At 37.3% G+C, this 49595-nt stretch carries 40 protein-coding genes, 2 tRNA genes and 1 pseudogene; 19 read left to right on the top strand and 24 right to left on the bottom strand.

Going from position 1 to position 49595, the window contains the following annotated elements; genetic code table 11:
* Nucleotides 1-194: 194 nt before the first annotated feature.
* From J7R07_RS06930 to J7R07_RS06920, 3 genes are all read left to right on the top strand, one after another.
* Nucleotides 195-2876, top strand: a complete 2682-nt coding sequence (locus J7R07_RS06930) for an autotransporter outer membrane beta-barrel domain-containing protein (RefSeq protein ID WP_425489186.1) — start codon at nt 195-197, stop codon at nt 2874-2876.
* Nucleotides 2877-3329: 453 nt separating this feature from the next.
* Nucleotides 3330-3887 (top strand): hypothetical protein, encoded by a 558-nt coding sequence (locus tag J7R07_RS06925; protein ID WP_208436142.1) that lies wholly within the window; start codon nt 3330-3332, stop codon nt 3885-3887.
* A gap of 507 nt (nt 3888-4394) precedes the next feature.
* Nucleotides 4395-4547, top strand: coding sequence for a hypothetical protein (locus tag J7R07_RS06920; RefSeq protein WP_208436141.1), 153 nt, complete (start codon nt 4395-4397; stop codon nt 4545-4547).
* Nucleotides 4548-5302: 755 nt separating this feature from the next.
* On the opposite strand, the gene J7R07_RS06915 is transcribed toward J7R07_RS06920, so the two are convergent.
* The 10 genes from J7R07_RS06915 to J7R07_RS06870 all read right to left on the bottom strand — a co-directional run bounded on the left by J7R07_RS06915 (nt 5303) and on the right by J7R07_RS06870 (nt 18036).
* Nucleotides 5303-6088 carry an ABC transporter ATP-binding protein gene (locus J7R07_RS06915; protein WP_208436140.1) on the bottom strand — a complete coding sequence of 262 codons (786 nt, stop codon included), beginning with the start codon at nt 6086-6088 and terminating at the stop codon, nt 5303-5305.
* A complete protein-coding gene (locus J7R07_RS06910) occupies nt 6085-6960 on the bottom strand; it encodes an ABC transporter ATP-binding protein (RefSeq protein WP_208436139.1) in 876 nt (291 codons plus the stop codon). The genes J7R07_RS06915 and J7R07_RS06910 overlap by 4 nt, the downstream gene beginning before the upstream one ends.
* Entirely contained in the window at nt 6953-7882 is a 930-nt protein-coding gene (locus J7R07_RS06905) for an ABC transporter permease (RefSeq protein WP_208436138.1), read from the bottom strand. Before J7R07_RS06905 ends, J7R07_RS06910 begins: the two co-directional genes overlap by 8 nt.
* A 2-nt stretch (nt 7883-7884) precedes the next feature.
* Nucleotides 7885-8958: an ABC transporter permease gene (locus J7R07_RS06900; protein ID WP_208436137.1), complete on the bottom strand. Its 1074-nt coding sequence runs from the start codon at nt 8956-8958 to the stop codon at nt 7885-7887.
* A gap of 104 nt (nt 8959-9062) precedes the next feature.
* Complete coding sequence (locus J7R07_RS06895) at nt 9063-10679, bottom strand: ABC transporter substrate-binding protein (RefSeq protein WP_208436136.1); 1617 nt, start codon at nt 10677-10679, stop codon at nt 9063-9065.
* Nucleotides 10680-11040: 361 nt separating this feature from the next.
* Complete coding sequence (locus tag J7R07_RS06890) at nt 11041-12666, bottom strand: ABC transporter substrate-binding protein (RefSeq protein WP_208436135.1); 1626 nt, start codon at nt 12664-12666, stop codon at nt 11041-11043.
* A gap of 979 nt (nt 12667-13645) precedes the next feature.
* Nucleotides 13646-13906, bottom strand: coding sequence for a hypothetical protein (locus J7R07_RS06885; RefSeq protein ID WP_208436134.1), 261 nt, complete (start codon nt 13904-13906; stop codon nt 13646-13648).
* A gap of 63 nt (nt 13907-13969) precedes the next feature.
* Complete coding sequence (locus J7R07_RS06880; RefSeq protein WP_208436133.1) at nt 13970-14593, bottom strand: DNA-3-methyladenine glycosylase I; 624 nt, start codon at nt 14591-14593, stop codon at nt 13970-13972.
* Nucleotides 14571-16001 (bottom strand): exodeoxyribonuclease VII large subunit, encoded by a 1431-nt coding sequence (gene xseA, locus J7R07_RS06875; RefSeq protein WP_208436132.1) that lies wholly within the window; start codon nt 15999-16001, stop codon nt 14571-14573. Before xseA ends, J7R07_RS06880 begins: the two co-directional genes overlap by 23 nt.
* A 403-nt stretch (nt 16002-16404) precedes the next feature.
* Nucleotides 16405-18036: an ABC transporter substrate-binding protein gene (locus J7R07_RS06870; RefSeq protein ID WP_208436131.1), complete on the bottom strand. Its 1632-nt coding sequence runs from the start codon at nt 18034-18036 to the stop codon at nt 16405-16407.
* A 935-nt stretch (nt 18037-18971) separates the two neighbouring features.
* On the opposite strand from J7R07_RS06870, the gene J7R07_RS06865 reads away from it, so the two are divergent.
* Both J7R07_RS06865 and J7R07_RS08425 read left to right on the top strand, forming a co-directional pair.
* Nucleotides 18972-19118: a hypothetical protein gene (locus J7R07_RS06865; RefSeq protein ID WP_208436130.1), complete on the top strand. Its 147-nt coding sequence runs from the start codon at nt 18972-18974 to the stop codon at nt 19116-19118.
* Nucleotides 19119-19187: 69 nt separating this feature from the next.
* The gene (locus J7R07_RS08425; RefSeq protein ID WP_246464868.1) at nt 19188-19451 is read left to right on the top strand and encodes a DUF6460 domain-containing protein; all 264 of its coding nucleotides are present in this window, start codon (nt 19188-19190) and stop codon (nt 19449-19451) included.
* Nucleotides 19452-19473: 22 nt separating this feature from the next.
* On the opposite strand, the gene J7R07_RS06860 is transcribed toward J7R07_RS08425, so the two are convergent.
* The 3 genes from J7R07_RS06860 to J7R07_RS06850 form a co-directional block, all read right to left on the bottom strand.
* A complete protein-coding gene (locus tag J7R07_RS06860) occupies nt 19474-20283 on the bottom strand; it encodes a TIGR02186 family protein (protein WP_208436129.1) in 810 nt (269 codons plus the stop codon).
* A 2-nt stretch (nt 20284-20285) separates the two neighbouring features.
* A complete protein-coding gene (locus J7R07_RS06855; RefSeq protein WP_208436128.1) occupies nt 20286-21206 on the bottom strand; it encodes a sulfite exporter TauE/SafE family protein in 921 nt (306 codons plus the stop codon).
* A 179-nt stretch (nt 21207-21385) separates the two neighbouring features.
* Nucleotides 21386-22201 (bottom strand): hypothetical protein, encoded by an 816-nt coding sequence (locus J7R07_RS06850; RefSeq protein WP_208436127.1) that lies wholly within the window; start codon nt 22199-22201, stop codon nt 21386-21388.
* 559 nt (nt 22202-22760) lie between these two features.
* Between J7R07_RS06850 and J7R07_RS06845 the strand changes: the two genes are divergently transcribed.
* The 4 genes from J7R07_RS06845 to J7R07_RS06830 are packed head-to-tail and all read left to right on the top strand — an operon-like array spanning nt 22761 to nt 26301.
* On the top strand, nt 22761-23507 hold the full coding sequence (locus J7R07_RS06845; RefSeq protein WP_208436126.1) for an electron transfer flavoprotein subunit beta/FixA family protein: 747 nt from the start codon (nt 22761-22763) through the stop codon (nt 23505-23507).
* A 49-nt stretch (nt 23508-23556) separates the two neighbouring features.
* Entirely contained in the window at nt 23557-24477 is a 921-nt protein-coding gene (locus J7R07_RS06840) for an electron transfer flavoprotein subunit alpha/FixB family protein (protein ID WP_208436125.1), read from the top strand.
* Between the two features lie 3 nt (nt 24478-24480).
* On the top strand, nt 24481-24636 hold the full coding sequence (locus J7R07_RS06835) for a hypothetical protein (protein ID WP_208436124.1): 156 nt from the start codon (nt 24481-24483) through the stop codon (nt 24634-24636).
* Nucleotides 24637-24639: 3 nt separating this feature from the next.
* Nucleotides 24640-26301 (top strand): electron transfer flavoprotein-ubiquinone oxidoreductase, encoded by a 1662-nt coding sequence (locus J7R07_RS06830; protein ID WP_208436123.1) that lies wholly within the window; start codon nt 24640-24642, stop codon nt 26299-26301.
* Nucleotides 26302-27211: 910 nt separating this feature from the next.
* Here J7R07_RS06830 and J7R07_RS06825 read toward each other — a convergent pair.
* The 6 genes from J7R07_RS06825 to J7R07_RS06805 form a co-directional block, all read right to left on the bottom strand.
* A complete protein-coding gene (locus tag J7R07_RS06825; protein WP_208436122.1) occupies nt 27212-28003 on the bottom strand; it encodes a pyrroline-5-carboxylate reductase in 792 nt (263 codons plus the stop codon).
* 56 nt (nt 28004-28059) lie between these two features.
* Nucleotides 28060-28305, bottom strand: coding sequence for a hypothetical protein (locus J7R07_RS06820; protein WP_208436121.1), 246 nt, complete (start codon nt 28303-28305; stop codon nt 28060-28062).
* Between the two features lie 106 nt (nt 28306-28411).
* Nucleotides 28412-28780: a YraN family protein gene (locus tag J7R07_RS06815; protein ID WP_208436120.1), complete on the bottom strand. Its 369-nt coding sequence runs from the start codon at nt 28778-28780 to the stop codon at nt 28412-28414.
* Between the two features lie 4 nt (nt 28781-28784).
* Nucleotides 28785-29672: a 16S rRNA (cytidine(1402)-2'-O)-methyltransferase gene (gene rsmI / locus J7R07_RS06810; protein ID WP_208436119.1), complete on the bottom strand. Its 888-nt coding sequence runs from the start codon at nt 29670-29672 to the stop codon at nt 28785-28787.
* Nucleotides 29673-29846: 174 nt separating this feature from the next.
* Nucleotides 29847-29969: a hypothetical protein gene (locus tag J7R07_RS08530; RefSeq protein WP_281384551.1), complete on the bottom strand. Its 123-nt coding sequence runs from the start codon at nt 29967-29969 to the stop codon at nt 29847-29849.
* Nucleotides 29970-30468: 499 nt separating this feature from the next.
* Nucleotides 30469-31566 carry an Mrp/NBP35 family ATP-binding protein gene (locus J7R07_RS06805; protein ID WP_208436118.1) on the bottom strand — a complete coding sequence of 366 codons (1098 nt, stop codon included), beginning with the start codon at nt 31564-31566 and terminating at the stop codon, nt 30469-30471.
* 610 nt (nt 31567-32176) lie between these two features.
* Here J7R07_RS06805 and rpmH point away from each other — a divergent pair.
* From rpmH to J7R07_RS06760, 9 genes are all read left to right on the top strand, one after another.
* Nucleotides 32177-32311 carry a 50S ribosomal protein L34 gene (gene rpmH / locus J7R07_RS06800; RefSeq protein WP_208436117.1) on the top strand — a complete coding sequence of 45 codons (135 nt, stop codon included), beginning with the start codon at nt 32177-32179 and terminating at the stop codon, nt 32309-32311.
* A 129-nt stretch (nt 32312-32440) separates the two neighbouring features.
* Nucleotides 32441-32833: a ribonuclease P protein component gene (rnpA, locus tag J7R07_RS06795; protein WP_208436116.1), complete on the top strand. Its 393-nt coding sequence runs from the start codon at nt 32441-32443 to the stop codon at nt 32831-32833.
* Nucleotides 32823-34661 carry a membrane protein insertase YidC gene (gene yidC, locus J7R07_RS06790; RefSeq protein WP_208436115.1) on the top strand — a complete coding sequence of 613 codons (1839 nt, stop codon included), beginning with the start codon at nt 32823-32825 and terminating at the stop codon, nt 34659-34661. The genes rnpA and yidC overlap by 11 nt, the downstream gene beginning before the upstream one ends.
* A complete protein-coding gene (gene yihA, locus J7R07_RS06785) occupies nt 34658-35305 on the top strand; it encodes a ribosome biogenesis GTP-binding protein YihA/YsxC (RefSeq protein ID WP_208436114.1) in 648 nt (215 codons plus the stop codon). The genes yidC and yihA overlap by 4 nt, the downstream gene beginning before the upstream one ends.
* A gap of 139 nt (nt 35306-35444) precedes the next feature.
* A complete protein-coding gene (locus tag J7R07_RS06780) occupies nt 35445-36137 on the top strand; it encodes a glutathione S-transferase family protein (RefSeq protein WP_208436113.1) in 693 nt (230 codons plus the stop codon).
* Between the two features lie 254 nt (nt 36138-36391).
* A complete protein-coding gene (locus J7R07_RS06775; protein ID WP_208436112.1) occupies nt 36392-36550 on the top strand; it encodes a hypothetical protein in 159 nt (52 codons plus the stop codon).
* A gap of 128 nt (nt 36551-36678) precedes the next feature.
* The gene (gene dapB / locus J7R07_RS06770; protein WP_208436111.1) at nt 36679-37491 is read left to right on the top strand and encodes a 4-hydroxy-tetrahydrodipicolinate reductase; all 813 of its coding nucleotides are present in this window, start codon (nt 36679-36681) and stop codon (nt 37489-37491) included.
* Between the two features lie 26 nt (nt 37492-37517).
* On the top strand, nt 37518-38138 hold the full coding sequence (locus J7R07_RS06765) for a 2,3-bisphosphoglycerate-dependent phosphoglycerate mutase (RefSeq protein ID WP_208436110.1): 621 nt from the start codon (nt 37518-37520) through the stop codon (nt 38136-38138).
* A gap of 124 nt (nt 38139-38262) precedes the next feature.
* A tRNA-Leu gene (locus tag J7R07_RS06760) sits at nt 38263-38347 on the top strand.
* Between the two features lie 2091 nt (nt 38348-40438).
* Here J7R07_RS06760 and J7R07_RS06755 read toward each other — a convergent pair.
* A tRNA-Ser gene (locus J7R07_RS06755) sits at nt 40439-40529 on the bottom strand.
* 308 nt (nt 40530-40837) lie between these two features.
* Here J7R07_RS06755 and J7R07_RS06750 point away from each other — a divergent pair.
* Nucleotides 40838-42049 (top strand): porin, encoded by a 1212-nt coding sequence (locus J7R07_RS06750; protein ID WP_208436109.1) that lies wholly within the window; start codon nt 40838-40840, stop codon nt 42047-42049.
* Nucleotides 42050-42954: 905 nt separating this feature from the next.
* On the opposite strand, the gene J7R07_RS06745 is transcribed toward J7R07_RS06750, so the two are convergent.
* The 4 genes and pseudogenes from J7R07_RS06745 to J7R07_RS06730 all read right to left on the bottom strand — a co-directional run bounded on the left by J7R07_RS06745 (nt 42955) and on the right by J7R07_RS06730 (nt 49322).
* Entirely contained in the window at nt 42955-43899 is a 945-nt protein-coding gene (locus tag J7R07_RS06745; protein WP_208436108.1) for an N-acetylmuramoyl-L-alanine amidase, read from the bottom strand.
* A 1043-nt stretch (nt 43900-44942) separates the two neighbouring features.
* Complete coding sequence (locus tag J7R07_RS06740) at nt 44943-47117, bottom strand: isocitrate/isopropylmalate family dehydrogenase (protein WP_208436107.1); 2175 nt, start codon at nt 47115-47117, stop codon at nt 44943-44945.
* Nucleotides 47114-47843, bottom strand: a pseudogene (locus J7R07_RS06735) (alpha/beta hydrolase). Before J7R07_RS06735 ends, J7R07_RS06740 begins: the two are co-directional and overlap by 4 nt.
* 273 nt (nt 47844-48116) lie before the next feature.
* Entirely contained in the window at nt 48117-49322 is a 1206-nt protein-coding gene (locus J7R07_RS06730) for a multidrug effflux MFS transporter (RefSeq protein ID WP_208436106.1), read from the bottom strand.
* Nucleotides 49323-49595 lie beyond the last annotated feature (273 nt).

Below are 49595 nucleotides of genomic sequence, written 5' to 3'. Positions count from 1 at the left end.
TAAACGTCGCTCAAGCAAACAATGCCGTAGTTGCAAATGATCACTCTCAAATGACAATCTCTGGAGGGAAATTCGAATCCATAGGGGAAACGATCTCTGCTCAAGGAGACAGTACCATCACTTTAACAGACGATGTGCAAATCACATCATCTAAGGACAGTGGGCTCCATGCACAAAATGGTGGTACAATCAATATGAAAGGCGGAACCATTACCGCTTTCGATACCGGTGCTATCTTCGAAAACAGTAAGAACAACAAAAACAAATTAGAAGGTGTCGGAATATCGAGCAGTAAAAAAGATGCGCTACTGAATGCTGGAGTATTTGCAAACCTAAAAAGTGATGTCGTTTTAGAAAATATACACGTTTCTCAAGCAAAAGATGCCATAGTTGGAAAGGATCACTCTACGATAACAATCTCTGGAGGAACATTTGAAGCAAAAAATACAACAATATCTGCTCAAGACGGTGCTACTATCACTTTAGCCAACAATGCACGAATCGCATCATCTGATGGTGATGGACTCCATGCAATAAACGATGGTGTAATCAATATGAAGAGAGGAACCATTACCGCTTCAAAAGCTGGTGCTATCTTCTCTAGCAGTAAGAGCGATCAAAATACACTGGATACGGTAATAATATCGAGTGGTAAAGACGATGTACCAATGGATTTTGGAATAATGGCAGAGAAAAAAAGTACAGTCGCTTTAAAAGATGTACACATTTCTCAAGCAAACAATGGCGTAGTTGCAAATGATCACTCTACAATAACGATCTCTGGAGGATCATTTGAAGCAAAAAATACAACAATATCTGCTCAAGACGGTGCTACTATCACTTTAGCCAACAATGCACGAATCGCATCATCTGATGGTGATGGGCTCCATGCAAATGGTTCAGAAACAAAAATCACAATGGCAGAAGGAATGGTAACTGGGAAAACAGCAGCATTGTTTGCAGAAAACGGTGGACAAATTAATGTGAAAAATATTTCTGCAACAGCAGAAGAAAGTGGTATAAAATTTAAAAACTCTGAGAAAAATACAACTTCAGAAATCAATTTAACCAATTCAAAGTTTTACGTTGAAAACGGTATCGGAATTGACGCAGATGGATCAACCAACACTGTCAATCTTAGCAAAAAATCAGAAATCCATGCTGATGTTTTATTAGCAACAAAGGGTTCAACTGAAGAAAATAATTTCACTTTTACACTAAATGCTAATGACTCCGTATTAGAAGGCAGAGCAAATATTGCACAACAGAAAAACGTACTCTTTGACCTGAAAAACGGCACGAAATGGATTTTGAAAACCAGTACAAAAGAAAAAGATGCTGATGGTAACTTACTTGATATTGCGCAAAGATCACGCTCTGATATTTCTGTGCTTAATATCAATGACAGCTCTCTTGTTTTTGCAGAACCAACAGAAGGTCATTACCACACATTGCATATAGGTTCTGGAAAACCAGACACTAAGGCAGTTTATAATGCCTCTGGGAATGCAGAAATTTACTTTAATACTGCATGGAGTGATGGTACACCAGTAGCCGATCAAAAAACTGACCGTCTTATCATTCATGGTGATGTCAAAGGCTCCACAACAGTTTATATCAAAAGCGATGCAGGAGATAAAAATAGTGTACTCAATGCTTCCGGTCCTTCGAACGTAGGCGGGTTTTCACTGATCCAAGTTTCTGGGCATGCCGATGAAAACTCTTTCAAATTAACGCATGGCTATACAACAATAAATGGTTTGCCTTATAAATATACGCTGACGGGCTACGGACCTGAATCAAGCTACGATCAAGCCAATGTTGAGCAAAGCTTATTTGATGAGAAAAACGAAAATTTCTGGGATTTTCGTTTACACAAGATTTTCCTTGACCCTGAATCAAAAGTAGAAGCACTTGTTCCACAAGCAGCAAATTATTTACTCATGCCAAATGCTCTCTTCTATGCTGGATTGACTGATATGGTTCAGCAAAATGCACTGTTAGTCAATATGAGAACATCTGTCTTAGGAAAACAACAAGAACAACAGAACAGCTTCTTCTTAAACACCTACGGAGGAACAAGAACATTATCTTCTGAAAGTGCTCCCCTTAAATATGGTTATAGCGGTGCTCATCTTCGCTATGCAGCTCTCCAAGGGGGGATGAACTTTGCTGCACTGAAAGGGCAAAATACCATAACACATTTCGGTCTTGTAGGAACCTACGGGCAACTTTCTTTTACTCCAAAGAATATGCAAGATGCAGCGAAAACCACCGTGGATAAATGGTCACTCACAGCCTATGCCAGTATACAGCATGACAATGGTTTCTATCTTGATCCCCTTGTATCCTATGGCATCCTAAAAGGAGATATCAGCAATGCCATCATTGGAAAAACTGCAAAATTGAAAAATGCAAAGATGTTAAACATCTCCACAACTGTTGGTAAACAATTTGCCACCGGTATTGCAAGTGTAACATTTGAACCTCAAGCGCAAATTGCCTATCAACATTTGATGTTTGATACCATTTCAGATGCTGATAATCTGACTATTGATATGAATAATCCTCATCAATGGTTGATCCGTTTTGGAGGACGTTTGAACAAAACTGTTGTCACTGCTGAAAATAGGCGTGCTGTTTCCTTCTACGGAAAAGTGAATGTGATCAAGACTTTTGGTGATGATCAAGCAATCCATATTGGAAAAGATTATCAAACTGATCCTATGGGCTCTTTGCTTGAAGGTGGACTTGGTATCAGTGCACAAATGTCTCAAAATGTCTCGCTTCATGGTGATGTCACTTATCAACAAAAGCTTCAAAAAACTGGTATATCTGGAGCAAGTTTTTCAGGAGGTATACGCTACCAATTTTAAGGCTAGGCCATAACAACAAGTGTATTGTTAGCTATATATTTTATCAAAAAGGGCAACAAAATGTGTTGCCCTTTTTTCAGGTGTGTTAAATCTGCCATTCTTTCCCTCTTCTTTTCACATAAAAAATGTGCTGAAGAATATATGTCTCATACAACAAACATAATAAAAATCTTCAGCAAATTTATGCAACACACTCAATAAGAAGTACTCAGTACAAAAGTCTCGATCAGTGCTTTTGATCTTTAAATATAAAACATATTTTCCAGCCACAGTGATAACTTATTTCATTTTTGCTTATTGCTCACAACTGCATTTTCTATTAATGCAGAGAAAATTGTAAACGATGTTATATACCTTCAAAAAAAATCCATATAATGTAATATTTACTTAAAATATTGTTGCTAAATAGTAATTTTATATGCAGATGTTTCTGCCACGGCAGAAAGTAGAGGTATGATATTTGAAAAATCTAAGAACAATAAAACATCACAAATCAATTTGATCAATACAAAACTTCAGATTGAAAATGGTACTGGAATTCATGCCAATGAATCAATTGATAGTGTCAACCTCAACAATTCAAAAGTATGCGCTGATGTTTTATTAGTAACCAAAGCTGCAACAAAAAATAATAATTTCACTTTTACACTAAATGCAAATCACTCTATTTTAGACGGCGAAGTAAGTACTGAAAAAAAATTCAAAACAGTTTTTGATTTGCAAAACAACACGAAATGGGCATTGCAAACCAGTACAAAAAAAGATGCTGATGGTAATTTACTTGGTCTTACCCAAAGAACACGTTTTGATACTTCTGTCCTTAATATCAACGACAGCTTTGTGGTTTTTAAAAAACCAATAGGAGATCGTTGTCACACATTGCACATAGAACCTGACAGATCAAATACTAAAAAAGTCTACAATACAACAGGAAAAGCAGAAATTTCTTTCAATGCTGAATGGAGTGATAGCACTGCTATAAACGAGAGCAAAAAACTGATCATCTTCTGATCCATGGTTATGTCACCGGATATTTAAAAAAGAACAATATTAAAGAAAACACTTCTGCTCCTACCAATGTATGCAGTGTTTCACTGATTCAAGTTTCTGGAAAAGCAAATAAAAAATCTTTCAAATTTACAAATGGCTATATCACAATAAATAGTTCACCTTACCAATATATACTGAAAGCCTATGAGCCAACGTCAAACCATAGTAAGACAAGTACAGAACAGAAGCTATTAAGAGAAAATAAAAGATTTTGGAGACTTTCGCTTACAACCAGTACTTCTTGATAGTGATTCAACGGTAAAAACTGTCGTGCCATAAATACAAGCCACTTGATTATGCCAATTGCCCTTTTCTATACGGAATTGATCGATATGGCTCAGCAAAATGCGCTATTAGTCAATATGAGAACATCTGTCTCAGGGAAACAACAAGAAAAGCAGAACGGCTTCTTCTTATATACCTACGGAGGGACAGGAACATTCTCTTCTGAAAGTGCTCCCCTTAAATATGGTTATAGCCGGTACTCATCTTCGTTATGCCGCGCTCCAAGGGGAGAACTTTGCCACACTGGAAGGGCAAAATACCACAACACATTTCGGTATTGCAGGAACCTACGGAATGTTTTCTATCGTGATCTCCTTGTATCCTATGGAATCCTAAGAGGAAATATCAGCAAGGCCATCATTGGCAAAACCACAAAATTGAAATCAGCTATCAACAAAAATCTCAAAACACTAGGTATATCTGGTACAAATTTTTCAGGAAGAATATGCTATCAGTTTTAAGATAAGGTTGTAAAATAATAGGTGTATTGTGATCTGTACATTTTATCAAAAAAGGCAGTACAATATACTGTTTTTTTTATTTAAAAATCTGCTTCTCTTTTAAAAAGCTTCTTTTTTAAAAGAGAAAACAGCAAAAATAGTCGAATAATTATCATTGACCGTTGAAAATTTTTCACAACATCTTCTTCTTTTGCAAAAAATAAAACTTAAGTATTTTTCAATAAATAAGATATAAAACTGTAAAAAAGAGTGAACAAATCAAAGAGAGAAAAAATTAAACTATATCCAAAAGAGTCAATTTTTCCGGGAAGTACAGCATCATTAATAACCTGTTATTTATCACAAACTAAATACTCAAAATTCTACAATAAAAACTTCTGAACATAAATTTACAATCAAAAAATCGTGTAACCATACTAGAAAAATAATGCACCTCATGAGTCCATGCAGATGACTCATAACGCGGTATGTCTAATAGGATTAAAAATATGAGAGCTAAAATTTCTCTCAATAAATTACACTGATAAAATTTTACACTATAAAAATACCAAAGCTTTCCATTGCAACAATGACACTAAATATTTATAGAAACCTCAAACAGCCGAAATTATATTTCCTCTTCTATAAAACCTATCCGACACTTTCTTCTCTATGAGCAATAGGCTCAATACTTGCTTCAAAAAACATCTTTGTATAGTCATGTTGTGCATGTAAACTGCGTAAATCATCATTGCTAAGCTCTTCAAGAATAACCCCTTTATGCATGATCCCAACACGTTCACAGATGTGTGCAACAACAGCAAGGTCATGGGATACCATCAAATAAGTAAGCTTTTTTTCCTCTCGTAACGATTTCAACAAATTTAAAATTTCAGCCTGCACCGACACATCTAATGCAGAGGTTGGCTCATCAAGCAACAAAACCTCTGGTTCGATAATTAAAGCACGTGCAAGAGCAATCCGCTGACGTTGCCCTCCAGATAATTCATGCGGATAACGATAAAGAAATGAAGAATTTAAACCAACAGAATTTAAAGCATCACGCACCCGTTCCTTTGGATTATCCATCCCATGGATTTTGAGAGATTCAGAAAGAACAGTATGAACCATTTTTCTTGGATGAAGCGAGGCATAAGGATCTTGAAAAACCATTTGAATACGACGTAGAAAATTCTTATCTCTTTTTTTTGTGACTTCTTCTCCATCAAAAATGAAACACCCACTATAATCTGGAATAAGCCCAACCAATGTATTCAAAATGGTTGATTTTCCACATCCTGATTCACCAATCAAGCCGTAAGCTTCACCACGCTTAATATGAAAGTTAACATTTTTAACAACCGTTATGGCTTTGTGCCTATGCCCAAAGATTACTGATAAATTAGAAACATCAACTATATTCTCACAATTGATCATGGGGTAACTCCTTCAACACCATTAACAATCGTAGGATGATATAACCAATTAGAATCACGTTCAGGAACAGCTAAAACATCAACAGGATTATCAAGCCGTGGCAAACTCGCTAGCAGAGCTTTAGTATAAGGATGACAAGCGCGAGATAGATCACACGCAGGCAACTCTTCTAACACACGGCCTGCATACATAACCAAAACACGATCACAAAAATCAGCAATCATATTCAAATCATGACTAATGAAAATTAGTCCCGTTCCAGATTTGGTCACCAACTCATCCAATACCGATAAAACTTGGCGCCTTACTGTAATATCAAGTGCAGAGGTTGGCTCATCTGCAATAATTAAATCAGGTTTAGGAATAAGCATCATCGCAATCATCACACGCTGTCCCATTCCACCTGATATTTCATGAGGAAAGAGGCGCATAACATGTTCTGGATCACGAATATGAACAGATTCCAACATAGAAATTGTCCGCTTCCGCGCATCAGCCTTTGAAACACGGTAATGAATACGGTAAGCCTCCATAATCTGTTCTCCAATCCGTATTAATGGATTAAGTGAATATTTGGGATCCTGTAAAATCATTGAAATACGCTTCCCCCGAATAGTACGCATCTGAGCTTCACTTGCATGCAATAAATCAACCTCATCAAAGCGCATCTTCTTAGCTTTAACAATAGCTGCTCTTGGGCTCAATTTGAGTATCGCGCGCCCAGTCATCGACTTTCCAGACCCAGATTCACCAACAATTCCAATTTTTTCTTTTCCCACGGAAAAGTTAACGCCGCGTACAACTTCTGCAATGCCACGTCTTGTAGGAAAATCAATACGTAAATCTTCTATCTCTAATAATTTTTTAACCATTGCGTGGATCCAACACATCACGAAGCCCATCACCCAACAAATTGAAAGCAAGGCTTGCTAACAATATTGCACAACCTGGTATCGCTGCTAACCACCAATTTGTCATCATAAATTCACGCCCTGTCGAAAGCATTGCTCCCCATTCAGGACTTGGCAGTTGAGCTCCCAACCCTAAAAAACCAAGACCAGCAGCCGTAAGAATAATTCCAGACATATCTAATGTTAAGCGTACTACCACTGAAGGAATACACATCGGTGCAACATGAAACAAAATAATCCGCAAAGCAGATGCCCCTTGTAAACGCACTGCAGAAACATAATCAGATGAACGTATTGTCAAAGTTTCAGCACGTGCTAAACGCGCTATTGGCGGCCATGCTGCAATTGAAATGGCAATCGATGCATTTTCAATACCTGGTCCCAAAGCTGCTGAAAAAGCAAGAGCTAAAATCAAAGCTGGAAAAGCAAGAAAAATATCAACAATGCGCATAAGAAAAGTATCGACCCATCCTCCTACATAGCCAGATACAGTTCCAATAATGAGTCCTATTGGTCCCACGATAATTGTAGTGAGAAAAACAACATAAAGTGTAATACGCGCACCAAAAACGAGACGACTAAAAATGTCACGCCCCAATTCATCTGTTCCAAAATAATGCAACATAGAGGGGGGCTGCAATCGAAGCGTAAGGTCGTTGCTCATAAAATCATCAGTAGCAATCCAAGGAGCAAAAATCGCACATAAGACAATAATAAAAATAATAATCAGACCAAATACAGCCGAAAAATTACGTGAAAACTTGATTAATGCATGATAAATTCTTTGTGCGTTTGCCTGAAATACTGACCGTGGAACAGCTTCATTTAACCAACGACCCAAAAAAAATGACGATTGTGATTTATGATGATGAATGATTGTCATATTCAATGTGTCCTTGGATCAAAGATTCGATAAAGCAAATCAGAAAATAAATTAATAACGACAAAGAGAAATCCTACAAGCAATGTACACCCGACAACTGCATTCATATCTCCAGCTAAAAGAGCATTCGTCAAGTAATGCCCAAAGCCAGGCCAAGCGAAAACCGTCTCCGTTAACACAGCACCTTCGAGTAAAAAAGCATACGAAAGTGCAACAACAGTGATAACCTGGACTGCAGCATTACGAAAAGCATGTCCCCAAACCGTTCGCGCCAACGATAATCCCTTCACACGCGCAGTAATGATATATTCCTGATTAAGCTGCTCAATCATAAACCCACGAGTCATACGACTAATATAAGCCATAGCACCGAAAGCCAAGATTAAAGCAGGCATAATAATATGACTGAAGACATTTCTAAAAGCTTCCCACTGCCCCTGACGAGCAGTATCCCAGAGAAAAAATCCTGTTTTAGATTCAAAAGAATATTCATAAATAAAATCAAGTCGTCCTGGACCACCAATCCAACCAAGCTTAGCATAAAAGATTAATAAGGCCATTAACCCAAGCCAAAAAGTTGGGGTAGAATAACTCACAAGTGTAAAAATACGGACAAAGTAATCAATAAATGAATCGCGATACATTGCGGCAAAAACACCAAAGGGAATACCAAGACTCGTACCAATGACAATAGCAACTGTGGCAAGCTCTAATGTTGCTGGAAACACGCGCATAATATCTTCTAAGACAGGACGCCCTGAAGTTAAAGAATCTCCAAAGTCAAACAAAAATATATTGCGAAGATAGTTCCAGTATTGGACAATCAATGGCTTATCAAGACCTAACTTATGAAACATTGCATCATAGGCCTCCTGACTGATATTATCACCAAGAATAGCGAGAACGGGATCTAAAGGAAGCAGATGACCAATAAAAAAAGTGATGGTTACCAAACCAAGCAGAGTGAAAAAAACTGAAATAAGCAACTTTAATACCTTGAAAGAAAAGTCCCATACGAACATTTTTTTCTGCTTTTGAGATACTGCTCTTTCAGATTCTGAAAATGGCAAAACCATTATAACATCCCCCTCCATAGCTACCAAACATAAAGCTAACACCTTTTTACACAATAAAGAAAAGCCTTATCAAGCATACTCCAGGCTCTTCTTCATAACATGTTTTATTTTTCTGCATCATTGTAATAAAGTCTAAAGCTATTCCAAACCCATTTTTTTACTGCTGGACCCATACCAACGGTGTAATATGTCTGAAATAAATAGACCATAGGACCATGATCAAACACATAGTACTGTAGAGCACGATACTGCGAAATACGCTTATTTTGATTTTGTTCAAACAAGGCGTCCGTCACCATTTTATTAATATTCTCATCATAATACCCAGCACGCCAAGCCAAATACATATTGTGCTTTTTCGTAAATGTTGGATCAGGATTAAACACATGATTTAATGAAGCAGGGTGCCCATCAGGATCAGCGCTCCCCCACCCCATAATAGCAGTGTCATAATTTCCACCACGCACGCGGCTTAACAATTGATTTTGTGCCATTTTTTCAATTGCGAGCTCAACACCAATTTTGCGTGCATTGGCTTGAATAGACTGCGCAACAGAAGACATATAACTAAGGCTGCCAACTAAAAGATTAACCTTAAAACCGTTAGGATAACCAGCCTCACGGATCAACTGTTTTGCTTTTTTTAAATCTAACTTAAAAGGCAGCCCCTCTTTTTCATCCAAAGCACCAGGAATTCCCAATGACATATAACTCGCCCGCGGAATTGCAATACCCTTTAAAACAGTGTTCCCAAGACCTTCATAATCAACCAAATAACGAAACGCCAATCTTACTTTTTCATGAGCAAAAATTGCATTCTTGTTGTTTAGCGATAGATAAATAATCTGCGGTCGCAAAACACGGCTAATTTTGACAACCCCTCTTTGTCTTTCAATATCCAAAACATCTTCTGAAGAAAGATCACGCGCTATATCTACATCACCTTTTTCTAAAAGGAGTCTCTGACTCGCTGATTCAGCAACGTGCTGCACAACAATCTGCTTAATTTTAGGGATGTCCCCCCAATAATGTTTGGTCGCCTGTAATATAACTTTTTCTCCGGGGATCCAGCGTACCAATTTATAAGGTCCAACACAAGCCGAATGCGTAGCCAAATACTTATTACCCATATCTCCAGCAATACTCTCTGCTTCAATTGTTTGCCGATCAAGCAAAGCAGAAGCATAAGACTGTCCTATCGCCGTCAGTATAAGTTGTATAGGATAAGGCTTATCTAACTTTAGTTGTAAAGTTTTATCATCAAGAGCCTGAACATTTGTTTCAACGTTGTTTTTAGTGAATCCATAATCCATCAAAGATTGAGCATAACTCAATCCTAACTTAATAATACGTTGCATTGACCACGCGAGATCCTGCGCTGTCGCCCTTCTCCCATCATCAAATTTCAAATCATCACGAAGATGAAAAACGATTCTTTTCCCGTTATCTAAAACATCCCAAGATTGTGCCATAGCAGGACGAATTTTTGTGGGATCATGCTTATCATATTGCACTAACGCACTACAAATATTCGTCAATAATTCACTCGTGACAACCTCAACCGTTTGAGCTGGATCAAAGCTACTAATGGAATCAATATTCCATGCCATCACCAATGTATCTTGAGATGACGCGCTGAATGCTGATGCTATAGACCCATTTAAAAAGCCAATCGTGCTTAACAAAACACAAAAGTTTTTCAAACTTCCTCTTTTTCTCATTTTAGTATTACCCTTTGCATTTTATTTTATCTTTCTCACACAAAATGCTTTGACGTCTTTTTTTCATCACTTTCCAGTATAGCCTTATCAATTTTACCGATAAAACATTCCAAGATAAGTCTCTCACAAACTAACCTATAACTGAAATCCATACCATCTGTAACAAAGTAAACAGAAAGCTAAAAAAAATACTATTTTCTATACTTATCAATATTACTGCCACTATAAGTTAAGCATATCATATACCTCCCCCGCAACTTTATACCCCAAGCTCTTAAAAAAAACTTTTGTAAGGAGATATTCTTCATCATGCACATTATGATCACGTTCTTTATTGTATTTTATGACGCTTAACATGTGTTTATTTTTCAATTACATTATAAAAAATACGTGGTGCACTATTCCAAACCCATTTTTTAATATCAGGTGTCATAGCAACAACAGCGTACTTCTGAAAAATGAAAGCGTAAGGCCCTTTTTGCATAAGTTCATGCTGCAAATCAGTATAGATTTGTGCCCGTTTTTGCGGATCTTTTTCAAACAAAACCCCTTCGACTTTTTTATTCATAGCTTCATCCAAATACCCATGGCACCAACTCCCATAGCTTGTATTTTTTGCTTCAAACCGATTATCAGGATTGTAAATAAGGCGTGAAGCCATTGTATACGGATCCACAGAGTCACTATTCCATCCCATAAAAATTGTATCAAAACTACGTGCATAAAATTTTGAAAACAACTGCGTACCTGCTAAACGTTCAAGTTTAAGATGTACACCCACTTTTTTTGCATTATCTTGCAAAGATTGAGCAATAGGCAAAGCATAAGGAGAATTACCTATTAAAAAATTAGCCTTAAAGCCTTCAGGATAACCTGCCTCGGTTAAAAGCCGTTTTGCTTTTTGAAGATCAAATTTAAAGGGTTGCCCTTCTTTTTCATCCAAGGCTCCAAAATTACCAAGAGGAACAAAGCTTGCACGTGGAACACCAACACCTTTGAGAACACTATTTTTAAGTCCTTCATAATCAATAAGATAGCGCATCGCCAAACGCACTTTTTCATTAGCAAAAATTGGATTTGTCGTATTAAAACCCCAAAACAACATGGCGGTCCCCAATACTCTTTCAACTTTAACATCTGTCGTTGCTTGGAGATCAGCCATATCCTCAGGTATCAAATCACGTGCAACATCAACATCGTGTTTTTGTAACAATAAACGTTGCGTTCCAGGTTCCGCAACATGGCGAATTAAAATCTTCTTCAATTTAGGCACTTCACCCCAATAATTGGAGCTTGCACGCAATAAAACAGCTTCTCTAGGATGCCAACTCATCATCTGGTAAGGACCAACACAAGCCGCATGACTGGCCAAATACCGGTTTCCCATATCACCATCTTTTTCATGCTTCATGATCGTTTTACGATCAAGCAAAGCAGTCGCACGACTTGCAACAATATCGTTAAGAATAAGTTCTGCTGGATAAGGTTTATCCAATTTCATCACCACCGTTTTTTCATCAGGTGCTTGAACAGCAGAATCAAAGTTTTGTTCTGTAATACCATATTCATTAAATAATGTCGCCACAGCCATCTTTAATTTAACAATCCGCTTCATACTCCAAACAAGATCATGAGCGTTAGCAGGACGACCATCGTTAAACTTTAAACCATCGCGCAAATGAAAAGTCAGCACTGTACTCTGGTCATCGCCTGAAACATCCCAATGTGCTGCCAAAGAGGGAACTATTTTTGTTGAATCATCTTTAGCAGTACTGACTAAACTATCACAAACATTTGCAAAAATTTCAGCTCCATAAACGTCATTAATCTGTGCGGGATCAAATGTATTTATTGCATCGAGATTCCAAGCCATCACAAGCGTATCAACAGGCGTTCTTGCTGAAACTTGTTGCACAAACATTCCCAGAGCGATAAGAGCAGAAACAAAAGAAGTGCTGCCTTTCAATACCTTTCTTTTTACGTTCATAGACTTTTCCTTTTAAAGTTCATTATAGCAATTAACTATTCTGAAATAACACAGCAATTTTATACAACGAAGAGTGGATAAAAGACATATTAACCAAACTATAAAGATATATTTACTTATAAATACATAATCTTTATTTTACTTAAACTAAAGAAAACACAACATATCTTCTTCCAACCAGAGTATTACCTCCACATCCCAACACCTCTTTGCAGCCCCCATTAAGCTATATCTGCTGCCAAATTGAATACGGAAACTATATTTAAAATAATCAATGTGCAAACTTTAAAAATAACCGTATCCCCTCAGACACTCAATTTCAAAGTGCACACGCATCCTTACTGCACTATCAAATGCTGAGTGAAAAAAGCAGCAAAACACAAAAAAACATCTTTCTTAAAACTCTGCTACTCATAAAAAAACGCTTAATCTTTTGAAAGTAACGCGTAAAAGAAACCTTTCACATTTATTAAGAATCCCAAACGAGTCAAAAGAGATAAAATGTTCATGAGAAATATCCCCCTCTAAACTGTATCTTTCCAAAAACATAACACCCAATAAAAGAATATACGATAAAAGGCACTTCCTTATTGGCAAACTTATTGGCAAAAACAAAGCTCACTATACATAAGTCAAAAAAATATACCTGGATTATAAACCCTCCCCAATTTCAACGTTCATCATTACTTTGCAACCACAAAAATATACACCAAACAACACACCGCAAAAACTCTCACTTCCAACGGAAAATTCTAGAGACTAGACTAAGTGATGTAGTGGATACAAATCCATCTGAGTTTAAGCATCCTCCCCAAAAATCGGAGCTTCCACGCAGTAAAATTACTCTTTCAACAAGGAGGCTATCAGATAATAAGTAATACAAGCATTTGGTAATCAGATGCTGTATGAAGAGAAAAATTGTCATATATTCAACCCCAAATTTAACAAATATATTTCATGAAATTTCAAAAAAGGAACACTACAATAACAGCACCACACCAAAAAACGTGAAAACCACTTTGCCTTCATCAACAACTATAAACAAAATGTCTATCATTTGTTTTATGATAACCGCTATTAAATAAAAACAGATACATATTAACTCAAAATCAATAACAGAAATTGCTCTCATCATAATTTCAGAAATTTTAAAAACCATTCTTGAAAAACCGGTAGCTGAATCAGCCATGTTAAGAAGAAATAATCCAATAGCAACAAAGAAACAAAAGCCTAAAATCATTCTCTATTCTTTTATTACTCTCTTAAACAATATGTCCCTTTAGGAAACAGCTACTGTGCAAATTTACCGACAAAAACACCCTTCCAGATGATCATTAACAATTCCTACAGACTGCATAAAAGCATAACAAATTGTGGGACCAATAAACGTCCAACCACGTTTTCTCAAATCTTTAGAAAAACGAAGAGAAGCAGGTGTTATAGGATTAGCCACTAGTGTTTGAAAATCTATTTTTTCATAACGCTCCGATTGTGGTGGTTGAAAAGACCAAAAATAATCAGATAAACTCCCCCACTCTGTTATAATTTCTTGTGCTCTCAATGCATTATTAAGCACCGATCGAATTTTTCCTTGATGACGCACAATACCTTTATTCTGCATCAACATTTGCACCTTTGCTTCATCATAATGCGTAATTTTTTCGAAATCAAAGTGATCAAATGCATCTCGAAAAGAAGAGATTTTTTTTAAAATTGTCAGCCAAGAAAGCCCTGCCTGAAAACTCTCAAGACAAATTTTTTCAAATAAACGGCGATCTTCAAAAATGGGTTTTCCCCATTCATTATCATGATAAGCACAATAAAGTGGATCATCTCCTACCCATGAACAACGAACTTTTCCATCCGCTCCCATGAGAAGCCCTTCATCAAACGTCGCATTCATATTAAAAGAGTGTTCCTTGATCATCTTTTTTCGACTTTAATCGTCTCAATTTCGAAGATCGGTTGAGAGCGTGATCATGCACTGCAACACGAATTTCACCATCAAAAAAACGTAAATTGATTTGCCCTGTTTCAGGAAACTGCACCAACCGTTTAATGGGCTTATTCTCTTTCCCCAAAACCAAAACAAAGCCACGCTCCAAGATATTCTGATACGAAGTGCTCTTTAAAAGCCTAAACGCTACCTCTAGCTCAGCACGTTGTTTTTCCACATTGCGCATAAAGGCACGATAAAGACGCGCAGTATATTCCTTTGTACTATGTTGTGCTCTTTCAGTATTCAGCAAACGCGGTGCAAAACGAACAGCAACTGCATGAAAATAAAAACGTTTTTTATCATAGCTAACACAAAGAGCACGCTGCAATCGGCTTGCAACTTCATCAAAACCACGTCGCGGTAGAGCAAAAAGTTGGTCAGCAGTTGGAAGAGCACGTCCAATCACACGCAATTTTTGTCGATAAACGTCCAAATAACGCGCCAATCCCACCCGCAAACGTGCAGCAAGAGACGCCACGTATACTTCAAGATCAAGCTTGACGGGAACAGCCTTCTCTGCTGCTCCTGTAGGAGTTGGAGCACGCCAATCAGCAACATAATCAATCAAGGTCCAATCCGTTTCATGCCCAACAGCAGAGATAACCGGAAGAGTAGATGTGTAAACAGCACGAACAACAGCTTCATCATTAAACCCCCACAAATCTTCTAAACTTCCTCCTCCCCGCGCCACAATAATAAGATCAGGTTTTGGAACAGGCCCTCCTAAAGCAAGCGCATTAAAACCTTCAACAGCAGCTGCCACTTCCCGTCCACTTGTTTCCCCCTGAACACGGACAGGCCAAACCAAAATATGCAACGGAAAACGATCTGATATACGATGAATAATATCACGAATAACAGCACCTGTTGGTGATGTCACCACACCTATAATTCGTGGCATATAAGGCAAAGGTTTCTTCTTAGCTTCGTCAAATAAACCCTCTTCCGCAAGCTTTTTCTTACGATTTTCCAGAAGTGTCATCAAAGCACCAACCCCCGTTGGTTCGAGTGTTTCAATAACAATTTGATATTTTGATGACCCAGGATAAGTTGTCAGTTTGCCAACAGCGATGACTTCCATCCCTTCTTCAGGAGGAAATTTGAGCTTTTCCATAGATCCACGCCAAATAACAGCCTCCAACCGTGCCTTATCATCTTTTAAGGCAAAGTAAGCATGCCCCGAAGCGTGGGCCCCACGGTAACCTGATATCTCCCCACGCACCCGCACATAACCAAACTTCTCTTCAACAACGCGCTTTAAAGCTCCTGCTATTTCAGATACAGTAAATTCTACTACATTCGTTGCACCTGTTTTTTCACTAAACAAACTTACCATTTTTCAATTCTTTACACCTGTTCCTGTCAATATTTTTGAAACATTGCATCTTTAACCTGTTGATTTATATTTTTGTGCAAATACCCATAGTACCAACTCAGATACCTGTATTCTTAGCCTCAACCCTATTATGAGAGTTGTAAAGAATACCTAAAGCCATTACATAGAAATTCATAGAGCATTACTCTGTCTTATAAGATTCTATCAACGACAGCTGAAATATTCAATCTTAACATCCACACAAACACACCCTTCATGAGAAGACCTTGAAGTGAAATTCTCTATACAACATAGCAATTGATTACCAACAAAATTCAACGTATTGCAAAATTCTTCAACGCTTTACAATATATCAAATATATTGTGATGATGTTCTTTTATCTTTTATAAACTTAATACCCTCTTATTTTTCAATCGCACTATAAAAAATACGTGGTGCACTATTCCAAACCCATTTTTTGACATCAGGTGTCATGGCTATAGTGTGATAGGTCTGATAAATAAAAGCGTATGGTCCTTTTTGCATAAATTCACGCTGCAAATCAGCATACATTTGCGCCCGTTTTTGTGTATCTTTTTCAAACAACGCATCCTGAACCTTCTTGTTCATATCTTCATCCAAATACCCATGGCACCAACTCGCATAGCCTGTATTTTTCGCCTCAAACCGATTATCAGGATTGTAAATAAGGCGTGAAGCCATTGTATGGGGATCAGCAGAGTCATTATTCCATCCGAAAAAAATCGTATCAAAACTACGTGCAGATAGTTTTGATAACAACTGCGTACCTACAAAACGTTCAATTTTAAAATGTACCCCAATCTTTTTTGCATTGTCTTGAAGAGACTGAGCAATGGGCAAAGCAAAAGGATAAGGAGATGCCCCTGCAAAAATCTTGGCCTCAAAACCATCCGGGTAACCGGCCTCGGTTAAAAGCTGCTTTGCTTTTTGAAGATTAAGTTTAAAGGGTTGTCCCTCTTTTTCATCCAAAGCTCCAAGACTACCAAGAGGAATAAAGCTTGCCCGTGGAACACCAACATCCTTAAGAAGGGTCTTACCAAGTCCTTCATAGTCAATAAGATAGCGCATCGCCAAACGCACTTTTTCATTGGCAAAAATTGGATTTATCATATTGAACCCCCATATGATTACAGATGGCTCTAACACTCTCTCAACTTTAATATCTGTTGTTGCTTGAAGATCCGCTATATCCTCTGGCATCAAATTACGTGCAACATCGATATCGCGTTTTTGCAACAATAAACGTTGTATTCCAGGCTCCGCTACATGACGAATGAGAATCTTTTTCAATTTTGGCGCTTCGCCCCAATAATGGGAACTTGCACGCAACAAAAGAGCTTCCCCAGGACGCCAGCTACTTATCTGATAAGGACCCACACAAGCAGAATGGCTTGACAAATACCAGTTTCCCATATCACCATTTTTTTCGTGTTTCATAACGGTTTCACGATCTAGCAAAGCAAGAGTACGACTAGTAGCAAAATGGCTCAGAATAAGCGTTGCAGGATAAGGTTTATCAAATTTCATCACCACTGTTTTTTCATCCGGTGCTTGAAAAGCCTCATCAACATTTTGTTTCGTGATACCGTATTCATTAAATGTCGCCGCATTAGCCATCTTCAGTTCAACAACCCGCTTCATACTCCAAATAAGATCATTGGCATTAGCAGAACGACCATCATCAAACTTCAAACCATCACGCAAATGAAAAGTAATCACTGTACTCTTGTCATCACTTACAATATCCCAATTCTTTGCCAAAGAGGGAACAAGTTTAGCTGCATTATCTTTCGCTGGTTCAACTAAATTATCACAAATATTGACAAGAATTTCATTACCATAACGGTTATTGATTCGTGCAGGATCAAATGTACCTATTGAATCCAGATTCCAAGCCATCACAAGCGTATCGGCAGGTGTTTTCGCTGAAAGGTGTTGCATAAATATCCCCAATGCAATAACAGTAAACACAAAAGAACTGCTTCCCTTCAATATTTTTCCTTTCAAGTTCATAGACTTTTCCTTTTAAAGTTTATTGTATAAATTTCCCATGCAATAATAACGTGCAAGAAATCATAAGATCAGACTCAAAAAACACACCTCCTCGAAATAAAATAACAAAACCCTCAACAGCAGCAAACACTTACAAACCCCTCAGCCCTTTTGAGCAGCTATGGGCACAACCAGAATATGCAACAGAAAACGATCTGATAAAAAATGAAGGTATCACGCATAACAGCGCTGCTTAGTGATGTTATAATGTTTACAATTCAGAGCATATAAGGCAAAGATTTGTTCTTTGCTTTATCAAACAGGACTTTTTACTCAAATTTCTCTTTGCGCTTTTCTCAAAAGTATTATCAAAGCGCTGACTTCAGTTGCTTTAAGAACCTCAATAAAAATTTGATATTTTGATGATCCTGGATAAATTGTAATTTTCTGACAGTGACCATCCCCATCCCTTCTTCAGAATTGAGTTTTCCATAATATCACATCAAATAATAACCTCAAACCTACATTTTATCATATTTTAAGTGATAAGGAGTGTAACCTAAAGTATGAAAAGAGTAACCTGATCCTCAATACCCACATACAATATTTTTTCACAAACACATTTTACAGCCCCCGCTCTTTATAAAAACACTGGATTCCACCCCATTCGTTGCACTTAATTTTTTGTAACAAAAAAATTTATCATTTTTTCAATGCATATAGACTAAAATACCAATACTAATATTTATAAAAACTTAGTTTTGTAGCATTTAACAATCCCTTTATAAAATAGAATATCTTGAAATTACATTCTATACACAACATATTAACCTATTATGGAATCTTCGAAATAATGAAAAACTTTCATCATCATGCAAAATGTCGAAACATTATAAAATTACCTTGTAAATTCCCGCAAACTAAAGAATATCCACTAAGTTAATGAAAGGAATACTATGAAAATATTGAGAAAAATGCCGACAGAACACGAACGCGTTTCAGAAACTAGTAAAGAAGTTACACCAGTATTAAAAGGCGGTCAATTCGAAAGAGAAGTAAGAAAAAATAACAAAAAAAACATCGTTTCTTCTTTACAACAATAATACCATTGTATTACACAATAAAAGAATAATACATCTTAAGATGTGTAAAAACGAACATAAAGGAAAAATATGTCCAATTCTTTTCATGCATTTCTTAGAGGTACATTAGGGCGCGTTTCTGTAAAATTACTCATCCTTTCGTTTCTCGCTGGCATCGTAATAAATTTTCTTGGCTGGACACCTCGAAGTCTTGTACAAATAATTATAAATTTTTTAAAACCTCTCTGGAAAACAGTGTTTATAACTTTTGCAAACTTTTTTCATATAACCATAATGGGAGCCATCATTGTTGTACCTATTTTTCTTTTTTTGCGTATTTTTTATAAAAAATAAATGCTTCAGCCTTTCCCGTATACTAGTCTTTCCGAAAAATCAGACGACATAAAAAGCCTGTACTAATAGCCACGATCACCGCAATAATGCCATATAAAAAGCTATGCCTATGCGCTGCGTGAAAGATTGTATAAGCAATATGTGCTTTAACAATTTCAAGAGTTGTGGTTGCACTATCAATAAACTGCCCATCGCGAAAAAGATAAGCATGGGCCTGATAATGTCCAACAGGAATATTTGCCGGTAAACGAAAATGTGCTGTAAAAAGTGTGTCAGAACCAAAACGAACACCACCCATTTCCTCATGATAAAGATTTTTAGCTTTTTGCAATTTTATAAGTTCATCACGAAAGATTTGTATTTTTTCCTGATCTTGTTCATCAGTCTGCAGTAACAAATAGGGCAATCCTATCCCCAAGCGTTTATAATCTTCAACGCCAGCAATATCATTAATTTCACGCGTTGTGACCATAGAATAAAAGAGGGGAACATTTTTAAAAATAAGGGAATCTGCATTAACCCAAACCCCAGCATTACGTTTCTTTTCTCGCATAACCATAGGTCGAGCTTGCCCCTCCAAACTTACAATAATATCATAACGATTCTGTTGAGAATACAACGGCTCGATATTTTCCAAAACACCAGCAATATAAAGATCACTACCATCGAAATGTGCGTCAACCGTAATCGTATTTGTCGTTACGATAATTTGGATAGTTTCATGATCCACTTTATCAATGCGTGCAGCCTTCGTGCCAACATGTACCCACATAGAAAAAGAAACGAAATAAAAGCAGCCTGTAATGATACATAAAGAGAAGAATCTACCCATTTTTATTTCATCAAAACATTCAGAGAAAAAAGATTATCAGGGCGTACAAATAATTGAAAAGCAAGACGCATACATACAATTAACACCAAAAATGCGAGCGCCATACGCAATTGTTCAGCCTTTAATTTTCGTCCAGCTCGTGTTCCATATTGCGCACCAATACTTCCCCCCATCATCAATAAAAAAGCTAAAACAATATCAACTGATTGATTACTCATACTTTGCAAAACTGTAGTAAAAGAAGAGACAAATGTAATCTGGAAAAGTGAAGTTCCAATCACCACACTGGTTGGGACACGTAGAAGGTAAATCAGTGCTGGTATCATAAAGAACCCTCCACCAATTCCCATAATAGAAGACAATAACCCAACAATGAGACCAATCCCTAAAACAGGAATAATGCTGACATATATCATTGATGTGCGAAATCGCATTTTAAACGGCAAACGATGGATCCAGTTATGTCTCCCAGCAAGACGAACATTGACTTTTTGTGCTTTACGTTGGCGCATCATATCGCACCAACTTTCAATAATCATCAAACTTCCGATACTCCCAAGAAGAATCACATAAAGAAGAGAAATCATTAAATCTAATTGTCCCAATTTTTTCAGCACAGAAAAAATCTGAGTTCCAAGGAAAGAACCAATTCCCCCTCCAACCGCTAAAAGAAGGCCAAGTTTGATATCCAGAGTGCGTCTTCTAAAATGTGTAATTGCACCGGTTACAGATGATGCAATCATTTGGTTAGCTCCTGTTCCAACAGCAATAGCAGGAGGTATATTATAAAAAATCAATAAGGGCGTGATAAGAAAACCACCCCCAATCCCAAAAAGGCCTGAAAAAAAACCAGCAATGACTCCCATACCAATCAAAACCAGCATGTTGAGCGACATTTCAGCAATTGGTAAATAAATACTCACTTACAGAACCTTCAAGATAATTTGAGGTTTTTGGAATAATTCGAGAACTTCATCTTCTCTCTTATTATCCCTTTTTCTAATAATCTTTTTGCGTGTTTAATAAAGACAATTTTAGAAAACCATATATGTCTTTGCAAAATTATGAATGAGCAACACACATTATATCATTTAACCTAACATCAAAAATTAAAAAAACGAATTCCTCTTAAAAATCCATAAAAACATAACGTTATCGCCACAATAAATGCAATGATTAAAAAACACCTAAAGAATTTTTTAACAGAAGAATAAAACAAAAAGAAAGTTCCTTTAGACTCTGTATTTAAGGAAAGAGATGGATCATTCTCAATGCACCAACCAGACTCTTGGATATCAGAGCACTTTTCTTCTATCATAGCATGCCCCACAATCTCCTCAGCCTCTTTGAAGGAAGATTTCGTGATATGATTTAGCAAAGAGTTTTTATTCTCTTTTTGCAATAAGTTTTCAATATTTGTTTGACTTTGAGTTGTGCATTTTTGTCTTGAAAAGTTTGGTACTTCTTGGAGTAATGAGCGTTCTTCGTTCTCCTCACATGTTATATTAGCAAGCTTTTGCACAACAGAATCAAGTGATTTTGAACGAGACATACGTTTTTTTATCATCGCTTCTTCTAGGTTTTTTTTTTCATTCTGCAAATTCTGAACAAGCGTTTTAATCTGCTCTAGATATTCAAAAAGCTTTTTTTCTTTTTGGCGACGGATATAGTGCTCAGCCAAAATTGCCCGACTGATGTCATCTAAGTAAGATTTAAACCCCTTTTCTACAGAACTTTGCGATGTCAAAGGACGTGCCGAATGCTTCCTCTGCATTTGTGCATAAACAGAGCGTAATTTTTTAGCAATGTCCGACATTGTGATTTCAGTAAGCACATCCCTCCTCCCCTTTTGTTCCGCAACAAAAACAGAAGAATTATTTTGCTCAACCTGCTTTATAGTATGACTCTTCCTATTCAAAAACACTACCCCTCATTGTATTGCCAAATGTTATGTTTTATGTATTTTCTGCAAAGAATTGTACAGATAATTGGTAAGAATGCTCTATTTTAGTAAATAGAGCTTTAAGAATTTCTCAAAATATTTATGCGTATTCTTTGATTTTACTGCTTTTAAGGTTTAAATTGAAAAATCAGTTCTTCATTTTACTTTTTTCATTCTTTTGCTATTGCATTCAAGTCCTCTTGATTTGTTATAAACTGTTTATGTGGAACTAAAAAAGAGCCTCCTCATTTGTTACTCTAATACCATTTACTATTCCGTATCTCTTTTATTTTAAGCTCTTTTAAAGCTATGATGAGGATATTCATTTGAAATGAATACGTATTGTTTTTTATTCAAACGAAGGTGGCGATTATTAACGCATACAAAAAACAAAAGAGAGGAATAACAATGATAAAAAAGCACAAGAAAATTTAAGAAAGCTTATATAATGACTACATGAGATTCCATTCTAAAAAATTTGGTTTCTTATGATTATTACTATAAACTTGTAATCATACAAACGAAGAGGATCATCATGAAGATAATTGTCGCTGTCAAACGTGTTGTTGATTATAATATCAAGATACGCGTCAAACCCGATAGCACAGGCATTGATCTATCCCATGTAAAAATGTCTATGAATCCTTTTGATGAAATTGCCGTCGAGGAAGCAATTCGTCAAAAAGAAGCTGGAAAAATTTCAGAAGTTGTTCTTGTTTCAATTGGACCAGAAGCCGCACAAGAAACTTTGCGAACAGGACTTGCAATGGGTGCTGATCGTGCCCTTCTTATAACGACAGAACAAACTCTTGAACCCTTAGCAATTGCTAAGATTCTTAAGGTTATTGTTCATGAAGAAAGAGCAGATATGGTCTTTTTGGGAAAGCAAGCCATTGATGACGATAGTAACCAAACAGGACAAATGCTCGCCGCTCTTCTTGGCTGGGGACAAGCAACTTTTGCCTCACATCTGAACATAGAAAATGGACACGCAACAGTCACTCGCGAAGTAGATAATGGTACCCAAACCCTTTCTCTGCCTCTCCCCATAGTGATGACCGCTGATCTACGGTTAAATGAACCGCGTTACACTTCTCTACCAAATATCATGAAAGCAAAAAAGAAGCCCATTGAACAAAAGGCTCTTGCTGACCTTGGCGTAGATACACAGGCGCGCTTAACAATTCTTAGTGTTGAAGAGCCTCAAAAGCGTCAAGCCGGTATCAAGGTGGCTAATGTAGTAGAACTTGTCAGTGCACTAAAACAAACAAACCGTATTTAATATTCAATAACCGAGATCAAAAACAACACTGTATAAAAGGGCAAAACTTATGGCAATTCTTTTATTAGCCGAACAAAATACAGAGGAAACCGCAAAAGCACTCACCGCAGCTCGATCAATCAGCGATAATATTGATATTTTAGTTTGTGGAACACAGGTTCAGACAATCGCCGAAAACAGTGCTAAACTTTCTGGTGTACGACAAGTTCTTGTCGCTGAAGCTGATTATTTAGCACATTACCTAGCAGAACCTATGGCAAATACAATTGTCGAATATGCCAATGATTATGATGTGGTCATGGCTGCCTCTACCAGCACTGGTAAAAATGTCATGCCGCGTGTAGCTGCTCTTCTTGATCTTATGCAAGTTTCAGATATTGTTGCTGTTCTTGCACAAGATACCTTTAAACGACCCATTTATGCAGGAAATGCATTTGAAACTGTACGCACCAATGATCATAAAAAGGTGATAACTGTTCGTACAGCATCTTTTACACCAACTCCCTTCCAAAATAACACAGTTCCCATTAAAACAATAACACCAGCTCCTAATCCAAATCTTTCTTTTTTCATAAAAGCAGAAACCAATAAAAGTGATCGTCCTGAGCTTACCTCAGCACGTGTTATTATATCAGGTGGGCGTGGTCTTGGTTCACAAGAACAATTTATGGCCCTTCTCCTCCCCCTTGCAAACAAGCTGGATGCAGCTTTAGGTGCCAGCCGTGCAGCTGTTGATGCCGGTTATGCCCCTAATGATTGGCAAATTGGACAAACAGGAAAAGTTGTTGCTCCTGAACTCTATATTGCCGTTGGTATTTCCGGTGCAATCCAGCATTTAGCTGGTATAATGGATGCACAAGTTATCGTAGCCATTAACAAAGATGAAGAAGCACCCATTATGCAAATTGCTGACTATGCCCTTGTCGGTGACCTTCACCAAATTATTCCAGAGTTAGAGAAAGCCTTATAAACTATGAATGTACCTTTGCATCAACAATGTGGAACTACAGAATTTAACAGAATGATTGTCGGAACAAAAGCTCTAAAACTTTTCTCCATAAAACTTGCTGACTATGCCCTTATCGGTGATCTTCACTTCATTATTCCAGAACTGGAGAAAGCTTTATAAGCCATGAATGCACCTCTGCATCAACAACGTGAAAGCATGGAGTTTGATATAGTGATTGTCGGAGCAGGACCGGCAGGACTTTCTGCCGCAATTCGTCTAAAACAGATCAATCCCGAACTTTCTATCACAATCGTTGAAAAAGGCACAGAAGTTGGTGCACATATTCTTTCGGGTGCAGTTGTGGACCCCATTGGTATTGATACGCTCTTGCCAGAATGGCGAAATGAATACGATCATCCCTTCAAAACACCTGTCACCAGTGATCAGTTTTTTTTTCTAAAGCCAAAACATGCCACAGCACTTCCTAATATTTTTCGCCCCAAAATCTTATCAAATGATGGATGCTATATCGTTTCACTTGGAAGTGTTTGCCGTTGGCTAAGTAAAAAAGCCGAAGAACTCGGCATCGAAATCTATCCTGGTTTTTCCGTATCAGAAACCATAGAGAACAATAACGGAGCCATCATTGGTGTTCTTACAGGTGATATGGGCCTTAACAAAGATGGAACTCCTGGAAAAAATTATATACCTGGTATGGCTTTATTGGCAAAATATATTCTGATTGCGGAAGGGGCCCGTGGCTCCCTTACAAAACAGCTGATACAAAAATTTGATCTCAGCAAAAACCGTGAACCACAAAAGTTTGGCCTCGGTCTCAAAGAGCTCTGGGAAATTGATCCCCAAAAACATCAGCCTGGTTTAGTTCAACATTTCACCGGTTGGCCCTTAGATAATGATACTGGTGGTGGTGGTTTCCTTTATCACCAAGAAAACAATTTAATTTCTGCAGGCTTTGTTGTGCACTTAGATTATAAAAACCCTTATCTTTCTCCCTTTGAAGAGTTCCAACGTTTCAAAACACACCCTAAACTCTATGAGATCTTCAAAGGTGCAAAACGCCTTTCTTATGGTGCACGTGTCATCAGTGAAGGTGGTTGGCAATCTGTACCAAAACTCACCTTTCCTGGCGGAGCACTTATTGGGTGTTCTGCTGGTTTTGTCAACGTCCCTCGTATCAAAGGATCACACAATGCCATGTTATCCGGCATATTAGCAGCCGATAAAATCGCTACAGCTCTTGCGCAAGGTCGCGCCCACGATGAAGTCATAGAAATAGAAGAACACTGGAGAAAAAGTCCCATTGGCAAAGACCTTTATAAAGTGCGCAATGCCAAACCACTCTGGGCAAAATACGGCACAAAATATGGGATTAAGCTTGCCGGCTTTGATATGTGGTGGCAACAACTATTCGGATTTTCCTTATTTAAAACGCTTTCCCATGGAAAAGCAGATTATGAATGTCTTGAACCAGCAGAAAAATTTCAACCTATTCCTTACCCAAAACCAGATGGTGTTGTAACTTTTGATCGCCTCTCCAGTGTTGCGCTTTCAAATACACACCATGAAGAAAATCAGCCATGCCATCTAAAAATAGCTTCCTTGGAAAAACAAAAAGATTCCGAATATGCAATTTATGGAGGGCCTTCCACCTGCTATTGTCCGGCCGCTGTCTACGAATGGCTAGAGCAGAGTGATCAAAAAACTTATGTTATCAATGCTTCAAATTGCATACACTGTAAAACGTGCGATATCAAAGATCCCAACCAAAATATCAATTGGGCCTGTCCGCAAGGCAATGAGGGACCACTTTATCTCAATATGTAATAATTTTTTATCCCACTAAAATGAGAATTTAAAAAATACAAGCAATAAAAGTATTTTCTCTCAAACCAAAATCTTACCCGATAGCTTCATTTACAAATTCTTTCGGAATCTAAAACTTATTTTATATCACTCTAACATTTAAAGGGTGATACTTTTTTACATGCTATTACGAAAGACCTTTCTCTCTCAACAACTAAAACAATGACGAAGATATTTTGATCATTCTGGCTAATAAAGGTGCAAAATCACTGTCGATTTTCATTATCTCTTTATTAATTGAAACTTTACAACCATCAAAAATATCTACAGCGATATCTTTTAAAGAGTGAAGACTACACAACTACCTCACACTTTTGCTTTTCTCACTCTTTTTCTCACAAAACATCATACGCCTCTACACCAATATTCACACCGCACACATTCATAGAGCTTAAAAAAGATCTCAACGCAATCTTACGCCATTACCGATGAAAGAGTGGAGACAAAATCTATTGGACATGACTCTCTGTTACCTTTAAAGCTATGCTAGAGGCAGTATTTTTGTTACCAACTGAAAATGTTTTACCTCTTCTTGCATTTCAGAAGATTTATAAGAAGCCTATTTTGTCTTTTTTAAAACGGTTTTGTATCTATACCTTACCCCTTTTATAACGCATAAGCAGATGTTTTTTTATTCATGATAAAAGGCATTAAAAAGAAAGAAGCTTGTTATATTCAGCATTCTCATTTAATTCGGAAATAATGAATGATCTTTATAAAGCAACGAATTAGTGTGCAGAAATCTTCAATATTCACTTGCTTACTTTTCACATACTATAGCAAACGATTTTGTAGAGCTGTGCGCATGTAGAACTAAATAAACACAAAACGTTCCCTCTCATACAATCAGAAAAAATCTTGATCCAGCATTTTAATTTGTAAAGGGAGCGCTTATTTTTTGTAAAGTGATCTCAAGAGCCGTAGTTAAAGCACTTCTTCCCCCTTGGCGAAAAAAGCAATTTGACAAAAGCTCATTTGTTCCCCCCTTCGTTGAAAACTCTTTCTCAAGCAGTGCGAAATCAAGAGATGCAGAACTATCAGATGCTATAATTTTACGCATTTCATCCGTAAGGTTTCCAAACATCATAGCGAGAAAATCTGCAGATTGTTGCTTCTTTAACCCCTGTGTTATAAACCATTGATGTGCTGTTTCTATAAAATTAAAATAAACCCCCATAAGTGAACCAGCAGTCATGAAAAGATTAAATTGCTCTTCCGCCTCCAACACCAATGTACCACCCAAAGCATCAAATACACTGCGTAAAAATGGATGATCAGGATAAATTGGCGTTAAATTTTTACATTCTGCTACAAAAGGGAGTGGAACAGCACGATAAACCTTATGGTTAATCCATTCTTCAACGTGTGCTGCTTTTGCCATGGCAAGCACAGAAATGACAAGCTGTTCGGGAGGAAAACGAAGAGAACGCAAGACCTCTTGTGCAATTTGGTTGGGTAAACAAAGAAAAACACAATCACTGTCATCAAGCAACGCTTGATTATTTTCTGCAATTATAACCTTATCATAATTGTGTGAAAGATACTCCGCAATTTGCACATTACGCGGTGAAATAAGAATAGAAGAAATGTCAAAAGCGCTCATCATTAAACCCTTAACCATTGAAGCGCTGATTTTACCCGTACCCAAAAAGCCAATTTTCATTTCTATTCCTCATTCCTAATAATTTTAAAGGGGTCTCAACCAGAAATTCATAGATTTTAACTCACATAAATACCAATTGAGGAAGCAACAAATAACATAGCAAGAATAATTAATCCCAAATAAACTTTGGGCTTATCAAAAAGTACGGCAAAAGCAGAAAACCAGCCAACGATAGCAGCCGCTAATGCAAATAAAAAACCCGGTTTATTCATAAGGACAATATGCATTGCCATTAAACCACCAATAATTAGCGCTCCAAAAACAATCAACAAACCCGTTGCAAATTTTTCATAATCGTCCATATTTCGCTCCTCATAGCGCTCCAATTGTTACGTATTTTTTCTACCCCATGTGGATATAAAAACAAAATATTTTTCATCTACTATGGTTCAAAAAGTCTAGAAACTCTTATTTATCAGCTGTAAAAAATGCAGGAATATGCTGAGGCCAACGCCACGGCAAAATTGCAATGAGGTCAAAACGTACACATAAAAGAGCATGATCTTTTTGTCGTGCAAGCCAAATATCGGCTGCTGCCTCAATGCGCCTCTCATTCATCTGAGAAACTGCAGCCATTGCTTCAGCTAATGTTGAACGCGCTTTTACCTCAACAATTAAGACAAGATTTCCACGCCGTGCAATTAAGTCAATTTCACCACGTTTTGTCTTAAAACGCATTTCAGCAATGTGAAATCCTTTGAGTCGCAACCACCAAGCAGCCCATTTTTCTGCACGAATCCCCCGATAAAAGGATTTTTGTCTGCGCGCTTTTTGCATATATTCATATATCCTTTAAAAAATTCAACCGACGAAAAAGTTCTTGCTTTTTTAAGCCCGTTTTCTTTGCCACTAAAGCTGCTGCCTGAGCCGCAGAATGCGTATATGCTAATTCTAATAACATCGCATCAATTTCTTGGTCACTCATCACTTGCAAAGAGGAAAATCCTTCCCCAACAAGCACAACAATTTCCCCTCGAATATGGGCCTGTTTTTTGTAGTTTTCCAACAAATCACCTAAATAAGCAACATCGACCGTTTCAAACTTTTTTGTTAATTCACGACAGATTGCCGCAGGACGATCAGCCGAAAAAAGAGAAACCATATCTTGTAAAGTCTCAATAAGACGATGCGGGGATTCATAGAAAATCAAAGTCGCAGGGATGGCTTTTAATTGTTCCAAGCGTTTTTGACGCTGTGCTTTTCGTGCACTCAAAAACCCCGCAAAGAAAAAGCTATCGGTGGGAAGACCTGTAGCAACAAGAGCAGCTAAAAGAGCTGAGGCACCAGGAATAGGAACCGTTTTATAACCAGCTTTACGCGCTTCTTCTACCAGACGAAATCCAGGATCAGAAATCAATGGTGTTCCAGCATCTGATACAAGCGCCACACTTTTATTTTCCGCCAAAGCTGCTAGCAACTTTGGTCCTGCCTTTTGTGCATTATATTCATGATAAAGAAAGGGGTTTTTTGTAATACCGTAGCGTTCCAACAAAACACGCGTTACGCGCGTATCTTCACACGCCAAGATATCAACTCCCGCAAGTACCTGCAAAGCACGAAGAGTGATATCTGCAAGATTTCCAATAGGTGTTGCCACGAGATAAAGTGCCGGTTCTATAAAAGGTGCAGAATAAGCATGAGCACCTATAAAATATGCTTTTTCACACATACTCTTCTTTCATAATTTAAGTAACCTCTCTCCATCAGCTCTCACAAAAACCTTTTTCTGTGAAGCACACCCATTTTTGCCATTTTTTTACCACTACCCAAAAAATAATCATGCAAATCATCGCTCGTACCATAATACAACCGCTTACTCTAGTATTCATGCTTTTACTGGGTGTCATAAATTTTTGGTTATAATCGCTCGTATAGAATGAATTCCAAATGTTACCAACGCCCTATCAGCTCCAACAATTTTAAGCAAAACCTCCGCTTCAAGAGCCCAAGCAATAAAGCTAGCCATTCCCATATCTTGCTTGTTTCCCCATGTTAAAGACTAAGGATTCCGAATTACTCTTATAACCCACTCTTTTCAAACAAACTTCCTTATCAGTGAAAAAAATCACTTCAAGCAAGCATGAATTGCCCTCTAGCAGCAGCAAAAAGACCTTTTCACTATTTTAGGGATAAACAGGATTCACGCATATCGCAACGTCTCATTTTGTAATATTCAGCTTTTGCAACACTATGATCAATATCCAGCAATTTCACATTGGAAAACAGTTTTTTGTAACTGAAATAAAGTCTTTAGTCGCTTCCACTCCATGAGTAAAATTAATTTTTTGCTTTATTCTTATACAAACAAATATTATCTCACCCATTACACAATGAACCTTTCTGCTGATTTCTACATCTGAAAGATTTCATCTCACAATACACTGTTCACGTACTATAGTTCCCGAACATAGTAATGCTACATGTTTAAATGCGTATGTTTGAAAAAATTTAGAAAAAAGGTAAATTTAAGAAAATCTATTTTTTACTTGATCAACAATCGTACGATAACGCTTAGCATGTTCCGCATCAGGCTGAGCCACAAAGATTGGCACACCATCATCTGAAGAGAATCGTAAAGCTGCATCAAGCGGCACTTCTGCTAAGAAAGGAACATCTCGGCGTTTTGCTTCTGCACGCGTACCGCCATAACCAAAGATATCGTAGCGTTTTCCTGTATCAGGAGCAATAAAATAACTCATGTTTTCGATGAGCCCTAGAATAGGAACATTGACTTTCATGAACATTTCTATCGCTTTACGGGCATCAACCAAAGCAAGATCCTGCGGAGTAGAAACAATTACCGCACCTGTCAACTGTACTTGTTGAGCAAGCGTTAATTGTGCATCCCCTGTACCTGGCGGCATATCAACCACCAAAACGTCAAGAGGTCCCCATAGAACATCTCTTAGCAATTGCGTTACCGCCGCCATCACCATGGGGCCACGCCATACCACCGGCTTTTCCTCTTCAACCAAAAAACCCATCGACATCAATTTAAGGCCAAATTTTTCAAGAGGTTTAAGCTTTTTCTCACCCATGAGCTGTGGTTTTTGGTTAATAAGCCCCGTCAAACGTGGCAAAGATGGACCGTAGATATCTGCATCCATCAAACCCGTTTTGAAACCAGAATCTTGTAAAGCTAAAGCAATATTTATTGCCATCGTAGACTTACCAACCCCCCCCTTCCCAGAAGCGACCGCAATCACATGCTGTACACCTTCTATTGGCATTTTCACAGGCAACCTATTCGCTGCTCTACGTTTTGGCGCAGAATAAACTGTATTTCTATGCACCTGAGAAGAGACCATCGGTTTTTTTTCTGCCGTAAGTGTGACAACAACAGATTCCACTCCATCCATAGCACACACCACTTCCTCAGCAGCACGACGCAATGACTCCCATTCTTGTACACGTCCGTCTGGAACTGTAATGGAAAAAAAAACTTTTCTATGAGCAATCAATATTTCTGAAATAAGCCCCAATGATACAATGTCACTTTCAAAATCTGGTCCTTTGATTTTATGTAATGCGTTGCGAATAGCCTCGCTTGTGATAGGACTCACTCTCTTTCCTCTCTATGTAAATTCTAGAAAATATAGCAATAAAGGCAAAAAACACCCTAACTTAACAATCTGAAACTTTTCACTTTATTGAGAATTGTAAAATGTCAACACCTTACTTATACTATATCTCTTTTAAAATACTACACAACACCCGAATAAAAATCTCGATCTTAAATCTGATATAAAATCTCACTCAAACACGCTTTTCGCATAATTTTTTACGGATATTCCTGGTTTTTAAAAATTAAGACTGAGCAAATTTTTTATGCTAAAATAAGTACACTTTACCATGGGCATACAATAACAAATCATGTTTCTTTCTTTACTCCTTTAACACTTTAAGTATCCACTTGTGTTATGAAAGAAATAACTGTAGACTGAACCATCACAATAAATAGTTATTTCCATTAAAATTTAAAGTGTTACGAACGAAATACACATTCGCCGTGGAATTTTTGTATTTTTAAAAAAGAGAGAAAAATAATCTAAGATTGACTTTTTTTATGTTTTTCCTTATGGGTTATCGGTTATATGATAGGATAAGATTGTTTACTTAGCGCATTATTGCCTATAGAATTAAGAAGGGCCGCACTCCGCGGTATTTAGATAAATGAAACGTACTTACCAACCCTCTAAACTTGTTCGTAAGCGTCGTCATGGGTTTCGTGCACGTATGGCAACAGCTAGCGGCCGTAAAATTATCGCTGCAAGGCGTGCCCGTGGACGTAAGCGGTTATCCGCTTAAGCGTTTAACTTAACCATTTAAATTTTCACAACGGTTGAATTGTTCATCATTTGTTCGTTGTGAAGTTTTTGTTGTAAACCTCCGGTGTCTGCTTTTGCAGGCATTTAGTAGAATTGCGAAGCGCTCTTTATGAAGAAAAAACACCCCTGCCGTATTCGCAAGAGAGCAGACTTTTTAGCGGTACGTACAGGAGAAAAACGGCGTGGTCCTTTATTTCTGCTTGAAGTTAAATCCCATGAACGAAGAGCAGGAATAGAATCTCCTCTTGTTGCGCGTGTAGGTTTCACGGTTACACGCAAAAATGGCAATGCTGTCAAACGTAATCGTATCAAAAGACGTCTGCGTGAAGCGGTAAGGGTTGGTTTAACAGATAACATGGAGGCAGGAACAGACTATGTCATTGTAGCACACCCTGATGCGCTCCATGCGCCTTTTACATCTTTAATCAATGAATTAAATCGACGAATAAAATCAAAAACACAACACCAGCAGCGGCAACAGGGGTGTACGAATGGAATATAACCGCAATTTCTTTATCGCCATTGGATTGTCTTTTATCGTGCTTATCGCATGGCAATTCCTTCACGTTGCTCCCAGACAGGCCGAATTACAGAGGCAACAAATAATTGCACAGCAATTGTCAAAACAACAATCAGCACTTTCTTCTTCCACTTCGAATTTCTCTGATTCTGCATCAGCAAATGAGTCAACACCTATGATTGATCTCAAAATGACTCCTGAAATCCGAAATGCTGTGTTGGCCAAAACGAACCGTATTACTATCAAAAGCAGTGAACTTGAAGGCTCTATTAATCTTGTTGGCGCACAATTTGATGATCTTCTCCTCAAAAAATACCGCCTGACGGTGGATAAAAAATCACCGGAAATAGCTTTACTAAACCCGAAAGGTTTTACAACAACCTACCTTGCTGAATTTGGTTTTACAAGTTCATCTTTGCCAGTAGAGGCCTTGCCACAATCCGACACACAATGGCAAATAGAGGGAAGCAATACAATACTGACGCCTTCAACACCCGTAACTTTAATTTATAATAATGGACAAGGTCAAATCTTTCGCCGTGTTCTTTCTGTTGATGACCATTATATGTTTACCATTGAGGACTCTATCAGCAATAAAGCAGATAAACCGATATATCTCTCGTCCTATGCGCGCGTTGCACGTGCAGCTCCACCGGAACATACAAATGCAACCTATTTGCTCCATGAAGGTATGATAGCTATTGCCGGTGACTCACTCAAAACAGAAAAATACAAAACCTTAGCGGGGCTTGATCCAAATCCTGATAATGGCCAAAAAAGCATGACTTTCTCTAAAGTAACAGGAGGATGGATTGGTATTACCGATAAATATTGGGCTGTAGCAGTTGTTCCCCCACAGGAACAAGAATATACAAGCCGTTTTATTTATTTTGATCGTCTGCAGACGCACTATCAATCTGATTTATTAGGGCCACTTTTAACGATTGCTCCCAATGAAACCAAAACTGTTACAAATCGCCTTTTTGCTGGAGCAAAACAAGTTGAGATCATTAATCACTACCAAAATAACTTGCAAATTAAGAAGTTTGCTCTCTTAATCGATTGGGGTTGGTTTGATTTCATCACCAAGCCAATGTTTTCTCTCATTGATATTCTTTATAAGCAAACAGGTAATTTTGGGATTGCCATTCTTCTTGTTACTGTTCTCCTAAAAACGCTTCTTTTCCCATTGGCAAATAAGTCTTACAAATCCATGGCACGCATGAAGCTTATACAACCGCTGCTGCTGGAAATAAAAGAAAAATATTCCGATGATCGTACCAAACAGCAACAAGCAATAATAGAACTTTATAAAACCCAGAAAATTAATCCTCTTGCAGGTTGTTGGCCAATGTTGGTTCAATTTCCTATATTCTTTGCTCTTTATAAAGTTCTCTATATTACCATCGAAATGCGACATGCACCTTTCTTTGGCTGGGTTAAAGACTTAGCGGCGCCTGATCCAACTTCTATTTTTAACCTGTTTGGCCTCTTGCCATACGCGGCTCCAACATTTCTTATGATTGGTGCATGGCCTTTGATCATGGGAGCAACGATGTTTTTACAAATGCGTATGAATCCGTCCCCTCAAGACCAAACACAAGCTATGATCTTCGCGTGGATGCCCGTTGTTTTTACCTTTATGCTTGCTTCCTTTCCTGTTGGTCTTGTCATCTATTGGGCATGGAACAATATTTTATCGATGATTCAGCAAGGTATCATGATGAAACGTCAAGGGGTTAAAATTGAGCTTTTTAATAATCTTAAAGCCATGTGGTGGAAATCACCCGAAAAAGAAGTGCATAAATGACAAAAGATTCTTCTCTTTCCGGAATTTTTTTTCGCAATTGGATTTTTATTCGTGGTGTACCAGCAATACGCTTTCTTCCGCCTGAAGGGCCACCAGAAATTGCATTTGCAGGACGTTCCAATGTTGGAAAATCATCTTTGATCAACGCACTTGTCCAACAAAAAAGCTTAGCACGTACCTCAAATACACCAGGACGTACGCAAGAACTTAATTACTTTGTACCCGATGGTTTCAGTGGGCAACCAGGAGATCTCCCTCCTCTAGCATTGGTAGATATGCCAGGTTATGGTTTTGCCGAAGCTCCTAAAAATTTGGTTGATACATGGACAAATTTGATTTTTAGTTATTTACGGGGTCGTACAACACTAAAACGTGTTTATATCTTAAGTGATTCACGCCATGGAATCAAAAAGAATGATTCAGATGTCTTAGATCTCCTTGATAAAGCAGCTGTTTCTTATCAGATTGTTTTCACTAAGAGTGATAAAATAAAATCAAACGATCTTGAAAAATTAATAATAACCACAAAAACAAAGCTTCTCAAACGTCCAGCGGCTTATCCTGAATTGCTCGTGACATCTTCAGAAAAAGCATTAGGTTTAGAAGAATTGCGTACTGCCATTTTACAAACGATTGCAATATAAAATATGCTTCTGTTATTAAGAATTTATTAAATATAATTGCGAGCTTCTGCTAATAATCTTGTACTTCCAGTAAAGCCCCTTTATAAAAATTTTTATTACTTGAAAGAATTCTCATCAACTCTATTTGACAATGTAGATTATGCTGACACTTTTTCACTCTCCTCTTTCTTCTTCCTCCCGCTTCATACGCCTTGTTCTTGGAGAATATGGTATAACTGCTCAACTGATTGAAGAACATGAATGGGCTAGAAGACATGAATTTCTCGCTCTCAACCCAGCCGGCCATGTTCCAGTTTTTCTTGATGAACACGAAGTTCCACTATCAGGAGCCACTGTTATCTACGAATATTTAGATGAAACACACGGGAGTTTACGACAAGAGAATAAACTCTTTCCGGAAAATCCTTTAGGTCGCGCTGAAGTGCGCCGTCTCAATGATTGGTTTTTAAATAAATTTGAAACTGAAGCTACGCGTCATATTGTACGGGAACGAATCTATAAACGTGAAATGCCACTCACCATTGGCGGTGGTGCTCCTAATTCACAAATTTTACGTAATGCGCGCTCCAATATTCTACCTCATATGAATTATCTAAACTGGCTCTGCGCATCTCGCGACTGGTTGGTTGGCTCTGAATTATCCTATGCAGATCTAGCAGCTGCAGCTTCTGTTTCTGTACTTGATTTTCTAGGCGAAATTGACTGGGAGCAATCTCCTGCTGCCAAGGATTGGTATACGCGAATTAAATCGCGGCCTTCTTTCCGTTCTCTTTTAACAGATCGCATCCGAGGAATTGTAGCAAGTCCTCATTATACAGATCTTGATTTTTAAGCACCTTCTGACAAATCAAAGCAATCTTTGATATCACAGAGAATAAGCCTCTACACCCGTAAAATCTTATGCAATTTTATAGAATCTGTAGCATTGATTTATAATTTCATAACAGAGATGGAACCCTAAATACAAGAATATGTTCTTCATTCTAGCCCTATCCATGATAAATCAAAAAAGGTATTTTCTTTCCTGCCATCAGAGAGATGGGCGTATGAATAAAAATCATTGAGGAAAGAATTCAAAAGACCTGTATGAATCTAGATCCCCTCAATGCTAAAGCTATCATAATATTGGCAGTGAGCAGAGAAAATAATACTGCAGGCTTGTTGCTTACTAAAGACATGTTAACGCGCCTTCTTTTACGTAACAATCACGTTAACAAAGATATTTCTCATCATGGGCTTTTATAAATATAAACTGGCAATCCCTGCACATAACGAAAGAAGCAAATTTTTTTTCTCATCGAGAAAAGAACCGTTGGAAACAAGGAGAGAATTTTCCTATACTACAAGAAATAAAGTATCATAAGGAGAATAATATGCGCCTCACAGTTGTTGGTGCTAATGGAAGAATGGGACGTGAGCTTATTGCATCCATCCAGCGGAGGAAAGAAGTAGAACTTCATGCTGTACTTGTACGTAAAGGCTCACTTTTTGTAAACAAAGATGCCGGTACATTGATTGGTTCGGATGCGCTTGGTGTTCGCATCACCGATGATCCCGAAAGCGCTTTTTCTAACACAGAAGGTATTTTAGATTTCTCACAGCCACAAGCTAGCCTTCTTTACGCCGACTATGCGGCTCAAAAAGGTCTTGTGCATATTATCGGCACAACGGGGTTTAGCAAAGCGGAAGAACTGCGAATTGCAGATTTCGCCAAATATACAACTATTGTCAAATCTGGAAATATGAGCCTTGGAGTCAATCTTTTAGCAAACCTTGTAAAAAGAGCTGCGAAAGTACTAGAATCTGATGATTTTGACATTGAAATCTATGAGATGCACCACGCGGACAAAGTTGATGCCCCTTCTGGAACAGCCTTTCTTCTCGGACAAGCGGCAGCCGAAGGTCGTAATGTTATGCTAAAAAATGTGTATGTCAGCGAACGCAATAGTCATACAGGTAAACGCGAAAAAGGTACGATTGGCTTTGCCTGTTCACGGGGTGGAACAGTTGTTGGCGATCATAGTGTTACCTTTGCCGGACAGAATGAACGCATCATTCTTTCGCACGTAGCGCAAGAACGCTCTATTTTTGCCAACGGCGCATTAAAAGCAGCTTTATGGGCAAAGCACCATAAAAATGGTCTTTATTCAATGCTTGATGTTTTGGGATTGAACGATGAATTTTAAACCGGTGTAACACAGGAAATTTGCGAATGAAACGCACACTTGTACTCGTCCGTCACGGACAAAGTGAATGGAATCTTAAAAATCTTTTTACCGGTTGGAAAGATCCAGATTTAACAGAAAAAGGCCATGCCGAAGCAATAGCAGCAGGAAAAAAACTTAAAGAAACTGGTTTAAAATTTGATATCGCTTATACGTCTGTCTTACAGCGTGCACAAAAAACAGCGCAACATATTTTAGAACAAATGGGACAATCAGGTTTACAACTGATAAAGACTTCTACATTGAATGAGCGTGATTATGGTGATCTTTCTGGGCTAAATAAAGATGAAGTCCGTCAACAATGGGGAGAAGAACAAGTGAAAATATGGCGTCGCTCCTATACCATTGCCCCTCCCAATGGAGAAAGTTTACGCGACACTGGTGCGCGCATTTGGCCCTATTATCTTCACCATATCCAACCACATGTTTTGCGTTGTCAAAATGTTTTGATCGCAGCGCACGGCAACTCTCTTCGTGCTCTTATTATGGCACTTGAAGGTCTCAACAGTGAAGAGATTATCTCTCAAGAATTAGCAACGGGCATTCTTATAATTTATACATTTAATTCCGACTCAACAATTTCCTCAAAGAAAGTCATCGCCCCTTAAATTTCTGAAGCCGTAAGAGATTTTAGGAGATTGCCCGGGTAGTGCAATCTAATCATTTTGAACTGAAGAATAAATTCTATAATTTTATTGACAGAGTTGCTTCACAAGCTTAGATGAGACTTAAGCCCAGATGGCGGAATTGGTAGACGCGCAGGTTTCAGGTACCTGTGCCGTAAGGCGTGGAGGTTCGAGTCCTCTTTTGGGCACCATTTTTTATCGTAATAAACAACTCATTGATTTTATATATCTTTTTTTAAAATAGAGGATACATAAATAAAAGTTTGGGAATAGGATTTTCCAAAGCACTTCTACAGCCTATTCTAAATCAAAATTTTTTCTCGAGGTATTTTTTAGCCACTCTAAACTTCCAAAATATTAGCACTTTCGAAAAATGCTAACCTTTAAGGTTCTCACTTATTCTATTACGATCATGAAGACTTCAAAAAACTTGCCTTCGATATCCTTGAAAATCTGCGCTATTTAAAAAAAAAATATAAAACGATGCACTTGAGCACACCGCATCCATCAATCGTACAAATAAAGATTAATAACAAATTTGCTTTCGCAGCTTCACTCTTTATTTTCCAAATGCAATAAATATGCCTACAATTGATTCCAAAAAGGAATTATATTGAGATAAATAGTAACGCAAATAATACAACATTTAGCATTCTGCTAAAGAAAAAAATAGAAACTCCAACGTCAGATAAATATAAAAATGAAAGCTCAAAAAGAACAAACTATAGTTTTTAAACAAGTATAAAACGATTTTTAAGTATTTTTTTAAAAATAAAATATATACATTTACAATATCTATATTTTAAATTAACCTCCTTCAAAAATTTCACCGTCTTATTACCCTATATTATCGATGATGACCTTTTTCATATGCGGTTTTGTCCTCATGAGATGGATGACGCACTCTCGTAAATCTACACAAATGGAACAGATTGCAACAAGAAACCCTTATAAATATAGGCAAGCGTTCTCCACCTCAATGCCTTATCATTCTCATATGCATTTGCGTCAAATACGGACACGGTAATAATGCTTGCATTGCCAACTTTTCATACCACCCTTCATAAAGAACTGTACGATGAATATAGAAAAAAACGAGCAGAATTAACGCCCATTTTCCATAACGCAACCAACAGTGGCCTACGATGAAACCGCCCAAAAGTTATAAATTATCAATCAACAAATTCATGAAATATATCTCTATTGCAAATATTTAAAACAGCAACCCCCTAGAAACGTTATTGAATTGCCCCAAACAACATGATGATAACTTTGACATCAGCCTTAAATCACGCCACACTTTACCTCTATCCTCATGAAGTTTATGAAGCAAATCAACGCTATAAAATTGTGTGGCATATGTTTAAAAACATACGCAAGGTACAGAGTTTATGGAGTGCGAGAGTTTGTAAAAAACGACAAAATCGCATTTTTTAATGACAAAGATTCATATCCTCTATCCAAATACAACAACTTTCTTGAAATTTCATCTATATGGCTGTTAGAATAAAATGAGCATAGAAATAAAAACCGTGCCATACCCTCCCTCCATTCATTTTAATGAAAGCGTACAATTTTAGCACTTCACATCATAATCAAAAAACAGTGCAAAATTTTCTGAATAAACAATGAAACAAAATCTTTCAGAAGATAATCTGTCTAAAGCATAAAAAGAATATCTCTCACAAAAAACACATTTTTCCATAGAAAAATACTACCAATACTGAAACTTTAAGATTTATGGACATACTTGGATTTATGCTTTCTCTACATAGAATTGTATTATAACAATTCTATTTATTTAAATATAAATACATGAAATACAACATATTTTACTTTAAAATCAAAAGTGTAAACTCTAAATGATTGCCTTCTATTTTACCTGAATACACCATAATACGTAAAGTTTATCTATAAAACAAAACATTCACTTGTGATAAAAACAAAAATAAATTGACCGAAAAAAGTTTTTACAACTTACTCTGTGAAGCATATCATGAAGCAAGAAATTATAAAATCAGCCCATGGATTAAGAAAAAGTAAGTAGTCATACATCTGATAAAGATGAGCACTACACTTTCATAAATGAATACGCTTTTGGACTGAACTGAATATAATATAAATACAGCATTACTCTCTCTCAAAACCACTAAAGAGAAAAAGGGTTACAATGGAAAAAATCGAGAAGCTACAAAAAGATCCAAAATGGGTAAAAAGCAAACTAAGTGATCAAAGCACCCAAAATCCCTAACCTTATTTATGAATCACTGATTTAAAACGAATGGCGGAGAGGAAGAGATTCGAACTCTCGAGAGCCTTTTGAGCCCTACTCCCTTAGCAGGGGAGCGCCTTCGACCACTCGGCCACCTCTCCAAGAGAGTGCATAAATGGTATCAACAGAAAGTTCAAGACATTTTCGATTTTTTTAAAAAATATCCGATCTTTTTCTTTCTTATTAATTTCAAGAGGACAAAAGTTAAAAAAGTAAAAACTGTATCTTTTTTACAACACTGTCTTGAATAGTAAACAAATATCTTACAAAAAGTTAATTTCATATTTGTATATTGAAAAAAGATCAGTATAGCTGGAATTATGAGTATCGCGTATTTTTGCCTTTGATTTAATAAGTTGAGCAAATAATATTCCCTAACAAAGATAAACTACCTTCATTGGAGATCCATATGAACATTAAGTCCTTCTTTTTAAGCTCTACAGCAGCTTTTTTAGTCGTTTCTGGAGCACAAGCGGCTTCAACAGTAATTCCAGAACCAGAACCTGTAGAATATATTCGTGTTTGTGATGCATATGGTAAAGGGTATTTTTATATTCCTGGAACAGAGACTTGCATGCGTTTATCAGGAAATGTCCGTGCCGATTTTCTAGGTGGCGGCAACATTGACGCAACAACCAACGCTGAATTAGCAGAAAAAAGAAAAACCTATTACGCATCATCCCGCTTAACCCTTGTTTTTCAATCTGCTTCTGAAACAGAACTTGGAACGCTTCGCTCATACGCACGTATCTTTTCAAATTGGAATGATGGTCTAAACAAAGGTGGTGGAACACTTGCCGCGGCTTACATTGAACTTGCTGGCTTCCGTGTAGGTCTTGATGACACCATATTCAACAGTTGGACTGGTGGCTATGGTAATGTTCTCAATGATAGCAGCATAGCGCCGGCTGGAACTACACGCACCAATTTCATTTCTTATACCTTTAGTGGTGACAGTGGCTTTTCCGCCATTATCGGAGCTGAATTAGGTAATAATACATTCAAGTATCAAACAGATAGATACTATTACATTGATAAAAATGATGAAATTGCTCTTGTTTCTGGCGATAATCCCCTACCAAGTAAAGGAATAAAGAATTACGCTCCTAACCTGGTTTTGGGTATGAAATTTACGCAAAAATGGGGAAGCGCCGCAACAGTTGCTGCTTATGATTCTTACTATAAAAAATGGGCAGGTAAGGTTCGTGTAGACTTCAACGTGAATGAGCGTCTTAATCTATGGCTGATGGGTGGCTATAAAAACAGTGTTGATTACTATGCAATAGAAAAAGACACAGACAATGTATTGTCACGCCAAAACACAACGATCTACGCAAACTGGGGAGGAAAATGGGCTGCTTGGGCTGGTGCGACTTACAAGCTCACTCCAAAAGCAAATTTGAACGCTCAGATTTCTTATAGCGCTGTAAAAACCTTCGCAACTTCTGTAAATGTTGCGTACACGTTGGTACCAGGTTTTATGATTACACCTGAAGTTACTTATGTTTCTTGGAACGATGATCGTATCTTAAAAGGTGCAAAAAGCGATACAAAATATGTCCATGCTTTGAATGGAAAAAATGCTTTGCAGGGCATGATTCGCTTCCAGCGCTCATTCTAATCCTTTCGGACTGCACTTTTAAAAACTGGCAATGTATGTTGTCAGTTTTTATTTTTTTAAGCTACAATTGACTATTATAATATTTGTTTCACACTATTTTTACCACTCTCTCTAACAAAAATAGCGCACACTTGTTATAATTATATTCCCAAGCAAATGAAATATAAGAGTACTGATAAGTGTCTCAAAAAGTTTTGCATATATCATGCAAATAATACAGATCTGAATTATCAAGGAATTTGTCATAAAAACTGTACCAATATACCCTCGAGAAAAAACAAAGACGCATTGGATATATCTTCAAAGTATTAGAAAATTAATTATAGAAACATTTTTAATAGAAATAACGTAGAGAAAACAAATACCAGAATTCTTCTATACCACAAGTGTTTTTAAAGACATCAGAAATGCATATTCAAGAGCAGAAGTGATGTATATTTTAAAAATCTCTCAACAAATGACACCTATATTTTTGTTGTACATAATCCTTGTTTGCCTTCTTTTTTCAACCATTGTACGATTCTTTTGTACACCATAAGCACAAAAACATAATCTGTACTTTTTACTCCCGATGATCATGAGAATAAATTAACCGTTAGCTCTCTCATTTCCACGTAATTTTTTGAGCACTATGTCTTATTCTACGCACATAAAATCTTAATTTTACTTGTCTTTTTTTAACAAGAATAAAATACATATGATAAAGCAGCAAAACGCTAAAGCTTACTTCCGCAAACTATAGAGAGCTTTCTTCTTTCTTTGCTCCTAAATGCCTTTACATGCAATTTGGTTCTTACATCATAAATGACTTTCTTTCATACGAGCATAACGAACAAAAAACAGAAAAAAACTTCAAAACACCATTCGCTGCCGTAACTATGTATCTAAATTTAAATTACTTTGAATTAATTTGACGGGAAATACTTATCTACCAACGCATAAATAATCGCTGCTGTTTCAACATCTAGAATCCCATCATAATTTTCTTGACGAAAATGAAGCTGAAATGCCCGGATCAAATTCTTATATCCAATTTCAGTACATGCATCCGAAATATCGTATCCATAACATTTCAACTTAGCCAAAACATCTGCTTCAGGAGGAAAATTCTTACCGAACCGCTCCTGATAGTGTGCTTTCAGTTCATCATCATACCACGCCCCTATGCCCGCCAAATAAAGTTCTTTCCACGGAAAAGCAGCTCCTGGATCACTCTTTCTTCCGATAGCAATATCACTATGCCCAATAACATTGGTAGGCATAATATCTGGATATCTTTGAAGAATATTGAACGCAAGTTCTTTAACCGCATCAATTTGCGTTGGATTGTAAGGAGGAAAGATAAAATCCTCATTATTGTAAGTAACTAAATTAACTTTCTCAAGCTGCAGCACTGTACCATTCACCTTACTGCCTTCAGTCCATGAACCAATGTTCTCCTGCAATTCATATTCATCGTTACCAACCGGATTTAAAACGCACACACCCTTTAAAGCCTCTTCAACATACGTCTGCTCTGAAGAATCAGAATAGTCTCTCGCTAAATTAACCATTTCAATTCCAATAGATGTATCATTTAAATTGCTACGTCCAGCCCATGAACTCACACCCGCATGCCACGCACGCTTGCTTTCATCAACAAGACTAAAGATACGCATATCCTTAAACCCTGCCTCAAGGTAAGCCCGCTCTGATGGATCAGGGACAAGATAGTGGGCACTCACATTTTCTCCTGTAAGGGCCATGACTGACTCTTTAAAATCAAATGAAGTATAATGCATCACAAGAAAACGAACACGAGGATTAAAGCTCTTGACAGAACGATAACTGTTGTAATCAATTTGATACATAGCAATCCTTTCTCTTTGTTTAATCTAAAAGCCCTATCACCCACAACAATAGATAGTACAGATAGTATACAAAATGAAATTAAGACAACTTTTAAAAGCTTTTTAATATATTCGGATATTCAACTTAAAATGAGCTCAAAAAATGCACCAAAACCCTCGCTCAACAGATCAATACACGTCTTGAAAATCTCTACACATAACAACCATAAAACGACTTTAAAAAACGCCCATTAACCTCCAATTTTCCTCAAAAACAATAAAAAACTACCCCTCAAAAAAGTGCACCAGCACAGTAAAAAAATCTTGCCCAAACATTTTCTGGTATCCTGTACAAAGCTAGCCCCTCTTTTATGTATTTGGGCAACACCCAATTAGACACCATAGTACATAAACTAAAGTTTCTCACCATCATCCGGCAGCATTAAAATATTAAAAAGCATTTTTATGTTTTTTTTATGTTTTTTTTGTCAATTTACGTACAGCTAAATTAACAATATATCTTTGTGATAGACTTTTCATCGGTATATTTTTCAATAAAACCTGAAAAGTTTTTCTATAGAATTGCAAAAAATTCAGATATCATCTTGTTTTGTGATAAAGAAAGGTTCCCTATCCTCTTTCTTAACAACACATCTCTTATCTTTCCAATAAAAATGTGCCGAGGTTTTTTTTCTTAAATTGGATAAAACAATTTCCAAGAACAATTTTGATTTCATCATGCAACAAAAACCCCCCATAATGCATATATATATGCATATGATTTTTACCAAAAACTGTATAAATATTTGTCGTCAAAAAGAGAATGGAAAGTTCTGCCCTCCGTAATATCCCGAACAAAGTCTGTCCTATAACATCCATATTTTTCTGTAAGAATGTTTAGAGTAAAATATTTCCTAATTATTTAATATAATTTAGCTATTGTCTATTATTATCAAAAGAAATTTTTTACCAATACAAACGCTCTAAAATATCAAAAAAATCCTGTCTTTAATCCAAGCAATAGCAAAATGATCGACAACGTATTTGTCTGTTTCTACATGGTATTATTTGCTCTTTTTCATTTGCAAATATCTTTTTAAAACCGACCAAGCAGCATATTCCTGTAAAACCACACCTAAAAGCGGTCGCGTATAGGGAAAAGTCACACAATCATCACCATAGTCTTTCATCCTCACAGTCATTGTAGCATGTCCAAGACTTTCTTTTTGGTTTTCTAATATCTCCAATGAAGGTGATAAGCTAATCTCAACCTCAAGCTGTGGAACATTTTTGACACTTTTTTCTGTTGGCTGAAAATATTTTAAAAGAAGAGAATCATTGACCAACCAATGAACCTCAGCGTGCATTGCTAACTGTTTACGAGCAGTGGTAATTTCTGCACCAACCAAATATGGGCGAAAATGATTTTCAAATTCTTCTATCAAATGCTGTGCCAAAAGTATCGATGACTGACCAACCAGTTGCACAAGAACATAAGGGCTTTTCCATAAAAAATGCCGTTCAAATGGTTCCTTTTCAAGATGGCAATCAACCCAATGCGCAATGGTACTTTCATCAATTCCAATTAAAGTCCATGCATATTGAGCACGCGATACAACAGAATATTTCTTCTCATTATGTTCTAAATAATCCTCTAAAATGGCAAGAGCTTGCGTAGGTGGGCCAGGCAAAACCACAAGGGAACTTCCATCATAAGAGAGATAAAAACCAGGTGCTGTACCAGTGGGATTATCAAGCACTTTTGCCATCTCAGGAAACAACGCTTGACGCGCATTATTACTATCTGGAGCGATCCCTAAGCGGTGCAATTGACTTTTTATTGTTTGCCAAACATCTTCATGATGAACCAAGGGCTGTTGTACAGCTTTTGCAATTGCATCACGCGTTTTATCATCTGATGTTGGTCCTAACCCCCCACTAATAATGATGAGATCTTCTTGCCCAAGACAAGCAATAACAGTTTCACTAATTTGCTGTAATTGATCAGCGCAAACAAAATGACGTGTTACTTGGATATTTCTCTTGTTCAAGCTTTGACTTAAATCCTGCAAATTCGTATTCAAATATTGTCCTGAAAGGAGTTCATCACCAACGGTAATAACCGCTGCCCGACAAACAGAAACAGGATTTTCGAGAGAATTAACAACAGCTTCAGCAATCTGCCGTGTAGAGGCTAAACCCCCAAGATCATAAGAAACAGTTTTTCCAGCGCGAATAACCTGATCAACACTCTCAGACAATTGCTGTGCTGCATCCTGAAAGCCCAAATGGTCTAAAAGGAGAGCAGTGGTATAAAGCATGGCAGAAGGATTTGCTTTATTTTGTCCAGCAATGCGCGGTGCGCTTCCATGAACAGGTTTAAAATAAGCAATCTTGCTCCCCACATTTGCACTAGGTGCAAGCCCCAATCCTCCCATCACTCCAGCACCAAGATTGGCGAGAATATCACCAAACATATTTTCAGCAACAATCACACCAAAACGCTCTGGCTTTGTTGCAATCCATAAAGCAACCGCATCAATATCGTGAATCTCTGCTTCAATTTCGGAATAATTTCGCGCAACTTCTTCAAAAATTTCTCGAGCAAATTGCCCACTTTTTTGCATAATATTTCGCCTATCAGCAAAAGTCACTCGCCCAAAACCATGTTCCCATGCATAAGAAAAAGCATATTTAAATAACCGCTCTAAACCAAAGCGTGTCTGCAAACGCACCATCCACGCAGAATCCTCAAGAGCATATTTTTCTAAATTAGGATGTTTCAACCATGTAGCTTTTTCAGACGTTATTCCGCTAAAATCTATTTCTGCATAGAGATCTTCACTATTTTCTCTAATAACACAAAAATGAAAAGGCTTTCTCGGGCCAACAATGTATCTGATGGGTCGTACATTCGCAAACAAGCGCAACTTTTGGCATAGCTGAACACGAGGAGAAACATAAGTAGGTTCACCCTCTCTTAAATGCGGTGCAAGAGCTCTTAAAGCAGCTTCTTTTCCTTTACTGGTCACAGCGCCAAGTAAAAGAGCATCACTTTCATCAATTTTTTGCCAAGTCGCTTGAGGAACGGGATCCCCTTCCTGTTTCCAACATTCCCAACCAACATCACCATGAGTTAATTCAATCGGCAACTTAAATTGTTCTAAAACCATCAGTGCTGCATCACAAACTTCTGGTCCCACCCCATCACCAGGTAATACGAGAACTTTCTTTTTCATAACCCATTCATCCATTTATAAAGAATTGTATTTGTCATAGCAGGATTATCATCCCATAGATGTGTATCAGCATCAGAGACAATTTTATATTCATGATTTCTGTAATGACTGCTCGTTTGATTATCGACGGTTGCAAGTTGTGATTTTTCACCCACCAAAGCTAAAAACTTTCTGGCGTATTTGATAATCTCATTTCTAGCATCCATCTTTAACGGAAACTGAAAGCCTCTTGTCATACGCTCAATTGCCATGTCCTTTTGCACCTCAGGAAATGTCAATAAAGCTCTTTTTTTCACAACTCCACAAGGATGCAACAAGGATGCATCAAAAATATTGAGTGCTTCTAAAGCCCCTGACAAATCTCCCTTTTTGAAGGAATCAAGAACATACCTAAGTTGCTGTTGCAAAGGCTTGTATAGATAGACTGGCGCATTCAAGGCAAGCACAGCGCGAACATTTGAAAGCCGCGTGTCAGTATCTGGACGAACATTCCAGCCATAGAAAATCCCACAAGTAATGAAGGCGCTTAAGTTTCTCTGTCATAAAAGACAAAATTTCCATAGTCGAGTTATTATAAAAAGGAGAATTACTAGGAAAAAGGAACAGTGTATCCAGTAAAACAATTTGGCACCCCTTTACCAAACACAGCTTTATAAACGAAGAACAAAAAGCACCATGAACCCAAATTGGCATCACAGGAGAAAGAATGACAACACGAAGGCTCATCTCTATGTATTCCCCGCTATTCCCACTCGCTTTGTTTCAAAATATAAACCGCAGCAACAGCTCCCCGCTGACTATAACCATGAAAACGTGAACATATCAAAACTCTATCACACATAATCCACCCATGATAATCTGTGTCAAATTTAAATTAAGAACACGATAATTTTAAGCACGTTCTATGCAACGCACTTAATGAAAATCCACTCTCTTAGCTACGATCACTCCCACTCAAATAAAATAACACCAAAAAATTTACGTATAACATTCTCTTTTTTATCGCACTCCGTCCATTTCCGAACGCATATAATCATATGCTTTACGGATATAAATTATAAAGCCCAGCAAGCAGCACACAGCCAATAAAGCTGCCATAATCTGTGGATTGTGCCCAGATACTCTTCCAATAACCGCAGCACTCAATGCAGCACTTCCTAATTGTAAAGCTCCCATCATGCCAGAAGCTGCTCCAGCAGCTTGCGGATGCGAGGAAATAGCCAATGCTGTCCCTAATGGCAATAAAAAACCATCCCCAAAAGTAAGCACAGCGATAGCTACAAAACTCGTCATAAGTGGCCATGGACTTACATACATTTGCAGAGCAAAGAGCCCTCCCCCTACAACAAAAATAATATACCCACGCCATACAGTTTTTTCCATAGGCTCTCGTTTGAAAAACCATCGTGCCATGAGATTTCCCAAAACATAGGGGAGTGAAACACCAATATAGCTATAACCAATATATATTTGCGGCAAACCCAAAGTCGTGAGTAAAAAAGGCGATTCTACAATATAAGAAAAATATGTCGCATAAGAAAAACACGGAATAAGTGCATAAAAAATAAACTGTTTATTTCTGAAAACGTCTAAATACCCCTTCATAAATCCCACAGGGGAAAAACGACGACGTTTGTCAGAGGGTAACGTTTCGGTTAGCACAAAACAACAGAGTACAATGGTCAAAAAGATAAAGAGGCTTAAAAAGATAAAAGCAGCTTGCCAATTAAAAGCTTGTAACAATAGCCCTCCGACTAAAGGTGCAAGGGCTGGTGACATCCCAACAAAGGGAAAAACAATCAAATAAAGTTTTCCAGCTGCTTTTTTATCCAATAAATCATTGATAATAGCACGACTTAAAACAATCCCTGCACAAGCTCCAAGACCTTGTAAGAAACGTAATGCAAGGAAAGCGTAAATATTAACCGTATAAATTACACTAAGCGTAGTAAATAACCATAAAAACAAGCCAAATAGCAGTGTTTTTTTACGCCCAAAATTATCACTAAGTGGTCCATAAATAAGCTGTCCAAGTGCTAATGCAAACAGAAAAATTGCCACTGCACTCTGAATCTGGGATTCAGTCACATGGTAATATTGGAGCATTTCTCCAAGTGCCGGAAGAAAAATATCTGTAGAAATCAAACCTCCTGTTGATAAACATACAATAAGGGTAAGAAATGGTAATGTATATTTATGATTCATGAGGATAAAGCACACTTCGTATCTTAAAAAATAAATATTCCTTAATATAACTTACTATAACAAAGATAGTATCATGTATTAAATAAATATAATTCTATTTTTTATTTATTAACAAAAATATATAAATGATTTATTATAAAATTTTTACTTCTTTTTTTTGCTCAGAATTAATTTTTCCTACCCTTCACTTTTTCCATGACCTTTTGTTAGACTCATTTTTCCTCACAAGCTGCTTTTTTATTTTTCTGGTATGCTCCTCATCAGCTGATTATC

This window comes from Bartonella phoceensis (assembly GCF_902825145.1).
Lineage (GTDB): Bacteria > Pseudomonadota > Alphaproteobacteria > Rhizobiales > Rhizobiaceae > Bartonella > Bartonella phoceensis.
Note: the sequence above shows the minus strand (reverse complement) of the source record. Positions and strands in the feature narration are given on the sequence as shown.

Coding starts and splice junctions, on each gene's coding strand:
- J7R07_RS06900 (WP_208436137.1), bottom strand. CDS start 8,958: ATGGTTTTGCCATTTTCAGAATCTGAAAGAGCAGTATCTCAAAAGCAG.
- J7R07_RS06825 (WP_208436122.1), bottom strand. CDS start 28,003: ATGAAAATTGGCTTTTTGGGTACGGGTAAAATCAGCGCTTCAATGGTT.
- J7R07_RS06865 (WP_208436130.1), top strand. CDS start 18,972: ATGAAAATATTGAGAAAAATGCCGACAGAACACGAACGCGTTTCAGAA.
- J7R07_RS06930 (WP_425489186.1), top strand. CDS start 195: ATGAAAGGCGGAACCATTACCGCTTTCGATACCGGTGCTATCTTCGAA.
- J7R07_RS06820 (WP_208436121.1), bottom strand. CDS start 28,305: ATGGACGATTATGAAAAATTTGCAACGGGTTTGTTGATTGTTTTTGGA.
- J7R07_RS06925 (WP_208436142.1), top strand. CDS start 3,330: ATGATATTTGAAAAATCTAAGAACAATAAAACATCACAAATCAATTTG.
- J7R07_RS06750 (WP_208436109.1), top strand. CDS start 40,838: ATGAACATTAAGTCCTTCTTTTTAAGCTCTACAGCAGCTTTTTTAGTC.
- J7R07_RS06730 (WP_208436106.1), bottom strand. CDS start 49,322: ATGAATCATAAATATACATTACCATTTCTTACCCTTATTGTATGTTTA.
- J7R07_RS06745 (WP_208436108.1), bottom strand. CDS start 43,899: ATGTATCAAATTGATTACAACAGTTATCGTTCTGTCAAGAGCTTTAAT.
- J7R07_RS06845 (WP_208436126.1), top strand. CDS start 22,761: ATGAAGATAATTGTCGCTGTCAAACGTGTTGTTGATTATAATATCAAG.
- rnpA (WP_208436116.1), top strand. CDS start 32,441: ATGAAGAAAAAACACCCCTGCCGTATTCGCAAGAGAGCAGACTTTTTA.
- J7R07_RS06860 (WP_208436129.1), bottom strand. CDS start 20,283: ATGGGTAGATTCTTCTCTTTATGTATCATTACAGGCTGCTTTTATTTC.
- J7R07_RS06775 (WP_208436112.1), top strand. CDS start 36,392: ATGAATCTAGATCCCCTCAATGCTAAAGCTATCATAATATTGGCAGTG.
- yihA (WP_208436114.1), top strand. CDS start 34,658: ATGACAAAAGATTCTTCTCTTTCCGGAATTTTTTTTCGCAATTGGATT.
- J7R07_RS06815 (WP_208436120.1), bottom strand. CDS start 28,780: ATGCAAAAAGCGCGCAGACAAAAATCCTTTTATCGGGGGATTCGTGCA.
- J7R07_RS06765 (WP_208436110.1), top strand. CDS start 37,518: ATGAAACGCACACTTGTACTCGTCCGTCACGGACAAAGTGAATGGAAT.
- J7R07_RS06870 (WP_208436131.1), bottom strand. CDS start 18,036: ATGAACTTGAAAGGAAAAATATTGAAGGGAAGCAGTTCTTTTGTGTTT.
- J7R07_RS06740 (WP_208436107.1), bottom strand. CDS start 47,117: ATGAAAAAGAAAGTTCTCGTATTACCTGGTGATGGGGTGGGACCAGAA.
- dapB (WP_208436111.1), top strand. CDS start 36,679: ATGCGCCTCACAGTTGTTGGTGCTAATGGAAGAATGGGACGTGAGCTT.
- J7R07_RS06835 (WP_208436124.1), top strand. CDS start 24,481: ATGAATGTACCTTTGCATCAACAATGTGGAACTACAGAATTTAACAGA.
- J7R07_RS06920 (WP_208436141.1), top strand. CDS start 4,395: ATGGTTATAGCCGGTACTCATCTTCGTTATGCCGCGCTCCAAGGGGAG.
- J7R07_RS08425 (WP_246464868.1), top strand. CDS start 19,188: ATGTCCAATTCTTTTCATGCATTTCTTAGAGGTACATTAGGGCGCGTT.
- rsmI (WP_208436119.1), bottom strand. CDS start 29,672: ATGTGTGAAAAAGCATATTTTATAGGTGCTCATGCTTATTCTGCACCT.
- J7R07_RS06780 (WP_208436113.1), top strand. CDS start 35,445: ATGCTGACACTTTTTCACTCTCCTCTTTCTTCTTCCTCCCGCTTCATA.
- J7R07_RS06830 (WP_208436123.1), top strand. CDS start 24,640: ATGAATGCACCTCTGCATCAACAACGTGAAAGCATGGAGTTTGATATA.
- J7R07_RS06915 (WP_208436140.1), bottom strand. CDS start 6,088: ATGATCAATTGTGAGAATATAGTTGATGTTTCTAATTTATCAGTAATC.
- J7R07_RS06880 (WP_208436133.1), bottom strand. CDS start 14,593: ATGATCAAGGAACACTCTTTTAATATGAATGCGACGTTTGATGAAGGG.
- xseA (WP_208436132.1), bottom strand. CDS start 16,001: ATGGTAAGTTTGTTTAGTGAAAAAACAGGTGCAACGAATGTAGTAGAA.
- J7R07_RS06895 (WP_208436136.1), bottom strand. CDS start 10,679: ATGAGAAAAAGAGGAAGTTTGAAAAACTTTTGTGTTTTGTTAAGCACG.
- J7R07_RS06910 (WP_208436139.1), bottom strand. CDS start 6,960: ATGGTTAAAAAATTATTAGAGATAGAAGATTTACGTATTGATTTTCCT.
- J7R07_RS06905 (WP_208436138.1), bottom strand. CDS start 7,882: ATGACAATCATTCATCATCATAAATCACAATCGTCATTTTTTTTGGGT.
- J7R07_RS08530 (WP_281384551.1), bottom strand. CDS start 29,969: ATGGCTAGCTTTATTGCTTGGGCTCTTGAAGCGGAGGTTTTGCTTAAA.
- J7R07_RS06885 (WP_208436134.1), bottom strand. CDS start 13,906: ATGATTTTAGGCTTTTGTTTCTTTGTTGCTATTGGATTATTTCTTCTT.
- J7R07_RS06890 (WP_208436135.1), bottom strand. CDS start 12,666: ATGAACGTAAAAAGAAAGGTATTGAAAGGCAGCACTTCTTTTGTTTCT.
- J7R07_RS06840 (WP_208436125.1), top strand. CDS start 23,557: ATGGCAATTCTTTTATTAGCCGAACAAAATACAGAGGAAACCGCAAAA.
- rpmH (WP_208436117.1), top strand. CDS start 32,177: ATGAAACGTACTTACCAACCCTCTAAACTTGTTCGTAAGCGTCGTCAT.
- yidC (WP_208436115.1), top strand. CDS start 32,823: ATGGAATATAACCGCAATTTCTTTATCGCCATTGGATTGTCTTTTATC.